The 54069-nt window shown below is 65.6% G+C and carries 57 protein-coding genes, 1 tRNA gene, 1 rRNA gene and 1 pseudogene; 35 read left to right on the forward strand and 25 right to left on the reverse strand.

The features are described from left to right. Positions 1 to 578 (reverse strand): 16S ribosomal RNA (locus ABXG85_RS01970); the annotation flags it as partial. Positions 579 to 1045: 467 nt separating this feature from the next. Further along, positions 1046 to 1120 (reverse strand) — tRNA-Ala (locus ABXG85_RS01975). A 165-nt stretch (positions 1121 to 1285) separates the two neighbouring features. Here ABXG85_RS01975 and rpsB point away from each other — a divergent pair. From rpsB to ABXG85_RS02015, 8 genes are all read left to right on the forward strand, one after another. Beyond that, positions 1286 to 2071 carry a 30S ribosomal protein S2 gene (rpsB, locus tag ABXG85_RS01980; RefSeq protein WP_353512067.1) on the forward strand — a complete coding sequence of 262 codons (786 nt, stop codon included), beginning with the start codon at positions 1286 to 1288 and terminating at the stop codon, positions 2069 to 2071. Then, positions 2068 to 2658 (forward strand): translation elongation factor Ts, encoded by a 591-nt coding sequence (gene tsf / locus ABXG85_RS01985; RefSeq protein WP_071676419.1) that lies wholly within the window; start codon positions 2068 to 2070, stop codon positions 2656 to 2658. Before rpsB ends, tsf begins: the two co-directional genes overlap by 4 nt. 55 nt (positions 2659 to 2713) lie before the next feature. Continuing rightward, positions 2714 to 3418, forward strand: coding sequence for a UMP kinase (pyrH, locus tag ABXG85_RS01990; RefSeq protein WP_353512068.1), 705 nt, complete (start codon positions 2714 to 2716; stop codon positions 3416 to 3418). A 12-nt stretch (positions 3419 to 3430) separates the two neighbouring features. Then, positions 3431 to 3988 (forward strand): ribosome recycling factor, encoded by a 558-nt coding sequence (gene frr, locus ABXG85_RS01995; protein WP_039456448.1) that lies wholly within the window; start codon positions 3431 to 3433, stop codon positions 3986 to 3988. A 69-nt stretch (positions 3989 to 4057) separates the two neighbouring features. Beyond that, entirely contained in the window at positions 4058 to 4888 is an 831-nt protein-coding gene (locus ABXG85_RS02000) for a phosphatidate cytidylyltransferase (protein WP_353512069.1), read from the forward strand. Then, positions 4885 to 5988 (forward strand): 1-deoxy-D-xylulose-5-phosphate reductoisomerase, encoded by a 1104-nt coding sequence (gene dxr / locus ABXG85_RS02005; RefSeq protein ID WP_353512070.1) that lies wholly within the window; start codon positions 4885 to 4887, stop codon positions 5986 to 5988. Before ABXG85_RS02000 ends, dxr begins: the two co-directional genes overlap by 4 nt. Further along, a complete protein-coding gene (locus ABXG85_RS02010) occupies positions 5985 to 6995 on the forward strand; it encodes a M50 family metallopeptidase (RefSeq protein WP_353512071.1) in 1011 nt (336 codons plus the stop codon). Before dxr ends, ABXG85_RS02010 begins: the two co-directional genes overlap by 4 nt. Continuing rightward, positions 6995 to 7627 carry a glycosyltransferase family 2 protein gene (locus tag ABXG85_RS02015; RefSeq protein WP_353512072.1) on the forward strand — a complete coding sequence of 211 codons (633 nt, stop codon included), beginning with the start codon at positions 6995 to 6997 and terminating at the stop codon, positions 7625 to 7627. Before ABXG85_RS02010 ends, ABXG85_RS02015 begins: the two co-directional genes overlap by 1 nt. Here ABXG85_RS02015 and ABXG85_RS02020 read toward each other — a convergent pair. The 6 genes from ABXG85_RS02020 to ABXG85_RS02045 all read right to left on the reverse strand — a co-directional run bounded on the left by ABXG85_RS02020 (position 7608) and on the right by ABXG85_RS02045 (position 11360). After that, positions 7608 to 8135, reverse strand: a complete 528-nt coding sequence (locus tag ABXG85_RS02020) for a hypothetical protein (RefSeq protein WP_353512073.1) — start codon at positions 8133 to 8135, stop codon at positions 7608 to 7610. The genes ABXG85_RS02015 and ABXG85_RS02020 overlap by 20 nt on opposite strands. Beyond that, positions 8136 to 8921 (reverse strand): pyrroline-5-carboxylate reductase, encoded by a 786-nt coding sequence (proC, locus tag ABXG85_RS02025; RefSeq protein WP_353512074.1) that lies wholly within the window; start codon positions 8919 to 8921, stop codon positions 8136 to 8138. It lies immediately after the preceding gene. Beyond that, positions 8918 to 10117: an RsmB/NOP family class I SAM-dependent RNA methyltransferase gene (locus tag ABXG85_RS02030; protein ID WP_353512075.1), complete on the reverse strand. Its 1200-nt coding sequence runs from the start codon at positions 10115 to 10117 to the stop codon at positions 8918 to 8920. Before ABXG85_RS02030 ends, proC begins: the two co-directional genes overlap by 4 nt. Next, a complete protein-coding gene (locus ABXG85_RS02035) occupies positions 10114 to 10386 on the reverse strand; it encodes a stage V sporulation protein S (protein ID WP_014515944.1) in 273 nt (90 codons plus the stop codon). Before ABXG85_RS02035 ends, ABXG85_RS02030 begins: the two co-directional genes overlap by 4 nt. 92 nt (positions 10387 to 10478) lie before the next feature. After that, positions 10479 to 10916, reverse strand: a complete 438-nt coding sequence (locus ABXG85_RS02040) for a type II toxin-antitoxin system RatA family toxin (protein WP_353512076.1) — start codon at positions 10914 to 10916, stop codon at positions 10479 to 10481. A gap of 9 nt (positions 10917 to 10925) precedes the next feature. Next, positions 10926 to 11360, reverse strand: coding sequence for a RecX family transcriptional regulator (locus ABXG85_RS02045; RefSeq protein WP_353512077.1), 435 nt, complete (start codon positions 11358 to 11360; stop codon positions 10926 to 10928). 23 nt (positions 11361 to 11383) lie between these two features. Between ABXG85_RS02045 and ABXG85_RS02050 the strand changes: the two genes are divergently transcribed. The 6 genes from ABXG85_RS02050 to ABXG85_RS02075 all read left to right on the forward strand — a co-directional run bounded on the left by ABXG85_RS02050 (position 11384) and on the right by ABXG85_RS02075 (position 18015). Continuing rightward, positions 11384 to 12067 (forward strand): metallophosphoesterase, encoded by a 684-nt coding sequence (locus ABXG85_RS02050; protein WP_353512078.1) that lies wholly within the window; start codon positions 11384 to 11386, stop codon positions 12065 to 12067. A gap of 53 nt (positions 12068 to 12120) precedes the next feature. Next, positions 12121 to 12876 carry an MBL fold metallo-hydrolase gene (locus ABXG85_RS02055; RefSeq protein WP_353512079.1) on the forward strand — a complete coding sequence of 252 codons (756 nt, stop codon included), beginning with the start codon at positions 12121 to 12123 and terminating at the stop codon, positions 12874 to 12876. Positions 12877 to 12879: 3 nt separating this feature from the next. Further along, the gene (locus ABXG85_RS02060) at positions 12880 to 13428 is read left to right on the forward strand and encodes a CPBP family intramembrane glutamic endopeptidase (protein ID WP_353512080.1); all 549 of its coding nucleotides are present in this window, start codon (positions 12880 to 12882) and stop codon (positions 13426 to 13428) included. Positions 13429 to 13571: 143 nt separating this feature from the next. After that, entirely contained in the window at positions 13572 to 15584 is a 2013-nt protein-coding gene (locus tag ABXG85_RS02065) for a PrkA family serine protein kinase (protein ID WP_353512081.1), read from the forward strand. Beyond that, a complete protein-coding gene (locus ABXG85_RS02070) occupies positions 15581 to 16642 on the forward strand; it encodes a DUF444 family protein (protein WP_353512082.1) in 1062 nt (353 codons plus the stop codon). The genes ABXG85_RS02065 and ABXG85_RS02070 overlap by 4 nt, the downstream gene beginning before the upstream one ends. Positions 16643 to 16644: 2 nt before the next feature. Beyond that, positions 16645 to 18015, forward strand: coding sequence for a SpoVR family protein (locus tag ABXG85_RS02075; RefSeq protein WP_353512083.1), 1371 nt, complete (start codon positions 16645 to 16647; stop codon positions 18013 to 18015). Here ABXG85_RS02075 and ABXG85_RS02080 read toward each other — a convergent pair. Genes ABXG85_RS02080 through pdo form a run of 3 tightly spaced genes read right to left on the reverse strand, consistent with a single transcriptional unit; the run spans position 18012 to position 19862 of the window. Continuing rightward, complete coding sequence (locus ABXG85_RS02080) at positions 18012 to 18800, reverse strand: prolipoprotein diacylglyceryl transferase family protein (protein ID WP_353512084.1); 789 nt, start codon at positions 18798 to 18800, stop codon at positions 18012 to 18014. The genes ABXG85_RS02075 and ABXG85_RS02080 overlap by 4 nt on opposite strands. Next, entirely contained in the window at positions 18800 to 19171 is a 372-nt protein-coding gene (locus ABXG85_RS02085) for a rhodanese-like domain-containing protein (RefSeq protein ID WP_353512085.1), read from the reverse strand. The genes ABXG85_RS02080 and ABXG85_RS02085 overlap by 1 nt, the downstream gene beginning before the upstream one ends. Before the next feature lies 1 nt (position 19172). Beyond that, positions 19173 to 19862, reverse strand: coding sequence for a protein disulfide oxidoreductase (gene pdo / locus ABXG85_RS02090; protein ID WP_353512086.1), 690 nt, complete (start codon positions 19860 to 19862; stop codon positions 19173 to 19175). Between the two features lie 172 nt (positions 19863 to 20034). Here pdo and ABXG85_RS02095 point away from each other — a divergent pair, with 172 nt between their 5' ends. The 4 genes from ABXG85_RS02095 to ABXG85_RS02110 are packed head-to-tail and all read left to right on the forward strand — an operon-like array spanning position 20035 to position 23743. Then, a complete protein-coding gene (locus tag ABXG85_RS02095) occupies positions 20035 to 21471 on the forward strand; it encodes an MBL fold metallo-hydrolase (protein ID WP_353512087.1) in 1437 nt (478 codons plus the stop codon). A gap of 11 nt (positions 21472 to 21482) precedes the next feature. Beyond that, on the forward strand, positions 21483 to 22139 hold the full coding sequence (locus ABXG85_RS02100; RefSeq protein WP_353512088.1) for a rhodanese-like domain-containing protein: 657 nt from the start codon (positions 21483 to 21485) through the stop codon (positions 22137 to 22139). After that, the gene (locus ABXG85_RS02105) at positions 22136 to 22879 is read left to right on the forward strand and encodes a sulfite exporter TauE/SafE family protein (protein ID WP_353512089.1); all 744 of its coding nucleotides are present in this window, start codon (positions 22136 to 22138) and stop codon (positions 22877 to 22879) included. Before ABXG85_RS02100 ends, ABXG85_RS02105 begins: the two co-directional genes overlap by 4 nt. 15 nt (positions 22880 to 22894) lie before the next feature. After that, positions 22895 to 23743: a nitrilase-related carbon-nitrogen hydrolase gene (locus ABXG85_RS02110; protein ID WP_486401636.1), complete on the forward strand. Its 849-nt coding sequence runs from the start codon at positions 22895 to 22897 to the stop codon at positions 23741 to 23743. Here the strand turns inward: ABXG85_RS02110 and ABXG85_RS02115 are convergent. Then, positions 23740 to 24657 (reverse strand): peptidylprolyl isomerase, encoded by a 918-nt coding sequence (locus ABXG85_RS02115; protein ID WP_353512090.1) that lies wholly within the window; start codon positions 24655 to 24657, stop codon positions 23740 to 23742. The genes ABXG85_RS02110 and ABXG85_RS02115 overlap by 4 nt on opposite strands. Positions 24658 to 24670: 13 nt before the next feature. On the opposite strand from ABXG85_RS02115, the gene hemE reads away from it, so the two are divergent. The 6 genes from hemE (at position 24671) to ABXG85_RS02145 (ending at position 35863) form a co-directional block, all read left to right on the forward strand. Then, on the forward strand, positions 24671 to 25696 hold the full coding sequence (gene hemE, locus ABXG85_RS02120) for a uroporphyrinogen decarboxylase (RefSeq protein WP_353512392.1): 1026 nt from the start codon (positions 24671 to 24673) through the stop codon (positions 25694 to 25696). Further along, the gene (gene hemH / locus ABXG85_RS02125) at positions 25693 to 26646 is read left to right on the forward strand and encodes a ferrochelatase (RefSeq protein WP_353512091.1); all 954 of its coding nucleotides are present in this window, start codon (positions 25693 to 25695) and stop codon (positions 26644 to 26646) included. The genes hemE and hemH overlap by 4 nt, the downstream gene beginning before the upstream one ends. Further along, on the forward strand, positions 26634 to 28013 hold the full coding sequence (hemG, locus tag ABXG85_RS02130; protein WP_353512092.1) for a protoporphyrinogen oxidase: 1380 nt from the start codon (positions 26634 to 26636) through the stop codon (positions 28011 to 28013). Before hemH ends, hemG begins: the two co-directional genes overlap by 13 nt. A 7-nt stretch (positions 28014 to 28020) precedes the next feature. Further along, positions 28021 to 30261 (forward strand): diguanylate cyclase, encoded by a 2241-nt coding sequence (locus tag ABXG85_RS02135; protein WP_353512093.1) that lies wholly within the window; start codon positions 28021 to 28023, stop codon positions 30259 to 30261. Between the two features lie 87 nt (positions 30262 to 30348). After that, positions 30349 to 32919 (forward strand): bifunctional diguanylate cyclase/phosphodiesterase, encoded by a 2571-nt coding sequence (locus tag ABXG85_RS02140; protein WP_353512094.1) that lies wholly within the window; start codon positions 30349 to 30351, stop codon positions 32917 to 32919. 7 nt (positions 32920 to 32926) lie between these two features. Further along, positions 32927 to 35863 (forward strand): HD domain-containing phosphohydrolase, encoded by a 2937-nt coding sequence (locus ABXG85_RS02145; protein ID WP_353512095.1) that lies wholly within the window; start codon positions 32927 to 32929, stop codon positions 35861 to 35863. Here the strand turns inward: ABXG85_RS02145 and ABXG85_RS02150 are convergent. The 9 genes from ABXG85_RS02150 to ABXG85_RS12905 form a co-directional block, all read right to left on the reverse strand. After that, positions 35860 to 36159, reverse strand: coding sequence for a metal-sulfur cluster assembly factor (locus tag ABXG85_RS02150; RefSeq protein ID WP_353512096.1), 300 nt, complete (start codon positions 36157 to 36159; stop codon positions 35860 to 35862). The two genes, ABXG85_RS02145 and ABXG85_RS02150, sit on opposite strands and share 4 nt — an antisense overlap. Beyond that, positions 36156 to 37307: a hypothetical protein gene (locus tag ABXG85_RS02155; RefSeq protein WP_353512097.1), complete on the reverse strand. Its 1152-nt coding sequence runs from the start codon at positions 37305 to 37307 to the stop codon at positions 36156 to 36158. Before ABXG85_RS02155 ends, ABXG85_RS02150 begins: the two co-directional genes overlap by 4 nt. A gap of 50 nt (positions 37308 to 37357) precedes the next feature. Continuing rightward, on the reverse strand, positions 37358 to 38200 hold the full coding sequence (locus ABXG85_RS02160) for a protoglobin domain-containing protein (RefSeq protein WP_353512098.1): 843 nt from the start codon (positions 38198 to 38200) through the stop codon (positions 37358 to 37360). Next, the gene (locus ABXG85_RS02165; protein ID WP_353512099.1) at positions 38197 to 38634 is read right to left on the reverse strand and encodes a hypothetical protein; all 438 of its coding nucleotides are present in this window, start codon (positions 38632 to 38634) and stop codon (positions 38197 to 38199) included. The genes ABXG85_RS02160 and ABXG85_RS02165 overlap by 4 nt, the downstream gene beginning before the upstream one ends. Beyond that, positions 38634 to 39422 carry a DUF2249 domain-containing protein gene (locus ABXG85_RS02170; RefSeq protein ID WP_353512100.1) on the reverse strand — a complete coding sequence of 263 codons (789 nt, stop codon included), beginning with the start codon at positions 39420 to 39422 and terminating at the stop codon, positions 38634 to 38636. Before ABXG85_RS02170 ends, ABXG85_RS02165 begins: the two co-directional genes overlap by 1 nt. An 8-nt stretch (positions 39423 to 39430) precedes the next feature. Then, positions 39431 to 39649 (reverse strand): DUF2249 domain-containing protein, encoded by a 219-nt coding sequence (locus ABXG85_RS02175; RefSeq protein WP_353512101.1) that lies wholly within the window; start codon positions 39647 to 39649, stop codon positions 39431 to 39433. 93 nt (positions 39650 to 39742) lie between these two features. Continuing rightward, entirely contained in the window at positions 39743 to 40837 is a 1095-nt protein-coding gene (locus ABXG85_RS02180) for an MFS transporter (RefSeq protein WP_353512102.1), read from the reverse strand. Continuing rightward, positions 40801 to 41073 (reverse strand): hypothetical protein, encoded by a 273-nt coding sequence (locus ABXG85_RS02185; RefSeq protein ID WP_353512103.1) that lies wholly within the window; start codon positions 41071 to 41073, stop codon positions 40801 to 40803. Before ABXG85_RS02185 ends, ABXG85_RS02180 begins: the two co-directional genes overlap by 37 nt. Positions 41074 to 41807: 734 nt before the next feature. After that, entirely contained in the window at positions 41808 to 42341 is a 534-nt protein-coding gene (locus ABXG85_RS12905; RefSeq protein ID WP_486401637.1) for a c-type cytochrome, read from the reverse strand. A 95-nt stretch (positions 42342 to 42436) separates the two neighbouring features. Here ABXG85_RS12905 and ABXG85_RS02195 point away from each other — a divergent pair, with 95 nt between their 5' ends. From ABXG85_RS02195 to ABXG85_RS02225, 7 genes are all read left to right on the forward strand, one after another. Next, positions 42437 to 44233 (forward strand): AfsR/SARP family transcriptional regulator, encoded by a 1797-nt coding sequence (locus ABXG85_RS02195; protein WP_353512104.1) that lies wholly within the window; start codon positions 42437 to 42439, stop codon positions 44231 to 44233. 3 nt (positions 44234 to 44236) lie between these two features. After that, on the forward strand, positions 44237 to 44890 hold the full coding sequence (locus tag ABXG85_RS02200) for a Crp/Fnr family transcriptional regulator (RefSeq protein ID WP_353512105.1): 654 nt from the start codon (positions 44237 to 44239) through the stop codon (positions 44888 to 44890). Positions 44891 to 44981: 91 nt separating this feature from the next. Beyond that, positions 44982 to 45209 (forward strand): FeoA family protein, encoded by a 228-nt coding sequence (locus ABXG85_RS02205; protein ID WP_353512106.1) that lies wholly within the window; start codon positions 44982 to 44984, stop codon positions 45207 to 45209. Further along, positions 45206 to 47284: a ferrous iron transport protein B gene (gene feoB, locus ABXG85_RS02210; RefSeq protein ID WP_353512107.1), complete on the forward strand. Its 2079-nt coding sequence runs from the start codon at positions 45206 to 45208 to the stop codon at positions 47282 to 47284. The genes ABXG85_RS02205 and feoB overlap by 4 nt, the downstream gene beginning before the upstream one ends. Beyond that, the gene (locus tag ABXG85_RS02215; protein WP_353512108.1) at positions 47281 to 47511 is read left to right on the forward strand and encodes a hypothetical protein; all 231 of its coding nucleotides are present in this window, start codon (positions 47281 to 47283) and stop codon (positions 47509 to 47511) included. Before feoB ends, ABXG85_RS02215 begins: the two co-directional genes overlap by 4 nt. Before the next feature lie 30 nt (positions 47512 to 47541). Beyond that, positions 47542 to 47907 carry an AraC family ligand binding domain-containing protein gene (locus ABXG85_RS02220; RefSeq protein ID WP_353512109.1) on the forward strand — a complete coding sequence of 122 codons (366 nt, stop codon included), beginning with the start codon at positions 47542 to 47544 and terminating at the stop codon, positions 47905 to 47907. Between the two features lie 10 nt (positions 47908 to 47917). Next, positions 47918 to 48484 carry a hemerythrin domain-containing protein gene (locus ABXG85_RS02225; protein WP_353512110.1) on the forward strand — a complete coding sequence of 189 codons (567 nt, stop codon included), beginning with the start codon at positions 47918 to 47920 and terminating at the stop codon, positions 48482 to 48484. On the opposite strand, the gene ABXG85_RS02230 is transcribed toward ABXG85_RS02225, so the two are convergent. From ABXG85_RS02230 to ABXG85_RS02245, 4 genes and pseudogenes are all read right to left on the reverse strand, one after another. Continuing rightward, positions 48437 to 49663 carry an NAD(P)/FAD-dependent oxidoreductase gene (locus tag ABXG85_RS02230; RefSeq protein WP_353512111.1) on the reverse strand — a complete coding sequence of 409 codons (1227 nt, stop codon included), beginning with the start codon at positions 49661 to 49663 and terminating at the stop codon, positions 48437 to 48439. The two genes, ABXG85_RS02225 and ABXG85_RS02230, sit on opposite strands and share 48 nt — an antisense overlap. 86 nt (positions 49664 to 49749) lie before the next feature. Further along, positions 49750 to 50448 (reverse strand): annotated as a pseudogene (sdhB, locus tag ABXG85_RS02235) (succinate dehydrogenase iron-sulfur subunit). Continuing rightward, complete coding sequence (locus ABXG85_RS02240; RefSeq protein WP_353512112.1) at positions 50445 to 51536, reverse strand: sulfurtransferase TusA family protein; 1092 nt, start codon at positions 51534 to 51536, stop codon at positions 50445 to 50447. The pseudogene sdhB and the gene ABXG85_RS02240 overlap by 4 nt, the downstream one beginning before the upstream one ends. A gap of 1 nt (position 51537) precedes the next feature. Then, positions 51538 to 51801, reverse strand: coding sequence for a ferredoxin family protein (locus ABXG85_RS02245; protein WP_353512113.1), 264 nt, complete (start codon positions 51799 to 51801; stop codon positions 51538 to 51540). 142 nt (positions 51802 to 51943) lie between these two features. Between ABXG85_RS02245 and ABXG85_RS02250 the strand changes: the two genes are divergently transcribed. The 4 genes from ABXG85_RS02250 to ABXG85_RS02265 all read left to right on the forward strand — a co-directional run bounded on the left by ABXG85_RS02250 (position 51944) and on the right by ABXG85_RS02265 (position 53770). Further along, positions 51944 to 52333, forward strand: coding sequence for a hypothetical protein (locus ABXG85_RS02250; RefSeq protein ID WP_353512114.1), 390 nt, complete (start codon positions 51944 to 51946; stop codon positions 52331 to 52333). Then, positions 52324 to 52668, forward strand: coding sequence for a DUF488 domain-containing protein (locus ABXG85_RS02255; protein ID WP_353512115.1), 345 nt, complete (start codon positions 52324 to 52326; stop codon positions 52666 to 52668). Before ABXG85_RS02250 ends, ABXG85_RS02255 begins: the two co-directional genes overlap by 10 nt. Positions 52669 to 52732: 64 nt before the next feature. Further along, positions 52733 to 53215 carry a cytochrome P460 family protein gene (locus ABXG85_RS02260; protein WP_353512116.1) on the forward strand — a complete coding sequence of 161 codons (483 nt, stop codon included), beginning with the start codon at positions 52733 to 52735 and terminating at the stop codon, positions 53213 to 53215. A gap of 9 nt (positions 53216 to 53224) precedes the next feature. Next, on the forward strand, positions 53225 to 53770 hold the full coding sequence (locus ABXG85_RS02265) for a MarR family winged helix-turn-helix transcriptional regulator (RefSeq protein ID WP_353512117.1): 546 nt from the start codon (positions 53225 to 53227) through the stop codon (positions 53768 to 53770). The last annotated feature ends 299 nt before the right edge of the window (positions 53771 to 54069 follow it).

Below are 54069 nucleotides of genomic sequence, written 5' to 3' on the forward strand. Positions count from 1 at the left end.
CCCAGACCGCCTACACGCCCTTTACGCCCAGTAAATCCGGGTAACGCTCGCGCCCTCCGTATTACCGCGGCTGCTGGCACGGAGTTGGCCGGCGCTATTACCTGGGTACCGTCATCCCCCTCGCCAGGGCTTTCGTCCCCAGTTCAGGAGTTTACACCCCGAAGGGCTTCCTCCTCCAAGCGGCGTCGCTCCGTCAGGCTTGCGCCCATTGCGGAAGATTCCTAACTGCTGCCTCCCGTAGGAGTGGGGCCCGTGTCTCAGTGCCCCTGTGGCCGGCCATCCTCTCAGACCGGCTACCCGTCGTCGCCTTGGTAGGCCTTTACCCCACCAACTAGCTGATGGGACGCGGGCCCATCCGGAAGCGGACTTGCGCCCTTTAATCATGCCCCAAACAAGCATGACCACATGCGGGATTAGCCCGAGTTTCCCCGGGTTGTCCCACACTTCCGGGTAGGTCACCCACGCGTTACTCACCCGTCCGCCGCTGACCACGAAGTAAACCCCGTGGCCCGCCCGACTTGCATGTCTTAGGCACGCCGCCAGCGTTCACCCTGAGCCAGGATCAAACTCTCCACAAAAAAACGCCACTAGGGCGTTGGGTGCTGCGACTTATGCCCGTTCCCGCGCTTTCAAGATCCCCCGCCGGTCCAACCGGCGCAAGCCTTACGGTACCAGGGAGCTTCTTTCCTGTCAAGAGCTGCGGGGCTTACCTAGTAAATCGCCTTGTACCCCAGAGACGAGAAATAAACCCTGTGACCAAGGGCCAAAAGTCTGTTCTGCACCTCGCTGCCCCCAGATCTCGGAACGAAACCCAAGCTCTCAGGAACGGAAAGAACATGCCTCGCTCCCACCGCACCAGGGCAAGAAACTGCCTATACCTCCACAGAGGCCACATGAGGAGGAACCTCTGGCCAACTTCCGGGAAGTCCTGAAGTCCCCACCTCATTTCGGATATTGGGGGTATGGAAGGTGGTATTGCCGCAAACTCGCTGTAAAAGTGACCCCCGCCCTCGGAAGTGAAGGCGGGAGTTTTGCGTCCTGGACTTGGTGGAGCGGAGGGGATTTGAACCCCTGACCTCCCGCTTGCAAGGCGGGTGCTCTCCCTCTGAGCTACCGCCCCACGCCCTAGGGAGTATAGCCCATAGGGGGGGCTTACGCAAAGGGGAAAGCCCCCCTATAATCGGAGAGGTGTGCCGGACCAGCCCGCCAGGCAGGGGAAGGTCCTGCGGGAAAGAGGCCGGCGCACGGGTAACGCCAAGCCCAACCTTCCCCGAACGGGAGGAATATGCCTGTAAACATCAGCGTTAAGGAACTTTTGGAAGCCGGGGTGCACTTCGGCCACGAGCGCAAACGTTGGAACCCCAAGTTCGCCCGCTTCATCTATGCGGAGCGCAACGGCATCCACATCATTGACCTGCAGAAGACCATGGTGGAGCTGGAGCGCACCTTCCGCTTCCTCGAGGACCTGGCCATGCGGGGCGGCACGGTGCTCTTCGTGGGCACCAAGAAGCAGGCCCAGGACATCGTGCGCATGGAAGCGGACCGGGCGGGAATGCCCTACGTAAACCAGCGCTGGCTGGGCGGGATGCTCACCAACTTCAAGACCATTGCCCAGCGGGTGAACCGCCTAGAAGAGCTGGAGGCCCTTTTCGCTTCCGAGGACATCAAGGAGCGTCCCAAAAAGGAACAGGTGCGCCTGCAACACGAGCTTGAGCGACTGCAAAAGTACCTTTCGGGATTCCGCCGCCTAAAGCGCCTGCCGGACGCCATCTTCGTGGTGGACCCCACCAAGGAGGCCATCGCGGTGCGGGAAGCCCGGAAGCTTTTCATCCCTGTCATCGCCCTGGCGGACACCGACTCCGACCCTGACCTGGTGGACTACATCATCCCCGGCAACGACGACGCCATCCGCTCCATCCAGCTCATCCTTTCCCGGGCCGTGGACCTCATCATCGAGGCCCGGGGTGGAGTAGTGGAGCCCTCTCCCTCCTACGCCCTGGTAGAAGAGGCGGAGCGCCAGGCCCAGACGGCCACCGAGGACTTCGGCAGCGAGGACGAGGTGGAAGCATGAGCCAGATGGAACTCATCAAGAAGCTACGCGAGGCCACTGGGGCCGGGATGATGGACGTGAAGAAGGCCCTGGAGGACGCCGGCTGGAACGAGGAAAAGGCGGTACAACTCCTCCGGGAGCGGGGGGCCATGAAAGCCGCTAAGAAGGCTGAGCGGGAGGCCCGCGAAGGGATCATCGGCCACTACATCCACCACAACCAGCGGGTGGGGGTGTTGGTGGAGCTGAACTGCGAAACCGACTTCGTGGCCCGCAACGAGCTCTTCCAGGCCCTGGCCAAGGATCTGGCCATGCACATCGCCATGATGAACCCCCGCTACATCTCCGCCGAGGAAATCCCGGCGGAGGAGCTGGAGAAGGAGCGGCAGATCTACATCCAAGCCGCCCTCAACGAGGGCAAGCCGCAGCAGATCGCCGAAAAGATCGCCGAAGGCCGCCTGAAGAAGTACCTGGAGGAGGTGGTCCTCCTGGAGCAGCCCTTCGTCAAGGACGATAAGGTCAAGGTGAAGGAGCTCATCCAAGAGGCCATCGCCAAGACCGGGGAAAACATCGTGGTGCGGCGCTTCTGCCGCTTGGAACTGGGGGCGTAACCCATGCGGCCAAGCCGGGGCCCCAACGCCAAGGGCCCCGGTTTTTCCTAAAGCCATGAAGTACAAGCGCGTCCTCCTCAAGCTTTCCGGCGAGTTCCTAACCTCCAACGGCTTCGGCATAGAGCCCGAGGCCACCAAGGCCTTGGCCCGGGAGATAAAGGCCGCCTACGAAACCGGGGTGCAACTCGCCATCGTCATCGGGGCGGGAAACCTCTGGCGCGGGGCGCGCCAAGGCGTGGGCATGGACCGGGCCACCGCCGACTACATCGGCATGCTGGCCACCATCATGAACGCCTTGGCCCTGCAAGACGCCCTGGAGGCCTTGGGCATCCCCACCCGGGTCCAGACCGCCCTCACCATCACCCAGGTGGCAGAGCCCTACATCCGCCGCCGCGCCCTAAGGCACCTGGAGAAGGAGCGCATCGTCATCTTCGGCGGGGGCACGGGCAACCCCTTCTTCTCCACCGACACCGCCGCTGCCCTCCGGGCCTTGGAGGTGGGGGCCGAGGTGGTCCTCATGGCCAAGAACAAGGTGGACGGGGTCTACTCCGATGACCCCCGCAAGAACCCCAACGCCGTGCGCTTCGAGGAACTCACCTACCTGGAGGTCCTAAACCGCGGCCTCCAGGTCATGGACACCACCGCCATCACCCTCTGCATGGAGGCGGGGCTTCCCATCGTGGTGTTTGACATCTTCAAGCCGGGCGCCTTGGTGGGTATTATCCAGGGGGAAAAGGTGGGCACCCTCATCCACACCTAGAAAGGAGGCGCCATGACCCTGAAGGAGCTTTATGCGGAAACCCGAAGCCACATGCAAAAGAGCCTCGAGGCCCTGGAGCACAACCTAGCGGGCCTGCGCTCGGGACGGGCTAACCCCGCTTTGCTCCTCCACCTCAAGGTGGAGTACTACGGCACCCACGTCCCGCTCAACCAGATCGCCACCGTCAGCGCTCCGGATGCCCGGACCCTGGTGGTCCAGTCCTGGGACCAAAACGCCCTCAAGGCCATTGAGAAGGCCATCCGCGACTCCGACCTCGGCCTCAACCCCGCCAACAAGGGGGACGCCCTTTACATCAACATCCCTCCCCTCACGGAGGAACGGCGCAAGGAGCTGGTGAAGGCAGCCCGCCACTACGCCGAGGAGGGCCGGGTGGCCATCCGCAACATCCGCCGCGAGGCCCTGGAAAAGCTCAAAAAGCTCGCTAAGGACCTCCACCTCTCCGAGGACGACACCAAGCGAGCCGAGGCGGAGATCCAAAAGATCACCGACGAGTTCATCGCCAAGGCGGACGAGCTCTTGGAGAAGAAGGAGCAGGAGATCCTGGGCTAGGCCCAGGGCGAGGGGCGGCGTGCCGGCGCTAGGGGTGGGCAAGCCACCCCCCTTTAGGGGGGGTGCGGGATGATCGGGCGGGAGGACCTCCCCACCCGGGTGGCTTCCGCCCTGGTGGGGGCGGGGCTTCTCCTCCTGGTCCTTTGGGCCGGGGTAGCCCTGATCCTGCCCACCTTGGTCCTGGTCCTCCTCCTGGGTGGGCTCGAGCTAAGGGATATGCTGGTCCGGCGGGGCGTCCGCCTCAACCTGCCCCTTTTCTACCTGGGGGGCGTGGGCATCTACCTCTTTTCCTTGCCCGCCCTTTACTGGCACTTCCCCCAGGTACCCTGGCGGGAGGTAGCCTTGGGGCTTTTCCTCATGGCCAGCTTCAGCTACGAGCTTTTGCGGGGCGCCGACCTCACCCGCTTCGCCTTCACCCTTTTCGCCTTCCTCTACCTACCCTGGAGCCTGGGCTACGTCCTCCTCCTGCGGGAAATCCCCGATGGTCGTCTGGGGCTTTGGACCCTAAGCCTACCCATCGTGGCCAGCTTCGCCACGGACATCGGGGCCTACTTCGTGGGCCGGGCTTTCGGCCGCCGGAAGCTCGCCCCGGAGATCAGCCCGGGGAAGACCCTCGAGGGCTCCTTAGGCGGCATCCTGGTGAGCTTCTTGGCCCTCTTGGCTTACACCGGGCTGGTGCGGGAGGTCTTTCCCTTTGGCCTTTTGGAGCTTTGGCTTTTTAGCCTCCTCCTCTCCTTGGCGGCGCAACTCGGCGACCTGGCGGAGTCCATGCTCAAGCGCTTCGCCGGGGTGAAGGACTCGGGGCGTTTCCTGCCCGGGCACGGGGGGCTTTTGGACCGCATAGATAGCCTTCTTTTCACCTTCCCCCTCACCTACTTCCTGGTGGTGCTCTTCACATGAAACGGGTGGTGATCCTGGGTTCCACGGGCTCCATCGGCAGGCAGGCCCTGGAGGTCTGCCGCTGGCGGGGCTATCGGGTGGTGGGCCTGGCCGCAGGGAAGAACCTGGAAGCGCTTTCGCAGCAGATCGCCGAGTGGCAACCTCTCCTGGTGGCGGCAGAGGAAAGCCTCCACCCCGAGCTCAGGGCGCGCTTTCCCGGCCTTAGGCTCGGCACCCCGGAGGAGGTGGCCGCCCTCGAGGCGGAGGTGGCGGTGGCGGCCATCCCGGGCCTGGCTGGCCTTTCCCCCACCCGCGTGGCGGTGAAGACGGGCAAGCGCCTGGCCCTGGCCAACAAGGAGGCCATGGTAGCGGCGGGGCCCCTCCTATGGCAAGAGGTGGAGGCCCACGGAGCCGAGATCCTCCCCGTGGACTCGGAGCACTCCGCCCTCTTCCAGGCCCTCTTAGGGGAGAGGCGGGAGGACGTGGCCGAGCTCATCCTCACGGCAAGCGGCGGCCCCTTCCTCAAGGAGCCCAAAGACCTCTCCCAGGTAACCCCAGAGATGGCCCTGAACCACCCCCGCTGGAGGATGGGCCCCAAGGTCACCGTGGACTCCGCCACCCTGTTCAACAAGGGCCTCGAGGTCCTGGAGGCCAAGGAGCTCTTCCGCTTTCCCCTAGAGAAGATCAAGGTCCTCATCCACCCCCAGGCCTACGTCCACGGCCTGGTGCGCTTCCGAGACGGCAACCTAAAGGCCCAGCTCGGCCCCACGGACATGCGGCTTTTCATCCAGTACGCCCTCACCCACCCCGAGCGGGCGGAAACCCCCCTAAAGGACCTTCCCCTCCCCGGGGTCCTGGAGTTCCTGGAGCCCGACCTAAACCGCTTCCCCGCCCTGGGGGTAGCCTACGAGGCGGGTAGAAGGGGCGGGGTGGCGCAGGTGGCGGTTTCCGCCGCCGACGAGGTGGCGGTGGAAGCCTTCCTGGCGGGCCGGATCCCCTTCCCCCGCATCCCCACGATCCTAGCCCGGGTCCTGGAAGCCACCCCCAGCCTTCCCCTAACATGGGAGAACCTCTTCGCCGTGGACGCTTGGGCCCGGGAAGAGGCCAAGAGGTGGACATGAGCCTTCTTTGGTTCCTCCTCATTATCGGCGTGAGCGTCTTCGTGCACGAGCTCGGGCACTACCTGGCCGCCCGCCTCCAGGGGGTGCGGGTCAAGGCCTTCAGCGTGGGCTTCGGCCCCGTCCTCCTGAGGCGGGAGGCCTTCGGCACCGAGTGGCGGCTTTCCGCCATCCCCTTAGGCGGCTACGCCGACATCGAAGGGCTTCTCCCCGAGGAGCGGGGCCGGGGCTACGACACCCTCCCCTTCCTGGGCAAACTCCTCGTCCTGGTGGCGGGGGTGGCGATGAACGTCCTTCTGGCCTGGGGGCTTTTGGGCTACCTCTTCAGCGCCCAAGGGGTTCCCGAGGCCACGGGGCGGGCGGTGGTCCTGGAGGTCATACCGGGAAGCGTGGCGGAAAGGGTGGGGCTAAAGCCCGGGGACATCCTCTTCGCCGTGGACGGCACCCCCTTCCAAAGGCCCCAAGACCTGGAACGGGTCAAGACCCCCGGCACCCACACCCTTTCCCTCCTGCGCCAGGGGGAAGAGGTCCAGCTCACCCTCGCCTGGGAGGCGGGGATGGAGCGGCTTGGGGTGGTCTACCAGCCCGAGGTGGCCTACCGCAAGGTGGGCTTTGCGGAAGGGCTCGCCTTGGCGGCGCACCGCACCCTGGCCTTCGGCCCGGAGATGGTGCGGGCCCTGGTAAAGGGGCTTCTTGGGGTCCTTGCCGGGAACCCCGATAGCGGGGTCATGGGGCCCGTAGGCATCGTGGCGGAAACGGGCAAGGCGGCGCAGGAGGGGCTTTTCCGCCTGGTGGAGCTGGCGGCGGCCATCAACCTCTCCCTGGCCCTCTTTAACCTCCTGCCCATCCCCGCCCTGGACGGGGGGCGCATCCTCCTCCTCTTCCTCGCCCGCTTCCTCCGCATCCGCCCCGAGCAGGAGGCGGTGGTCCACTACCTGGGCTTCCTGTTCCTTGTCCTTCTGGTCCTCCTCGTCACCTTTCAGGACCTGAGGCGGCTTCTGGGGGGCTGATGGAGGCCACGGTCCTGATCCCCGCCTACAACGAGGCCGCCACCATCGCCCAAGTGGTGCGGGTAGCCAAGGAGGCGGGCTTTCCCGTGGTGGTGGCGGACGACGGGTCCGAGGACGCCACGGCGGAACGGGCCCAGGCAGCGGGGGCGGAGGTGGTGCGCCTGGGGGAGAACCGGGGCAAGGGCGGGGCCATCGCCGCAGGGCTCAGGCGGGTGGCCACCCCTTACGTGATCCTCCTGGACGCCGATCTTCTCGGGCTCAGGCCTGAACACCTCCACGCCCTCCTGAACCCCGTGCGTTCCGGGGAGGCGGAGATGACCGTGGGCGTCTTCCAAGGGGGGAGGCTATCCACGGACCTGGCCATGCGCCTCACCCCCTTCCTCTCGGGGCAAAGGGCCCTGGCCACCAGGGCGCTAACGGGGGTGCCCGGCTTGGAAAGGGCCCGCTACGACCTGGAACTCCTCCTCACCCGCCACGCCAAGGCCCAGGGCTGGCGGGTGCGCTACCTACCCCTTCCCGGGGTGAGCCAGGTGATGAAGGAGGAGAAGCGGGGCCTTCTCCCCGGCTTCTTCCACCGGATGCGCATGTACCGGGAAATCCTCCGCTACTACCTCAAGGCGCACCTGGGGTGAAGCGGAGGAGCTCCACCCATACCCCTCCTGCCCGATAGGCCACCACCCCCAGGCCCAGCACCACATAAAGCTCCTTGAGATCGGTCCCCCCCTTTTCCGTGGTGTAGGCCACCCGCACCCGGTAAGCGTTGAAGGCCCCCGCCTTCACCCTCACCCCTTCCACGGCCTCCACTCGAGCGGAAAGGGCCACCCGCTGTCCCCGGAAGCGGGCGCTTCCCCCCCAGGCCGCCCCGGGGAAGAGCCGGGCCGGGTAGAGGAGGAGGGGGGGCTCAAAGGGAAAGTACCCCTCGGGAAAGCCCACCCCAAGGAGGTACACCCCTTCCGGGGTAAGGCGGAGCCGGTCCTCCCGGAAAAGCCGCTCGTCCTTAAAGTAGCGGAGGCGGTAGCCCTCCGGGGTGGGGAGGAGGTGCTGCCGGGTGCCGTCCCCGTAGGCGTACTGGCCCCCACCGGGGGGCAGGACCTGGGCCAGGGCCACGAGGAAAAGGGGAAGAAGGGCCAAGAGGCGCACCTACTCCGCCTCCCCGAGCTCGTGCCCCCTCCGGGTGGCGGCCTCCACCGCCTCAAAGAAGGCGGCGCGGAGGGCGCGGGCCTCGAGGGCGTGGAGGCCGTGAATGGTGGTGCCCCCGGGGCTTGCCACCTCGTCCTTGAGCGCCGCCGGGTGGCGGGTCTTGAGGAGCTCCCCCGTGGCCGCCAAGGCCTCCGCCGCCAGGCGCAGGGCCAGGGCCCGGGGCATGCCCATCTTGACCCCGGCGTCCGCCAAGGCCTCCGCCACCACCGCCAGGTAGGCGGGGGCGGAGGCGGACATGGCGGTGAAGGGGTCGAAGAGGTGCTCCGGGATCTCGTACACATCCCCCACCGTGGCGAAAAGGGCGCGGGCAAAGTCCAAGTCCCCCGCCTCCTGGGCCTCGCACAAGGCGGTGAGGGCGGTGGAGCTCTCCCCGATCATGGCCGCCAGGTTGGGCATGGCCCGCACCACCCGCCGCGTGTCCAGCCTGCGGGCAAGGACCGCGGTGGACACCCCGGCCATGATGGAGAGGTAGCCCACCTGGGGAAAGGCGATCTCGGGGGCCAGGTGGGGGAAGTCCCGGGGTTGCACCGCCAGGAGCACCCGCTCCACCCGGGCCAGGTCCCTTATCTGCAAAGGCCTTATGCCAAAGGCGCGCGCCAGCTCCTCCGTGCGCTCGGGGGTGCGCCCCACCACCCCCACCTCCTCGGGGCGCAGGAAGCCCCGTTCCAGGGCCCCTTTTAGGATGCTCCGGCCCATCTTCCCCAGGCCCAAGAAGGCAAGCCTCATGCCCTAGAGTCTACCTTCCGCAGGCGCAGGTAATAAAACCCGTCCAGACCCCCTTCCGGGGCCACGTAAACCCCTAAGCCCTGCCGCAGCACGGGCAAAGGACAAGGGAAAGGCTCGGGAACGAACTCGGGATGGCGGGCCAAAAACGCCCTGGCCACCCCTTCCCCCTCCTCCTCCGTGAGGGAGCAGACGGCGTAGACCAGCACCCCCCCCGCTTCCGTGGCGGAGGCGGCGGTTTCCAAGAGCTTGCCTTGGAGCTCAGCCATGCGGCCGGGGTCCTCGAGAGCCAGGCGGTAGCGAAGCTCGGGATGGGTACGGAAGGTGCCGGTGCCGGTGCAGGGGGCGTCCAGAAGCACCTTCTTCCCCCGCTCGGGAATGGGAGCGGTGAGGTCTTGGGTGCGGTAGGCCACCTGGAGGCCGAGTTTCTTGGCCGTGCGCTTCCCCGCCTCCTGCCGCTTGGCGTTTAGGTCATAGGAAATCACCTCCGCCCCGCGGCTTGCCAGGTAGAAGGCCTTTAGCCCCGCCCCGCCGCAGAGGTCCAAAACCCTCTCCCCCGGCTCCGCCTCCAGGAGCTTAGCGGCGAAGAGGGAGGCGGGGTTTTGCGGCTGGAGGCCGAGGGCGGAAAAGTCGGTCTTGGGGCCCTCCCAGACGTAGCTATCGGGGATAGGCCCTGGCCTTAGCCCCTCCACCGGGCGCAAGGCGGTGACGAAAAGGGGTGCCGGCTGGTTGAACCCCTCGGCGAAGGCCAGGCTCCCGAAAAAGCCCCGCCACTCCTCGCAAAGCCAGTCGGGGAGGGAGAGGCGCACGCACTCCGGAGCCCCCCTGGGCTCCAGGCGGCGCAAAACGGCGTTCACGAGCCCCGCAAGCCGGGGGTAGCGCCCCTTCACCGCTTCCACCCAGGGGCTTACCCGGGCGTGGTCCGGCTTGCCCAAGAGCCACTCCAAAGCCCCCAGGCGCAAGGCCCAGCGCACCAGGGGAGGGAGCTTCTCCGGTTGCGGCAGGTGGGGGGCGAGGAGGTGGTCTAAAAGCCGAAGCCGACGCAAGGCGCCGTAGACCAGGTGGGTCGCATAGGCCTTGTCCCGCTCCGGCCACGCCACCCGGTCCAGGGCTCGGTCCAAAAGCTGCTGAGCCCTTCCCCCGCGCTCCACCTCGAGGAGGAGGGCGAGGGCCAGGGCCCTAGGGTTCGCGGCCCTCAAGACTCCAGGGGATGCGCCTTGATGCTGAACTTCAGGGCGGTCCGCTCCTCGTTCTCCAGGTCCAGCTTGACGAAGGCGGGCTTGACCACCAGGTCCAGGTTATCGGGGGCGATGTAGCCCCGGGCGATGGCAATGGCCTTCACCGCCTGGTTCACCGCCTGGGGCCCGATGGCCTGGACCTCCACCTCGCCTTTGGTGCGCAAAAGCGCCGCGATGGCGCCGGCCACGGAGTTGGGGCGGGACTTGGAAGAGACGCGCAACGTTTCCACTTTGACCTCCTGAAAGCTCTTAGGCCACCCCGTTCGGCAAAAACATGGGCGGCTTCAGGGCCCATGCTAGAACAAACGGGCAGCTTGCGCAACTAGGCGGACCGGACCCGCTCCTCCAGGCCCTTGAGGAGGCTTTCCACGTTCTCTTGCATAAGCTTTTGCACCAGCTTCTGCAAGAGCCCCCCGAAGATGGGGATGGTGAGCTCGTAGGTGAGGGTGAGGACCACCCGGGTCCCCTCCCCCTCGGGCAAGAACACCCAGGTGCCTTCGTAGCGGTCAAAATCCCCCTCGGGGGAGAAGAAGCGGTTCCTGAGGTTGGCGTCGTCCCACTCCTCCTCCTCCACCCAGCGCACCCGCTTGCCCATGGCCACCGCCACCCACTCGCTCCGGGTGCGGGAGCCTTCCTGGGCGAGCACTTTGAGGCTTTCCACCTCCTTGAGGTAGGGCTTTAGCCCCTCCAAGTCTTTGGCCAGGGCGTAGACCTTCTCGGGAGGGGCCGGGATATAGCGCTCGGCGCGCACCTCGGGCATGGGCCCTTTTTACCCGTTTTCCTCCTCCTTGGCAAGCCGGTAGGCCTCCAGCGCCACCCCCAAGGGAAAGCCCCGCCCCTGCAGGAAGCGCACCGCCTTGACCTGGTCGTGGCGGCGGGGATAGCGGCGGAGCACCTTTAGGGCCGCCTGCAAGACCTCCTCTTCCCCCACCTCCCCCAGCACCTCCTCCACCACCTCCTCCGCCACCCCCTGGGCCAAGAGGAGGTGGCGGAGCTTGGCAGGGCCGTACTTGCGCCGGGCGGCCACGAAGGTTTCGGCGAAGGCCCGGTCGTCCAGGTAGCCGAGTTGCTCCAGGCGGGCCAAGGCCGCCTCCGCCTCCGCCTCAGGGAAGCGGGCGAGGAGCTTTTCCCGAAGGCGGGCCCGGCTCAGGCCCCGGCGGGCCAGGAGCTTGAGGGCAAAGGCCAAGGCTTCCGTCTTCCCCACCCCTTTAGGGTACGCTATGGCCCATGCGGGTCTATGCCATCGCCGACCCCCACCTCTCCCGCGTCCATCCCAAGCCCATGACCGTCTTCGGCCCCGCCTGGCAGGGGCACCCCGAGGCCTTTTTCCGGGGCTGGCGGGAGGTGGTGGGGGAAGGGGACCTGGTCCTCGTCCCGGGGGACATCTCCTGGGCCATGCGCCTCGGCGAGGCCATTCCCGACCTCTTAGACCTCGCCGCCCTGCCCGGGAAGAAGGTGCTCCTCAAGGGCAACCACGATTACTGGTGGCCCTCCATCAGCCGCCTACGGGCCGTCTTGCCCCCCGGGATGTACGCCCTGCAAAACGACGCCCTGGTCCTGGAAGGGGTGGCGGTGGCCGGCACCCGGGGCTGGCAGTACCCACCCCCGAGCCTCGAGGACGAAAAGATCTTCGCCCGTGAGGTGGAAAGGCTCAAGCTATCCCTAAACGACCTAAGGGGCAAGACCTACCGCTACCTGGTGGTGGCCTTCCACTTTCCCCCCTTCGGCCCCGGGGGGGAGGTCACGCCCCTTTTGCACCTGGCCGCCCAGGCCAAGCCGGACGCGATTGTCTATGGCCACCTTCACGGAGCGGACCCTGGCAAGCTTCCCTCGGCATACCAAGGGATTCCCCTCCACTTGGTTTCGGCCGACGCCTTGGCGTTCCGCCCCAAAAAAATCCTTGAGGTTTAGCCCAAATCGACCAGATGTACTTGATAGCAGATCTATCACTTTATACTAAGTACATGCGGAACTGGAAACCTCTAGGCGTTGGCGTGGAGAGCCTTTTCTTGGTCACGCCCCTCACCTGGTGGATAAACTTTGGGGTGTATATTTATCAATATAAGGGATTCCAAATCGACGCTGGCCCCCTTCGGACTTTCCGCTATACAAGCCGTGCGGAAGTCCTTTTTATCACCCACACCCATGAGGACCATGCTGGGGGAGCGGCCCGCCTTTCCCTGCCTATTTTCACCGGAAAAGAAGCGGCACACCTCTTACAAAATCCCCCTTCCCTCTCCTTTTACCGACGTCTAGTATGGGGAACACTGAAACCCGTCCGCGCCCAAGCTGCGGAGCGGGTAGGGTCTTTTTTCATCCTCCCCACACCAGGACATGCACCCGATCATGTGGTCATATATGACGAAGAGGCGGGCTTGGTCTTTGGGGGCGATCTTTTTCTTTCGGTGAGGGCCAACGTTGCTCCCCCCGGCTTTGACGTAGAAGCCCTTATCCAAAGCTTACGGAAGGTAATAGAACTCAAACCGCGCCACTTCTTCTGCGCCCACGCAGGGGTTGTGGAAAATCCACTCCGAGCCTTAACGGCAAAGTTGGATTTTCTAGAACGCACCCGCGAACAAGCCATTCGGCTTAAACAAAAAGGATTTCATCCTACTGAAATACGTGACCACCTCTTTGGTGGGGAGAGCCCTTGGGCCCTGTTTTCTGGGGGAATAATGAGCCGGTTACGCTTCGTGCGCGCTCTGCTGAAGGAAGATTAGCCCATGCGAAACCTCGGGCTACTGTTTGGCTTACAAGGGGGGCTTCTTCTCCTGGGAACTTCAGGCATGCTTTTACTGGGACTCCCTTTAGATACACCCCAACGGGAACAGAGCATATGGCTAGCCGTGGCTTTGCTACTCTCCCTTTGGTATTTGGAAGTTATTTTCCAAAAGACTTTCCCCGCCTCCTTTATGGAAGTAGAAAGGCTCCACCGCGAACTAGGCGTAGCCTTACGGCAGGCAAGATTAGGGCCGCCTGCACTTCTACTGCTTGCCTTTCTTTCTGGGATAGCCGAGGAGATTTTTTTTCGGGGCCTCCTACAGAGCCTTCTGATGGCTTGGTTAGGACCAGGTGGACTTTTCCTACAGGCCCTTCTCTTCGCCCTCCTCCACCCCGCCCCGCCACGGGCCTTCGCCTACCCCCTTTACACCTTCGTGGCCGGGCTTCTTTTGGGGTGGGCTTACCTCCACACGGGAAGCCTCTTTCCCGGCATCCTGGCCCATGTCCTCCACAACGCCCGGGGGTTTTACGAGCTCTGGCGCGAAACCTAGTCCACTCCTTCTGGACCAAGGCCCTATTATGGGGGTTCCGGGCGCCTTTGCCTAGGACCTGAAGCACAGTTCCCCACGGGGACGTGCTACAATGAAGGTAAGCTATGACAACTCCCGCCAAGCCCCTATGAAGGAGGGCGCACATGAACGAGCTGGAGCGCATCCGCCGCCGCCAGAACCTCGAGGCCTACCGGGCCCTTAGCTGGGAAGGCCCCTTCGCCGACTACCTGCGCCTCCTCAAGGAGGACCCAAGGCCCCTAAGGACCAGCTTCCAGCGGGTCCACGACATGATCCTGGCCCAAGGGGTGGAGGAATACACCCTCTTCCGGGAGAAGCTCCTCCACTACCGCTTTTTTGACGACCCCTTCGAGGAGGGCAAGGACGCCATCTTCGGCCTGGACAAGCCCCTCATGCGCCTGGTGGCCACCCTGAAGGCGGCGGCCCACCGCCTGGGCCCGGAGCGGCGCATCCTCCTCCTCCACGGCCCCGTGGGCTCGGCCAAGAGCACCATCGCCCGCCTCCTCAAGAAGGGCCTGGAGGCGTATAGCCGCACGGAGGAGGGGAAGCTTTACACCTTTTACTGGAAGACCGAGGAAGGCCCCCTCCCCTGCCCCATGCACGAGGAGCCCTTGCACCTCTTACCCAAGGAGATCCGGGAGGAGTTCTTGGCGGAGCTCCGGGCGCTTCACCCCGAGTACCCCTATCCCCTCGAGGTGGAGGGCGACCTCTGCCCGGTTTGCCGCTTCCAGATGCGGGAGGCCCTGGCCCGCTACCAAGGGGACCTGGCCGCGGTCTTGGAACACGAGGTGGGGGTGAAGCGGCTGGTCCTTTCGGAGAAGGACCGCGTGGGCATCGGTACCTTCCAGCCCAAGGACGAGAAGAACCAGGACGCCACGGAGCTCACCGGGGACATCAACTACCGCAAGGTGGCCATCTACGGCTCCGACTCCGACCCCCGGGCCTTCAACTTTGACGGGGAGCTCAACATCGCCAACCGGGGCCTGGTGGAGTTCATCGAGATCCTGAAGCTGGATGTGGCCTTCCTGTACGACCTCCTCACCGCCAGCCAGGAGCACAAGATCAAGTCCAAGAAGTTCGCCCAGACGGACATAGACGAGATCATTTTGGGCCACACCAACGAACCCGAGTACCGAAAGCTCCAGGCCAACGAGTACATGGAGGCCCTGCGGGACCGCACCATCAAGATCGACGTCCCCTACATCCTCCGGGTTTCCGACGAGGTAAAGATTTACCAACGCGACTTCGCCAAGGTGCGGGCCAAGCACATCGCCCCCCACACCCTGGAGATGGCCGCCACCTGGGCCGTCTTGACCCGGCTGGAGCCCCCGAAGCGGGCTGGGCTCACCTTGATGCAGAAGCTCAAGCTCTACGACGGCAAGCTCCTTCCCGGCTGGACGGAGGAGGCGGTGCGGGAGCTCATGCAGGAGGCCAAGCGGGAGGGCTTGGAGGGCATTAGCCCCCGCTACATCCAGGACAAGATCTCCAACGTCCTGGTCACCAGCGAGGAGCCTTGCATCAATCCCTTCATGGTGATGAACGAGCTGGAAGAGGGCCTGAAGCACCATTCCCTGATCTCCGACGAGAAGACCAAGGAGCGCTACAAGGCCCTCTTGCAGGAGGTGAAGGCGGAGTACGCCGAGATCGTGAAAAACGAGGTGCAAAGGGCCATCGCTGCCGATGAGGAGGCCTTGAACCGCCTCTTCCACAACTACATCGACCACGTGAAGGCCTACGTGCTGGGGGAGAAGGTGAAAAACCCCTACACCGGCGCCCCCGAGCCGCCCAACGAACGGCTCATGCGCTCGGTGGAGGAAAGGATTGAGATCCCCGAGTCCCGCAAGGACGACTTCCGCCGCGAGATCATGAACTACATCGGGGCCCTGGCCCTGGAGGGGAAACCCTTCACCTACAAGGATAACGACCGCCTGCGCCGCGCCCTCGAGCTCAAGCTCTTTGAGGACCAGAAGGACACCATCCGGCTTTCCGCCTTGGTCTCCGGGGTGGTGGACCCGGAAACCCAGGCCAAGATCGACGTGGTGAAGGCGAGGCTCATCCGGGACTACGGCTACTGCGAGCACTGCGCCAGCGGCGTCTTGGAGTTCGCCGCCTCCCTCTTCGCCCGGAGCGAACGATGACGAGAGGGGAAGGCTTTTTGCCCATCGCCCGCGACCTGGAGCGCTTCAAAGAGATCGTGCGGGGGGAAGTGAAGAAAAGGGCGCGGGAGTTCCTCACCCGGGAGGAGCTCTTCGGGCAGGTGGAAGGGCGGCTCGTTTCCATCCCCTTGCCCCAGCTGGAGCTCCCCAAGATCGTCTACGGGGACCCCTTGGGGGAGGGCTTCGGCCTTGGGGGACCCGGGGACGAGGCCCTGGGGGAGGGGGGGCACATCCCCGTGGCGGAGCTGGAGCTGGAGGAGTTTTTAGAGCTCATGGGGGAGGCCTTGCGCCTACCCCGCCTGTTGCCCAAGGGGGAGGGGGAGGTGACGGAGGAGGCCTTTCGCTACACCACCATCGCTCGCACGGGGCCCCGGGGGCTCCGCCACGTGCGCCGCACCCTGAAGGAAAGCCTGAAAAGGGCCCTCCTCACCGGGGAGTATCGGCCGGAAGAGCCCCGCCTGCTTCCCCAGAAGGAGGACCTCCGCTACAAGGCCCCCAAGAAGCGGCCCAAGCCCCACGCCCAGGCGGTGGTCCTCTTCGCCTTGGACGTTTCCGGAAGCATGCGGGACGAAGAGCTTCGGCTGGTGAAGACCCTTTCCTTCTGGATCACCCTCTGGATCAAGCGCCACTTCCCCCGCCTGGAGCGGCGCTACCTCCTCCACGACGCCGAGGCCTGGGAGGTTTCCGAGGAGGAGTTCTTTCGCGCCCAAGAGGGAGGGGGGACGCGGCTTTCCAGCGCCCTCCTCCTGGCCGAGGAGATCCTCAAGGCCTACCCCGAGGCCTTCTACAACCGCTACCTCTACCATTTCTCCGACGGGGAGAACTGGCAGGGGGATACCCCCATCGCCCTCGAGGCCCTGCGCCGCCTCCTCCCCACCCTCGCCCTTTACGGCTACGCCCAGGTGCAGGGGCCATACGGCCAGGGCCGTTTCCTGGACGAGGTGCGGGACGCTTTGGCGGGCCAGGCGGGCCTCGCCACCGCCGAGGTGCGGGGCCGGGAGGACCTGCCCACCGCCCTAAGGCGCCTTTTGGGAGGGTAAGCGTGGAGAAGGAGCTTCGCCGGTGGGCCCAGCGCCTGCGGGAAAGGGCGGAGGCGGAAGGCCTCTCCTTCCCTCCCGTCCTCTTCGAGGAGGTAACCCCAGAGGAGATGGCCATGCTGGCCGCCTACGGGGGCTTCCCCCGCCGCTACCCCCACTGGCGCTGGGGAAGCGAGTACCTGCGCTACCGGGAAACCTACCGCTATGGCCTCGGCCGCATCTACGAGTTGGTGGTGAACACCCACCCCGTGCAGGCCTACCTCCTCCGGGGAAACACCCTCCTGGCCCAGAAGCTGGTCATGGCCCACGTCTACGCCCACGCCGACTTCTTCCACCACAACCTGGCCTTCAAGCCCATCCCCAAGGACATGCTGGCGGAGATGGCCCACCACGCCGCCTACGTGGAAAAGGCCATGGAGCGGCACGGGGCCAAGGCGGTGGAGGAGTTTCTGGACCTGGCCCTCTCCCTGGAGAACCTCATCGACCCCCACGCCCCCTACATCCAACGGCCTGAGGAAGAGGAGGAAGAGGCCCCAAAGCGCCTTCGGGTCCGCCCCTACCTGGACCCCTTCGTCAACCCGCCCCCCGAGTTTCCCAAGGAGGCGGAGGAGGGGGCCAAGCCCAAGCCCCTGCCCCCAAAGCCTACCCGGGACATCCTAGGGTTCCTGGCCCGGCACGCTCCCCTGGCTCCATGGCAAAAGGGGATCCTGGAGATTATCCGGGAGGAAAGCCTCTACTACGTGCCCCAGGCGGCCACCAAGATCCTCAACGAGGGCTGGGCCACCTACTGGCACACCAAGCTCCTCCTCCCCCTCCTCACCCCGGAGGAGGCGGTGGAGTTCGCCGAGTTGCAGGCGGGCCTCCTTGCCCCCCACGGGCTCAACCCCTACCGCTTAGGCTACCTCCTGCTCCAAGAGGTGGAGGAGCGCTGGGATAAGGGGCGCTTCGGCCCGGAGTACGAGGCCTTGCCCCTGGGGGAAAAGCTCCGCTACGAAAGGCCCACGGGAGAGGGGCGAAAAAAGCTTTTCCAGGTGCGCACCGTCCACACCGACCTGAGCTTCCTGGAGGAATTCCTCACCCTCGAGTTCGCCCTGCGCCAGCGCCTCCTCTCCCCAGGGGAGCTGGAAGCCTTCCCCCAAGCCAAGCAAGCCCTCCTCTTCCGCCTCACCAACGCCGGCTACCCCATCGTGGAGCTCCTTGACGCCAACTACCAAAACCGGGGCGAGCTCCTCCTGGCCCACGCCTACGAGGGGGCAGAGCTGGACCTGAGAAAAACCCAGGCGGTCTTGGAAAACCTCCACCGCCTCTGGGGCCGCCCCGTCCACCTGAGGACCGTGGTGGGGGGCAAGGAGAAGCTCCTCTCCGCCGGGGCCTAGCGCAAGGCCCGCAGGTAGCCTAAAAGCACCGCCTCGGAAAGCTCTCCCAGGTGCCGGGCCACAAGCCGCCCCTCCCGGTCAAAAAAGAAGGTGGTGGGCAGGCCCTGCACCCCAAGGGCCTGGGAAAGCTGGGTTTCCGGGTCCAGCAGGACCCAGTCCGCCGCCAGCCCCTCCTGTTCCAAGAAGCTCCGCACCACCGCCGGACCCTCCCCCTGGCTCACGAAGGCGAAGCGCACCTCGGGGTTTTCCTGGCTCAAGCGCATCATCATGGGCAGCTCGCGGCGGCAGGGGGGGCACCAGGTGGCCCAGGCGTTCAGGACCAGGGGTTTGCCCCGGAACTCCTGGAGGTTCACCGGGGTGCCCCCCAAGGTGGTGAGGGTAAGGGCGGGAAGCCCCCCCTCCTGCCGGCCACCCCCGCGAAGGAAAAGCCCCGCCACGAGACCCGCCGCCAAAGCGGCCACCAGGGCGTAGCGCCAAAGGTGCTTGGGCAAAACCATGAGCGTGTACCCTCCCGAAGCCAAGATACCCCAAAGGGGGTCAAAACCCCCCTGCCAGACGTAGAGAATGGAAAGGGGGTCGCGGGCGTAGACGGGAAAGTTTTCCAGCACAAACCCAAGCCGCGCCCCCAGAAGCCCTACCCAGATGGCGTTGTAGGCCCACGGGGCAATCCTCCTGTCCACCCTGCGGGCCAGGACCTCCGCCACCACCACCCCGGCCAGGAGGGCCAGGGCCACCTGGACCCGGGCCCAGGGGATGGCGAAAGGCCCCACCTGCAAGGCGTCCATCAGCGGACCAAGGGGTAGCCTGCCCGCGCGATGGCCAACACCCCTCCTTCCACGTTGTAGAGGTTGGTGTAGCCCTTCTTTTTCAGGTATTCCGCCGCCTGGCGGCTGCGGTTGCCGCTACGACAGTAGAGGTAGACGGGCTTGTCCTTGGGGAGGGTATCCGCCCAACGGGCCACCTCCTCCACAGGGAGGTTCACCGCTCCCGGCACGTGGCCTTGGGCGAACTCCGCAGGCGTGCGCACGTCCACCACCATGGCCCCGGCGCTCAAGGCCCGGTAGAGCTCCTCCGGGGACACGTTCTGGTAGCTCCCCTTGGGACCGCAGGCGAAGAGGAAGAGGGGAAGAAGGGCGAGAAGGGCGCGGCGGGTCATCTTAGGCCCGAACCCCCACGGCCTTGCGGATGGCCTGGAGGAACTGGGAAAGGGGCTGGGCCCCCAACACCCGCTCCTTGCCCTCGTTGATGATGGTGTCGGGCACCCCGTGGATGTGGTAGCGATTGGAAAGCTCGGGGAACTCGTTGGCCTCGATCATCTCGCCCCAGACCTTGGAGGAGGCGTAGGCCATGCGGTGGGCGGTGCGCACCGCCTGCGGGCAGTAGGGGCAGGTGGGGGTGACGAAAACCTGGAGCCGCACCTCCTCGGGAAGGTTGTTAAGCTCCTGGACCACGTTTTCCGGCAGGCCGTGCCCATCGCGGCCCAGCATCTCCAGGTCCTCGAGGAGGCTGGCGAACTCGTATCCCGCCGGAATCCCCCGGTAGCGGAGGTTAATGGCCTCCGAGCCCTTTTCCCGCAGGATCAGGGTGGGGGCCGCCTCCACCTTATAGGTCTTGGCCATCTCCTGCCCCTCGGGGGTGGCGAGGTCGTAGACCACCAGGTGGAGCTTGTCGGAAAGGGGGGCGAGCTCCTCCAAGAGCTGCTTGGTTTCCTTGCAGTAAAGGCAGGGTTCCTTGCCCGGGGCGATGAGGGTGGAAGAGTCGGTAAAGAGCACCATCTCCACATCCCGGGTAAGGCTAGAAAGCCGCTCGCGAACGATCTCTTGCTCCTTGGGTCCCAGTAACGGCATCGCTTCCTCCTTAAGCTGGATACCCCCGTAGGGGTACGTCCTTTGACAAATATAACAGATGACGTCGCCCCTTCATAGAGAGAGACCTCACGTTGCGCGGGCTTGACACCAATTACCCCCATAGGGTATCTTAGGCGCGTGGGGACAAAGGTCCCGTCTAGGAGGTAAACCCATGGTCTTCCGGCAAATCTACGAGGAAGGTTTGGCGCAGATGAGCTACGTTCTAGGGTGCGCCGCCACCGGAGAAGCCTTGGTGGTGGACCCCAAGCGGGACGTGGACACCTATCTCGAGCTCGCCCAAAGCCTGGGCCTGCGCATCACCGCCATCGCCGAAACCCACATCCACGCCGACTACCTCTCGGGAGCTAGGGAACTGGCCAAGGCCACAGGGGCCACCCTCTACCTCTCGGACGAGGGGGACGAGAACTGGAAGTACCGGGGCCTGGAGGGCTTCTCCCACGTGCTTCTGAAAGACGGCGACGAGTTTAAGGTGGGGAACATCCGGGTGAAGGCGGTCCATACCCCGGGCCACACCCCCGAGCACCTCTCCTTCCTGGTGGCGGACGGGGCGGTGACGGACGAGCCCCTCCTCTTCCTCACCGGGGACTTCGTCTTCGTGGGGGACGTGGGGCGGCCCGACCTCTTGGAGGAGGCGGCCGGGTTTAAGGGCACGGCGGAACCCGGGGCTAGGCGCATGTACCGCAGCCTCAAGGAGAAGTTCCTCACCCTTCCCGACCACGTGCAGGTCTGGCCCGGCCACGGGGCGGGGTCGGCCTGCGGCAAGGCCCTCGGGGCCCTTCCCGCCACCACCGTGGGCTACGAGCGGCGCCACGCCTGGTGGGCGGAGTACCTGGAACGGGGCGATGAGGAGGGGTTCGTGAAGGCCCTCCTCCAAGGCCAGCCTGAAGCCCCCACCTACTTCAAGGAAATGAAGCGGCTCAACCGGGACGGCATGCCCATCCTGGGCGGCATCCCCCACCCCGGGCGGCTCACCCAGGCCCAGTTCCTCCGCTGGCTGGAGAAGGGGGCCATCCTGGTGGACACCCGGGATAAGTTCGCCTTCGCTGGGGGACATCTGAAGGGGGCCATCAACATCCCCGCAGGGAAGAACTTCGCCACCTGGGCGGGCTGGCTTCTCCCCTACGACCGACCCCTGGTTCTCCTGGCTCACCCCTCCGAGGTGGAGGCCCTCACCCGGGCCCTGATCCGCATCGGGCTAGACGAGGTAGTGGGGTATATCCCGGGCCTCGAGGGCTACGCCCAAGGGGAGCTAGAAACCGTGCCCCAGATCACGGCCAAGGAGGCCAAGGCCCTTTGGGAACGGGGTGAGGCGGTGGTCTTGGACGTGCGGGGGCGGGACGAGTACCTGGCCGGGCACATCCCGGGGGCCCTGAACATCCATGCGGGCAGGGTGCTGGCCCACCTCCCCAAACTTCCCAAGGACAAGCCCCTCATCGTTCACTGCTTGGGCGGGGACCGTTCCAGCACCGCCATCTCCGCCCTGCTGGCCCACGGCTTCCGCAACGCCCTGAACCTCACTGGGGGGATTAGGGCCTGGCAGGAAGCCGGCTTCCCCATGGTGAAAGGTGATGAACTGGTGACTGTTTAAGGAGGCGAACCGTGTACGAAACCCAAGTGAAAGACCTGTCCCCCGAGGAGGCCAAAAAGCTTTACGAGGCGGGCGTGCCCTTCTTCGACGTGCGGGAGGTGGAGGAGTACGCTCAGGCCCGCATCCCCGGGGCCCAGCTCCTTCCCCTTTCCGAGTTCATGGCCCGCTACGGGGAGATCCCCAAGGACCGCCCCGTGGTCCTTTACTGCCGCACGGGCAACCGCTCCTGGCAGGCGGCAGCCTGGCTTAGCGCCCAAGGTTATCAGGTGTACAACCTCGAGGGGGGCATCGTCCGCTGGTACCGCGCAGGGCTCCCCGTGGACACCACCCCGGTGGAGGTGGGCTACGGCGCCACCTCCTACCGGGAGGTGGGGCCCTTGGAAGCGGCCAAGCTCTTGGAGGAAGCCTTCGTGGTGGACGTGCGGGAGGCGTGGGAATACGGGGAAGGACACGTGCCCAAGGCGGTGAACATTCCCCTTTCCACCCTCCCCCAGCGCCTGAACGAGCTCCCCAAGGACCGTCTCATCCTCCTGGTGTGTAACTCCGGGAACCGCTCAGGGGTGGCGGCGGACTTTTTGGTGCAGCAGGGCTTTGACGGGGAGAAGGTCTACAACCTGGAAGGCGGGACCTACGCCTGGGCCGCCTCGGGCCTGCCCCTGGAGCGATGAGTCTCGCCCTTCTTGGTGCCCTCCTCATCGGCCTCTCCTTGGGGCTTTTAGGCTCCGGGGGCTCCATCCTCACCGTGCCCGTCCTGGTCTACCTCCTGGGGGAGCCCCCCAAGCAGGCCATTGCGGAAAGCCTCCTCATCGTGGGGGGAATCGCCCTCCTGGGGGCCATCCCCTACGCCCTGAGGGGTCTTGTGGATTGGCGGAACGTCCTTTTCTTCGGCCTGCCCGGGATGGCGGGCACGTATCTGGGCGCCTTCCTTTCCCGGTACGTTTCGGGCGAGGTGCAACTCTTGGTCTTCGCCCTGGTCATGCTCCTCGCCGCATACTTCATGGCCCGGCCCATTCCCCTGGCCCAAGGGGGGAAGCGCAAGGGCTGGAAAATCGTCCTGGACGGCTTAGCCGTGGGGGCTCTTACGGGGTTCGTGGGGGTAGGGGGCGGGTTTTTGATCGTGCCCGCCCTGGTCCTCCTGGGGGGGCTTCCCATGCACCTGGCGGTGGGCACGAGCCTCCTCATCATCGCCCTCAAGTCCTTCTCCGGGTTTTACAAGTACCTCCACCTCTTGCCCGAGTACGGCCTCGCGGTGAACTACGCCGTGGTAGGACTCTTTATCGCCGTGGGGCTCCTGGGAAGCCTCCTTGGGGGAAGGATCGCCCTTAGGCTTCCCCAGGCCTCCCTGAAGCGGGGCTTCGCCCTCTTCCTGGTGGTCATGGGGGTCTTTATCGTGGCGCAAAGCCTTTAGGGGTATCCTATAGGGGTGCCCTTCCGCACCCTCATGGCCGTGCAGGCGGAGGTCCTGCCGGAAGCCTACCGCACGGAGGAGGCCTTCCGGGAGCGGGTCTATGGCCTCCTAGGCCCCCTGAAGGGCACCCCCGCCCCCCGCCTAGTTGCCTTCCCCGAGCTCTTTGGCCTGCCCCTCCTCCTCCACCTGGAGGGGGAGTTTCACTTAAGGGAACTCCTCCAAAACCCCCTTTCCCCCTGGCGGCGGGCCAGGCGGGCCTACGCGGTCTTCCACCGGGTGATGGCGGAGGCGGCGAAGGCCCACGGCACCTACCTCCTTGCGGGAAGCATCCTCGCCCCGCCCTACGAGGAAGAGCTCGCCCGGGGGCGCTTTGCCCGAAGCCCTTTGTTCCAGAACCTGGCCCTCTTCTATAACCCCGAGGGGCGTCTCCTGGCCCAGGTGCCCAAGATGGAGCGCACCCCCCCCGAGCGCTGGCTCAAGGGGGGGCGTTTCGGCCCCCACGTGGTGGAAACCCAAGCCGGGCGAGTGGGGATCCTCATCTGCCTGGACGGTTTCTTCGAGCGCCACCTGGCCCGGGTGGACGCCTTGGGGGCCGAGGTCCTCCTCCAGCCCTCCGCCAATCCCGCCCCCTGGGAGAAGCCCTGGCCCTGGGACCCTTCCCGGCGGGAGGGGGAGGTGTGGCTGGCCTCGGCCCGGGAAAGGCTCTTGGGGCGGGAGCACCTGAAGGTGCTCCTAAATCCCATGCTGAACGGGAAAATCCTCGGGCTCACCTTTGAGGGGCAAAGCGGCATCTACGCCCCCGGCGAGGCCTTGGTTCTGGCCCAGGGCCCCGTGGGGGACGAGGCCCTCCTCCACTTTCCCTAAAGCCTTTCCGGGAAAAGCCGGATGGGGTAGGGGCGGATGAGGGCCTTGGCGAGCTTCTCCCAGGCCCGGTCCTTCACGCCGGCGGCGAGCTCCTCCGCCACCTCCTCCAAGGGGTAGCGGCCTGCGGGCTTCACCGCCTCCAGGAGGAGGATGTGGAAGCCGAACTGCGTCCCCACTGGGCCGGAAACCTCCCCGGGCTTCAGGCGCAAGAGGGCCTCTTCAAAAGCGGGGATGTAGGTGCCCTTCGGCTCGCAGCCCAAGTCCCCGCCCGCCTCCTTGGAGCCCGGGTCCTGGGACAGGGCCTGGGCCACCTGAGGGAAGGGCTCTCCCTTCTCCAAGCGGCCTAGGGCCTCCCTGGCCGCCTCGAGGGTGGGCAAGAGGATGTGCCGGGCGCAGTAGAGGGTTCCGTGGCGGTACTCCGGGGAGAGGAGCCAAAGGGCCTTGAGGGCGGCAGGGGGCACCTCTATCCTTTCCCGGTAATGCTTTTCCAGGGCCTCCAGGGCCAAGGCCTCCGCCACCAGCAGGCGGTAGGCGGCGAGGTCGGGAAGCCCTGCACCCTGCAAGGCCTGGCCCAAAGCCGCCTCGTCGGGGAAGGCCTCGAGGAGGGCCTGCACCTGGGCCTCCACCGCCTCCGGCTTGGGCCAAAACCCCAGGGCCTTCGCCGCCTGCAACAAGGCCCGCTCCTCCGCCAAGGCCTCCAGGTACTGGGGCCGGTACTGGGCCAGAAGGGCCCGGGTTTCCTCCGAGTCGGGAAGGCCCAGTTGCCTTAGGGCGCTTTTGGCAAAAAGGCCGAAGCGGAGCTCAAACTGGCTCTTGGTGAGGGCCTCCGTCCCCACCTGGGCCACCACGGGGTCTTCTTGGGCCAGGGCCAAGGGGCTTAGGGTGAGAACAAGGGCGAGAAGAAAGGCGCGCATGCCCCATGCTAGCATGGGGGGCGTGAACGACCTGATCCTGAAGGCGGCCCGGGGGCTTCCCACCCCCAGGCCCCCCGTCTGGTTCATGCGCCAAGCGGGCCGCTACCAAAAGGAGTACCAAAAGATTCGGGAACGCTACACCTTGCCCGAGATCGTGCGCCACCCCGAGGTGGCCGCCGAGGTGACGCTTTTGCCCGTGCGGCAACTGGGGGTGGACGCCGCCATCCTCTTCGCCGACATCACCACCCCCCTGTACGGCATGGGGGTGGAGCTTTCCCTGGTGGAGGGCAAGGGCCCGGTGATCCATCACCCCATTCGGGACGAAAAGGGGGTGGAGGCCCTCTTGCCCCTGGAGCCCGAGGAGGCGGTGCCCTTCGTGCTCGAGGCCATCCGCATCCTGAAGCGGGAGCTAACCGTACCCCTCATCGGCTTCGCCGGGGCCCCCTTCACCCTGGCGAGCTACCTGGTGGAGGGAGGGCCAAGCCGGCACTTCCTGGAGGTGAAGGCCTTCATGTACCGGGAGGAGGCGCTGTGGCACCGCCTTATGGCCCGGCTCGCCGAGGCCATGGCCCGCTACCTCCGGGCCCAAGCTGAGGCGGGGGCGGACCTCCTCCAGGTCTTCGACTCCTGGGTGGGGGCCCTTTCCCCCGCCGACTACCGCCGCTACGTGAAGCCCCACATGGCATGGCTCTTCCAGGCCCTAAAGCCCCTGGGGGTGCCGGTGATCCACTTTGGGGTGGGGACCATGGGGCTTCTAAGGGACATGCGGGAGGCCGGGGGGGACGTCCTCGGCCTGGACCACCACACCCCCCTCCCTTGGGCCCGGGAGGTCCTGGGGGGGGTGCCGGTGCAGGGCAACCTAGACCCCGCCCTCCTCTTCGCCCCCAAGGAGGTCCTCAAGCGGGAGGTCCTGCGCATCCTGGAGGAAAACGGGGGACGGCCCGGGCACATCTTCAACCTTGGGCACGGGATCCTGCCCAAGACCCCGGTGGAAAACGTGCGCTACGTGGTAGAACTCCTGAAGGAGGTGGCGGCGTGAACGTACTCCTGATGGCCTACGGTACCCCCTACGCCCCCGAGGAGATCGAGCCCTACTACACCGACATCCGCCGGGGCAAGAAACCCCCAGAAGAGCTCCTCAAGGAGCTCAGCGAGCGCTACGAGCGCATCGGCAAAAGCCCCTTGAACGAGATCACCCTGGTCCAGGCCCTGAGGCTCCAGGCCCTTTTGAACCTCGAGGCCCCCCCCCTTCCCAAGCGCCTTCTGGGCCCCTTCGCCCCCCGGGCCCCCCACGGCCCGGCCCGGGTCTATGTGGGCACCAAGCACTGGCACCCCACCCTGGGCGAGGCGGTGGCGGCCATGCACGAGGACGGGGTGCGGCGGGCGGTGGCCATCGTGGCCGCCCCCCACTACTCCTTGAGGAGCGTGGCGGAGTACAAGGAGAAGGTGGAAGCCGCCCTCAAGGCCCTGCCCGAGGCCATAGACTTCGTCTGGGTGGAAAGCTACGAGGCCCACCCCGGCCTCATCGCCGCCTACGCCAGGCGGCTGGAAGAGGCCATCTGGCGCCTTCGGGACCCCAAGCGGGCCGCCTACGTCTTCACCGCCCACTCCATCCCCCTTGCGGCGGTGGAGCGGGGCGACCCTTACCCCAAGCAGGTGGAGAAGACGGCGGAGCTCATTGCCAAGCGCCTTTCCCTGCCCCGCTTCTATGTGGCCTACCAGTCGGCGGGGCGCACCCCCGAGCCCTGGCTCGGCCCGGACATCAACGAGCTCCTGCGGCACCTTAGGGAGGAAGGCTACGCCGAGGCGGTGGTGCAGGCGGTGGGCTTCCCCGCCGACCACCTGGAGGTCTTCTACGACCTGGACCTCGAGGCCCAGGCCACCGCGGCGGAGGTGGGCCTGAGGCTCCTTAGGGCCCGGAGCCTCAACGCCGACCTGGATTACATCCAGGTCCTCAAGGACCTGGTGGAGGCGGCGTGGCTCAGGTAGCCATCGTGGGGGGAGGGTGGGCGGGGCTTTCCGCTGCCCTCTCCCTCCAGGCAGAAGGGGTGGATTTCCTCCTCCTGGAGGCCACGCCCCGCCTGGGGGGGAAGGTCTTCACCCACCAGGGGGAAGGCTTTTTGGTGGAGGGCGGCCCAGACGCTAGCGTGCGCTACAAGAAGGAGGTCCTGGAGCTGGCCCAGGCCCTGGGCCTGGAGCCCATCGGCACCCTTCCCGCCAAACCCTCCGCCTACATCCTGCGCAAGGGCAAAGCCCATCCCCTCCCTGAGGGGCTACTCCAGGTGGTGCCGGGGGACCTCAAGGCCTTGGCCAAGACCCCCCTCCTTTCCCTTTCCGGGAAGCTCCGGGCCCTTTACGACCTCTTCCTCCCCCGGGGGGACAAGGAGGACGAAAGCCTAAAGGAGTTCGTGGAAAGGCGCCTTGGCCCCGAGGTCTTCGCCGCCTTGGTGGCCCCCCTGGCTGGGGGGATCTACGGGGGGGAGCCGGAGGAGCTTTCCCTGCGGGCCGCTTTCCCCGCCCTTTTGGAGCTGGAGCGGAAGCACCGAAGCCTCCTCCTGGGGGCCATGCGAACCCGAAGGGGGCGGGGAAGCCGCGAAGGGGGAAGCCTCTTCTTCTCCTTCGCCCAGGGGCTATCCGCCCTCACCCGGAGGATGGCGGAAAGGGTAGCCGACCGGGTCCTCCTCGCCACCCCGGTCCTGGCCCTGGAGCCCTTGGGCGGCCGCTTTCGCCTCCACACCCCTAAGGGCGCCCTGGAGGTGGAGGCGGTGATCCTCGCCACCCCCGCCCCCGTGGCCGCCTCCCTCCTGAGGCCCTTCCTCCCCGAGGCCACGGCCCTTCTAAAGGGCATCCCCCACACCCCGGCGGCCACGGTGAGCCTGGCCTTTAAGGAGGCGCTCCCCGTGGAGGGGCACGGCCTCCTCATCGCCCAGGGGGAGAACTACCGGGCGCGCGGCTTCACCTGGACGCACCAGAAGTGGCCGGGCCGGGCCCCTGAGGGCTTTAGCCTGGTGCGGGCCTACTTCTCCGGGGAGGCGGCCCGGAAGGGCGAAGGGGAGCTGGCCCGGCTCGCCCTGGAGGACCTCCAGCGCTACCTGGGTAAGGCGGTGCGGCCCGAGCGCACCTTCGTCTTCCGCTTCCCCGAGGGGATGCCCGCCTATCGGGTAGGGCACCTGGACCGCCTGGCCCGCCTGGAGATGGCCCTCCTCGAGGCTCCTGGGCTCTTCCTGGCGGGGAACTACCTCTTGGGCGTGGGGCTTCCCGAGGTGGTGCGCTCGGGCAAGAAGGCGGCGGAAAGGGCCCTCGCCCATCTCTCCCTAACCCCCCCTGGCAAAGAGGAAACCTCCCGGTTAGGATAACGCCAACATGCCCCTCCCCTACTCCGCCGTCGCCCTGGGCGCCCTTTTCCTGGGGCTTCTGGCCGGGTTTTGGGGGTATAAAGACCCCTACATCCTCCCCTGGTTCATGATCTTCACCGCCACCCTGGCCAGCGCCCGGGGGCTTGGGGTAGGCCTAGCGGCGGCGCTTTTGTCCACGCTTCTCCTCCTCCTATTCCCCGGGTTTGACCTGGTGGCGGCGGGGCTTCTCCTCCTTTCCGCCTTCCTGGCCCACCAGGTGGGCCAAAGCCTCCGCCTGGCCCATCGCCGGGCCAAGCGCCTGGCCCGGGCGCAAAAGCTCCTGGCCGAGGCCCTCGAGGCCCTCCCCCAGGCCGACAACCGGGAAACCCTCCTCCGCACCCTGCCCCAAAGGCTCGCCGCCTTCGGAGAAGGGGGGCACGCTGGGGTCTGGGTCCCAACAGGGGAAGGCTTCCGCCTTTTGGCCAGCGAACCTCCCTTAGCCCTGGACACCATACCCGCCAGCGGGATCGTGGGGCGGGCCTTTCGGGAGGGGAAGCCCCTTTATGTGCCCGATGTGCACCGAGAACCCACCTACATCAGCGCACCGGGCCACCAGGCCCAGGCCGAACTGGCCCTTCCCCTCATGGAGCGAGAGGAAGTGGTGGCGGTCCTTAACCTGGAGCGGAGCCGCTCCTTCACCCCGGAAGAGCTAGAGGGGCTTACCCGCTTCGCCCAAGCGGTAAGCCTTCAGCTTTCCCGCCTGGCGGACCTGGAGGAGCGGCGACTCCTGGCCGAACTTGCCCAGAGGATGCAAAGCGCAGGCACCCCAAAGGAGGCGGCCCAAAAGGCCTTAGACCTCCTCCTCCAAGTGCTAGGCTTGGAAAGCGGAGCCCTTTGGGAAGCCAGGGGAAGCCGCATGGTGGCCTTGGCCTACCAGGGGGTGACGGAACCTAGCCTCCTCCGGGTCATAGAGGAGGGGCTACCCTACGGGATAGGCCTGGCCTGGCAGGTCTACGAGACCTATAGCCCCGTCTTCACCGCCCGCTACGCCGAGGAAAGCCGAACCGTCCCCGCCCTCCGGAACCTGAACTGGCGCACCTTCGCCGCTTTGCCCATCCCCTCCCCCGGTAGCCCCAGGGCCCGGCGGGTCTTGGTGGTGGGGCAACGGGAAGAGAGGCTCTGGCGGAAGGCGGAGGAGGAGCTTCTCCTCTCCGCCTGTCGGGCCATCGGCCTCGGCTTGGAGGGCCTCACGGAAAAGCGCCGGCACCAGGCGGTGAACCGCCTTTTCCTAGACCTATTGGAAAGGCCCTTGGAGGCGCTTTACCAAGCGGTCTTGGAGGAGGCCATCCGCCAAGTGCCCGGCGCAGAAGCGGGAAGCCTTTTGGTATCGGAAGGCGGGGAGTACCGCTTCCAAGCGGTGGTGGGCTACGACCTCGAGGGCCTCAAGGCGGTGCGCTTCACTCCCGAGGGCATGCTCCTTTGGTACGGCCGGGGCGAGGAAGCAACCCGCCGGGGAGAACCCCGGATCATGAGCGCGGAGGAACGGCCCATTGCGGAGATCAGCCACCGCACCGCCCCTCCCGAAACCATGGACACCGCAGGGCGCGTGGGGGAAATACGGGCCAACCTGTGCCTTCCCGTACCCTACAAAGGCGAGGTGCTCGCCTACCTGAACTTGGACAACCACCACGACCCCCGGGCCTTCGGGGAGGATTCCCTCCAAGTGGCCCGCTTCTTCGCCGCCCCCTTGGCCACCCTCCTCCACGAGCACCGGACCCGACGCCTCCTAGAGGAAGCCGCCCTCACCGACCCCCTCACCGGGCTCCTCAACCGCCGGGCCTTCGACCGTCACTTCCTAGAAGAACTCCAGCGGGCAGAGCGCTACAATTACCCCCTATCCCTGGCCATCCTGGACCTAAAGGGCTTTAAACCCGTGAACGACCGCCTGGGCCACGCCGTGGGGGACCTGGCCCTCATCAAGGTAGCGGAAGCCCTGCAAAAGGAGCGGCGCAACGGGGACCGCATCTTCCGCTGGGGTGGGGACGAGTTCGCCGTCCTCTTCCCCCACACCCCCAAACAGGGGGCCGTCGCCGCCGCCTACCGCTACGCCAAGGCCATAGAACGGCTCTGTTTTGGCGAGATCTGCCTGGGGGTGAACATCGGGGTGGCGGCTTTCCCCGAGGACGGCACCACCCCGGACGAACTCCTCTCCGCCGCTGACACCCGCATGTACCAGGCCAAGGCCAAAGGCTTGGCGGTAGTGGCCTGAAGCGCTCCTGAAGGCCTCTAGCTCCTCTTCCTTGAAACGGAGTGGTTTCCTGAAGAGCGGTTGGGGTAAAATGCTTCCGGTCTGGCCATGGACCCAGCACCGGGCACCCACCTGCCCCAGGCGCTTTTGCCCCTTTTGCGCCAAGGGTTAACGGGGCTTCCCCAAGCCCTGAAGGGCGTGGCCCAGGCGCTTAAGGCCCACCGGGCCTACCTGTTCCGCTTAGAAGAGCGTCAAGGTGCCTGGCATGCAAGCCAGCTCGCCGAGTGGGCCGGGGAGGGGGTGAGCCCCCAGATCCAAAACCCCGCCCTCCAGAACCTACCCATGGAAGAGGCGGGGTACGGGCGCTGGCTTAGCCACTTCCTGCAAAACCAGGCGGTGGCGGGCCCCGTGGCCAGTTTCCCCCTGGAGGAACAACCCCTCCTCCTGGCCCAGGAGATCCAAAGCCTCCTGGTGGTCCCCATCTTCGTGGAGGGAAGGCTTTGGGGCTTTTTGGGCGTGGACGATTGCCTGCGGAAAAGGCGCTTTTCCCAAGGGGAAGAAGCCCTCCTCCGCCTCCTCGCCGAAGCCCTGGCGCAGACTCTGGAGCTGTGGGAGCGGGCCCGCTGGCTCGGCTTTTTGGTGGAGGCCTCCCCCTTTTACCTAGCCCGGCTTTCCCCGGAAGGCAGGCTTCTCCACGCCAATCACGCCCTAAGGCAGGCCTTTCCCCATGGGGTTTCGCTCCCGCTGACAAAGGCCTTGGCCGAGCCTGGGTCCCCCAAGACCCACTTCACGCGGGAAGGACGGGCCGTGGCCTGGACCCTGGTGGCGGTACCGGGACCGGGGGGCGTGGCCCTCGAGGTCCTGGCCCTAGGCGTGGACGTGACGGAACGGGAAGAGGCCGAAGCCCGGGAGCGGCGCTGGAACGCCTTCCGCAAAAACCTCCTCCGCATCTACGAAACCCTTATGGCCGAGGGGTTATCCGACTCCATTTTCGGCCTCATCCTGGACGCCGCCTTGGACACCATCCCCAGCGCCCAGGCGGGAAGCGTCACCGTGCTCATGGAGGATGGCTGCTACCACTTCGTGGCGGCCAGGGGCTACCACCTAGAGGCCCTGCGCCAGGTCTGCTTGCGGCCGGAAGAACCCCTTTCCCTCACCAGCCACCACGCCGCCCTGGTCTTCACCTGGCGAGACCTCGCCCGCTTCAACGCCCGCTTGGACCCCAAAAGGCGGCAAGTCATGGAGGAAGCAGGCCGGGTTCGGGAGATCAAGGCCATCCTCTCCGTGCCCGTCTTCTTGGCCGGGGAGCGGAAAGCTTTCTTGTACTTGGACAACTTCGAGCGGGAAGACGCCTTTACCCCCCTAGACCTGGAGCTGGCCCAGGCCTTCGCCAGCCAGCTTGGCCTCCTCCTCAGGCGGATGGAGCTCGAGGGGCGGTTGCACTACCTGGCTTACCACGACCCCCTCACGGGCCTCCCCAACCGCCTCTTCTTCCTGGACAAACTGGCCCAAGCCCTCAAGGAAGACCCCCACGGCCTGGCCCTCCTCTACCTGGACCTGGACGGGCTCAAGCTGGTGAACGACCTGGATGGCCACGCCGCCGGGGACGAGGTTCTGCGGGCGGTGGCCGCCCGCTTGAGGGCTGCCCTGCGCCCCCGCGACCTGGTGGCCCGGCAGGGCGGCGACGAGTTCTTGGTCCTCCTCACCCACCTCAAGGGCCCCGAGGAGGCGGTGGCCGTAGCAGAAAGACTTCTTGAGGTGGTGCGCCTGCCCATCCCCGTGGGGGAACGGGTCTACCACCTCACCACTTCCGTGGGCCTGGCCCTGGGCACCCCAGGGCTTTCCCCAGGCGAGCTCTTGCAACGCGCGGACCTGGCCCTTTACCAAGCCAAGGGGGAAGGGAAAGACCGCCTGGCCTTCTTTGAAGCCAACCTGCAACAGGCCCTAAGGCGGGAAAGGGAATTGGTGGAGGCCCTAAGGCGGGACCTGGAAGGGGGAAAGGGGCTTGGGCTCGCCTACCAGCCCATCGTGGACTTGGCAACGGGTAGGCCCGTGGCCATGGAAGCTCTGCTGCGCTGGCACCTCGCCCCTCCAGGCGAGTTCATCCCCCTCGCCGAGCGCCACCGCCTCATGGGAGCCTTGGGCCGCTTCGTGCTCAGGCGGGCCTGTGAGGAGCAGGCGAGGCACGGCCTGCCCGTGCACGTGAACGTGAGCCCGCAGGAGCTTCTAGACCCGGGGTATCCCACCCAGGTGGCGCAGGTCCTCGAGGACACCGGCTGCCCCCCGCAAGCCCTGGTCCTGGAGGTCACGGAGTCCACCCTCATCCCCGACGAGCGGGGCCGGGACGCCACACAAAGCCTTAAAGTGCTTCGGGCTCATGGGGTCAGGGTCTTTTTGGACGACTTCGGCAGCGGCCACTCCAGCCTGGAGCGCCTCTCCACCCTGCCCGTGGATGGGCTCAAGCTGGGCCAGGCCTTCACCCAGGCCCTAGGCAGCCCCCCAGACCCGCAAAGCCCCGCCGCCCGGGTGGTGGGGGCCGTCTTGGCCCTGGCCCAGGCCCTGGGCCTCGAGGCCATCGCCGAGGGGGTGGAGGACGAAGCCACCCTAGCCTACCTAAAAGCCTTGGGCTTCCGTTTGGGCCAGGGGTATCTATTGGGAAGGCCTTTACCTTTATACTAGGAGAAAGGTGCGGCTTAGCGATCCGTGGAAGCTCGTCTTGGCCTATTTCCTTCTCTCCTTGGCCTGGATTCTGGGAAGCGATCGGCTTCTCCTTAGCTTCACCCCCTCACCCCAGGCCCTCACCTTCTGGCAAAGCGTCAAGGGAGTGGTTTTCGTCCTCTTATCCGGCGGGCTCATCGTCTTTTTGACCCGGACCTTTGAGCGCAAATGGCAAAGAACCGCCCAATCCTGGGAAGCCTCGGAGCGGCGCTTCCGTGCCCTGCTGGAAAACAGCCGCGAGCTCATCTACCTCCTGGATCAGGAAGGCCACATCCGCTACGTCTCCCCCAACGTGAAACAGGTTCTCCACTACAACCCCCAGGGCCACACCCGCCATGACCGACGGGTCTTGGACTTCGTTCACCCCGAAGACCGCCCCTACGCTGAGGCGGCCCTGGAAGACCTCCTCCGCCACCCTGGGGAGATGCGGGAGTATCGCCTGCGCCTCCTGGACGGCCGGGGAAGGACGCGGGTGGTGCGGGTCTGGGGGAAAAACCTCTTGCACGAGCCCGCCGTCCAAGGCATCGTCCTGAACGTTATAGATGAAACCGAAATAGAAGAGGAACGAAGCCGGCTCAAAAACGTTTTGGAAGCCCTACCAGGTGTGGTCTACCAAGCCCGGGTAACCGAAGATCAGGACCCCGCCTACGCTCCCCTTTTCTACGCCAGCCCCCAGTCGGAAACCCTTTTAGGCTATCCAGCAGAAAGCCTCCTGCAGGACCCCGCTTTCTTCTTCCAAAAGGTTCACCCCGAAGATCGGGCCGGGCTAGAAGAAACGATCCGGCGCGCGGTGAAAGAGGCGGGAAAAGCTCAGGTCTACACCTACCGCTTTCTCCACGGCCAAAAGAAGACCTGGGTCTGGCTTCGGGATACCTTGGCCTTTGACCCCGAAACCTGTCTCCTCACTGGCTACACTTACGATGTGAGCCAGGAAGTGGAGCAGGAAGCGCGCTTCCGCATCCTGGCGGAAACCGCCCCCGCCCTCATCCTCCTCTGGCAGCTGGAAGCGCCGGAAAACCCTGAGTCGGCTCGGCTCACTTTTGCCAACCCTATGGTCACCCAGCTTACCGGGTATACACTAGATGAGCTACAGAAAAAACCCATCTGGGAATTTGTTCACCCCGCTGACAAGGCAATGGTTCAAAAAAGAGGCCTAGCCCGTCTGCGGGGGGAAAACCCGCCTGGCCGCTACACCTTCCGCATTCTCACCAAAGAGGGAAAGGCGCGCTGGCTGGACTACTCCGCTGCCCGGGTGGAGGTGATGGGCAAACCCGCCATCCTGGGGGTGGGGTTGGACATCACCGAGGCGAAGGAGAAGGAGCTGGTCTTGGAGGCCTTCGCCCGGGTGAGCCTAGCCCTAAGGCAAAGCGAGGACCTGAAGGAAATGATGGAACACGCCCTGGACGCCGCTCTGAGTGTTTTGGAGGCACCTGTGGGAAGCATCCTCCTCTACGACCAAGAAACGGGGCGGCTGGAGGAAGCGGCAAGCCGCGGCTGGCTCAAGGACATTCCCACCCCCCCTACGCTAGCCGAGGAAGGCATGGTGGCCCGGGCCTTCCGGGGGGAAGTGGTGCTGAGCCCAGACCTCAAGCACGACCCCCGGGTGCGCCCCGGGGCTAAACCCTTGGTGCCCGAGGGCTGGAGTGGGGTGGTGGTGCCCATTTTGGCCGGCACAGAGCCCATTGGGGCCCTGACCCTGGCCTGGCCCCATCCCCGCATCCCTACCCCGTCGGAGGTGGAACGAGCCCAACTCATCGCCGAGGCCATGGGCAACGCCGTGCGCCGGGCCAGCCTGCGGCGGAAGCTCGCCCGGCGGGTGGAACACCTGGAAGCCCTGCGGGCCATAGACCAAGCCATCACCAGCTCCCTAGACCTCGGCCCCACCTTGGAGATTTTCCTCAACCAGGTTATGCGTCTTCCCCTAGACGCCAGCGCCTGCTTCCTCTTCCACCCCCGGGAACGGGCGCTAGAACTTCGGGAACTCCGGGGCTTCCTCACCCCCAAGCGGCTTTGGCCTAAACGCGTCCTCCTAGGCCAAGGCCATGTGGGCAAGGCCGCCCTCCTCGGCGAGGTGGTCCACGTGCTCGACCTCGGCCAAGACCCTGGGGCCATTCCCGAGCTCATGCAAAAGGAAGGCTTCGTGGCGGAACGGGTCTACCCCCTTTTCGCCAAGGGCAAGCTTTTGGGGGCCCTCGCCGTCTTCACCCGCAGGCCCTGGAACCTTTCCCCGGAGGAGGAGGAGTTCCTCGAGGCCCTGGTGGGGCAAGGGGCTGTGGCCTTAGACAACGCCCTCACCTTCCAAGAGCTCCAGAAAAGCCAGCGGGAGCTGGAAGCCGCTTACGAGCTCACCCTCTTGGGTTGGGCCAAGGCGGTGGAACTCCGCGACCAGGAAACCGCCGGGCACACGGAGCGGGTCACCGAGCTTACCCTGCGCCTAGCCCGGGCCCTCGACGTGCCCGAGGAGGACCTGGACCACATCCGGCGCGGGGCCATCCTGCACGATGTGGGCAAGATCGCCATCCCCGACGCCATCCTCCTGAAGCCGGGCCCCTTAACGGAGGAAGAGTGGCGGGTGATGCGGATGCACCCGGTCTACGCCTACGAGTGGCTTTCCGGCATCCCCTTCCTGAAGAAAGCCCTGGAAATCCCCTACGCCCACCACGAGCGCTGGGATGGCTCGGGGTACCCTAGGGGGCTCAAGGGGCTGGAAATCCCCCTCTCCGCCCGCATCTTCGCCGTGGTGGACGTCTACGACGCCCTCACCTCCGACCGCCCCTACCGCAAGGCCTGGCCCCGGGAGAAGGCTCTGGCCTACCTTAAAGAGGAAGCGGGCAGGCAGTTTGACCCCGAGGTGGTGGCGGCCTTCCTAAGGCTCCTGGAGGAGCCCCCACCCGACCTTCCCTAGTCCCAACCCAAAAGCCGCCTGGCCTCCGGGGAGAGCCGGGCCGGGGTCCAGGGCGGGTCAAAGGTGAGCTCCACCCGCACCTCCTCCACCCCCGGAAGGGCGGACAAGGCCCGCCGCACCGCCTCCCCCAGGCTGTCGTGCAAGGGGCAGCCCGGGGTGGTGAGGGTCATGCGCACAAAGGCTTGGGGAGGCTCTACCTTGAGCTCGTAAACGAGGCCTAGGTTCACCACGTCCAGGCCCAGCTCCGGGTCGTAAACCGCCTCGAGCAGGTTCCAGGCTTGCGCTTCCAGGTTCATCGCCGCATCACCTCCCAAAGGGCGTAGGCGTGCACCACCGCCCCCACGGCCACCCCCCAGGCCGCTTGGGGCAAGAAGGGGAAAAGAAGCGCCCCCACCGCCCAAAGCCCTCCTGCTAGGTAGCCGAGCCTTTCCGGCAACATCTCCCTAAGGAGCGGCACCGGAACTTTCCCCGCCTTGGAGGCATAACGGTGGGTCCAGACCAAGAAGGGAAGGATTTTGTAAAGCATCCCGCTCACCACGAGGCCCACAAACCCCAGGGCAAACCACAAAGCGGCCCAGATCGGCCTAAGGGGAAGGCAAGCCAGGGCTAGCCCCAGGAAAAACAGCCCCACCAGGTAGTGGTGCACCCCGATGTCCAACCTGCGCTTCGCCCGGCGGCGCAGGATGCGGTAGGTGTCGTAAAGGGCGAGGCCATAGGCCAGGAGAAGGAGGCCGTACCCCAGCCTCTCCCCCAAGGCCAGGCCCCAAAGCCCCAGGTTGGCGGTCCAAAGCAAAAGCCCTAAGACCCCCTCGTCCACCCCGTGGGTTAGGGTGAACATGGAAACCAGCTTGTACCCCACCCCCAGGATGGAAAGGAGGAAGATCCCACCAAGGCCGGCCAAAAGGTGCCAAGCGAGACGCTCGGGGTCGTAGAGGCCAAAACGGAGGCTCAAGGCCTGGAAGAGGCCCACAAAGGGGGTGAGGAGCAGGTAGAAGACCACCCAGGCCAAAGCGGTGGCCACCCGATTCCACCGGGGAGCGCGGCGGAAGGTCCGGTAGGCGTGGTAAGCGAAGAGGAGAAGGGCCAACAGGGTAATGCCGCCGCCGATGGGAACGAGGGTGGGTGCCTGGAGGAAGCCTAGGACCAAGAGGGCTACCCCCAAGGCCCAAAGGGCCATCCCCGGGTAGCCGAGGCCCGAGCGGTGCAGGGGCGCCTCCAACACCACCGGCAGAAGCTGGTGCAAGGCCCCAAGGAGCACCCCCACCCCGTACCCCAAGAGGTAAAGGTGGGCCCCCGCCAGGCCCAAGGGGTGCCTGGGAATGAGGAAAGCCTCCGGATGGAGGGCTAAAAGCACGGCGCTAGCAAGAAGAAACGCTTCCCCTAGAAAGATGAACCCCGCCGGAATGGCCAAGGGGATGATCCGGGAGTGAGGGGTCGCCACCATGCCTTGATCCTGCGCCTTGCCCCAGCGAGGAGCCATAACCTAGGTCATGGCTAACGGCCGGGGGGCAGGAGGGTAAGGGTATCCCCCTCCGCCAGAGGCGTGGCGAGCCCTTCCAGGTAGCGCACGTCGCGGCCGTTTCGCAGCACGGCGAACCGGGGCCTGAGGCGCCAAAGCGTCTTGGGCTCCAGCCAAAGCCCCACCTCCTCCTCGGCGAAGAGGGGCTCCAAGGAAAGGTCCCGCAAAGCCGGGTTCGCGGCGTAAACCTTGCGCAAGGCCTCCTCCACGCTTAGCGCCCGCAACCCAAGGGGCTTGGGCAAGGCGGGCTGGGCCAGGCCCAAGGCCTGGAAGCGCACGGCAGCGCCCCCCTCCTTTAGGGCCAAAGCGGCGTCAAAGCCCTTGCGCATCACCTCCTCCTGGGCCGAGAGGTACACGAGCCAAGGGCGCACGTCCCGCACCCTTTCCGCCACGTACCGCCCCACCTGGGCGAAGGAAAGCCCCACGTACTCCGGGGGAATGAAGGCCCCTTTTGGCCCCAAGCCCCCGTGCCAAAGCCCCGCCCGGTATATCTCCCGGGCGAACTCCGCCGAGGTATCCACCCCCAGGGTGCGGGCGAACCAGGCGGCGAAAAAGGCCCGCCTCAGGTAAAGCTCCTCCTCCGGCACCCGCCCCTCCCAGCCCAGAGCCTTGGCAGTGCCCGGGTGGCGGCTTAGGTGATCGTACACCCGGGCCACGAAGGAGGCGGCGCCTTCCAGAAGCCTTTCCGCATCCAGGCGCATGGCCCGCTTGGCCTCCTCGGTGAGCCCTCCGAAGGCGAGGAGGTCCTGGAAGACCTCCTCGGGCAAAGGGGGCAGGTCCAACACCAGGGCTTCCATCCCCACCTCTACGGCGCTCATATCCCCCTCCTTTCCCGCTCCTCGCGCATTTTTCTCAGCATATCCGCCGTCACCACCCGCTGGGTCATGGCGCGGGCAAAGACCAGGGTGGCAAGAAGCTGCAGGGCGCCGGAAAGCCCAAGCCAAGGGCGAAGCCCCTCCTGCCCCAGGAGGTAAAAGGGCTCCAGGCAAAGGCGCAGGAGGAGGCCGGCATTGAGGAGGAAAAAGGTGAGGGCCTCGAGGCGGTCCTGCCGAAGCCCCCCCGGTCTGGGCATCATCCAGTAGGCCACGCCCATGACCATCTGCAGGAAGAAGCCCACGAGCCCGGCGTGCACGTGGCTTGGCCGAAAGGGGCCCACGAGGTGGGGGGCAAGGTAAAAAAGTGCCCCCAAGAAAGCGGTGTAGACCAGGTATACGAGGGCAGCCCGCACAAAGAGGAAGTGCCAAAAGCCCATTACCCCCCCTTACGGATGAGGAGCTTCACCCGCCCTGGGCCCAAGTCCTCGAGGGCGTAGGCGTGTCCCTCCTCCTCTAGACGGGCCAAGAGGTGAACGGGTCGGCGCACGTGGTGGACCAAGAGCTTCTCCCCCGGCTTCAGCGCTGCCAGGGCCTCGAGGACCCGCACCATGGGCAGGGGCGGTTCCAGGTTCTCCTCAATGAAGACTTCCGCCTGGTAGGCTTCCCAGTCCGCCTCGGCCAAGCCCGCCCCCTGTAGGCCCGCCTTCTCGCCCCCACCCTGGCGGTAGAAGTGGGCCCGGTAGTGCCGCTCCCCCAGCTGTTCGCACCAGGCCAAAAATCCCTGCTTGGCCAAAACCTTGTAAAGGGGCACGGGCTCAAAAAGGACCTCCAGCACAAGCCTCTCCCCCGGCCCCACTTCCTTGACGGCAGCCATGATGTTTGGGAAGGGTTCGCCTCCTCCTTCCAGGATGGGCCGCACGTCCAGGTGGAAACCCACGGGGGCGGAAAGCCAAGCGGGGGGTGGGGTACCCAGCAGGCTTTCCTCCGCCAAGGGCATAGAAGGTCTGGCCTCTACCCCCAAGGCGCGGTTGAGCCTAGCCACAAGCTCCTCCGGCGCAAGCCCCCCGATCCTCGCCGCCTGGGCCACGGTGACCAGGCTAGGCATGGTCCGGCGGAGAAGGGGGTTTTTGAGCTTGTGGAAGGCGGGGCTCGCCTCCAAGAAGACCTCCAGGAGCTCGGGCCAGCGCCTCAGGACCTCCGCCACCTTCATCTCCGGCCGGACCATGTCCCCCCCTAGCGCCGGGTGATCCGCACCCGCCACACCTCGGGGCCCGCCTCGAGGTACTCCCAAGCGAAGGCCCCGGGCCGCTCCGCCTGCAGCTGGTAGTAAAGGGGCTTGGGATCGTGGTCGTTGACCAAAACCAAACTCTCCCCCGGCGCAAGGCCGTCAAATACGCCGAAGATCCGGGGATGCCGCTCCCTTGGGGGTATGTCCCGCACATCTAGCTCCATAGCGCCCCCAGTCTCCCGAAAGCGGCTCCGCTTCCGCCATGACCCAGGTCAAAGCCCCCGCCAAAAGCGGGGGCCCACCGGCTAGGCTTTGGCTCAGCAGGGCTTCTCCGCCCCCTTCCGGGCGTAGTAGTACCAGTTCAGGAAGAGGTTCAGGGCGTAGAAGACCATGAGGCCGTAAAAGAAGGCGGTGAAGCCTCCCGTGGCCTTCTGGGTGTAAGCGGCGAGGGTGGAGAAGAGGAAAGGTCCGTAAGCGGCGATGGCTGCCGTCCAACCGAGCACCCCGCCCGCCTGCCTCGGGGGGAAGATCATGGGCATCTGCTTGAAGGTGCTGGCGTTGCCCACCCCGCTAAAGAAGAAGACCAGAAGCATGGCCAGCACAAAGAAGGGGAACTGCTCCAAGGACGTGGGCCGGGTGAAGAGGGTGACCAAAAGGGCCGAGAGGAAGATCCCCATGGCGGACACCTGGGTTACCCTGGCCCCACCCAAGCGGTCGCTTACGGGGCCGGCCAACACCCGGGCCAAGGAACCCACCAGGGGACCAAGGAAGGCATAGCGCAAGGGATCAGGGGCGCCATCAAACTTCCCGTAGACCTCCCGAATGAGCAAGGGGAAGATGGCGGAAAAGCCCGAGAAAGAGCCGAAGGTCATGATGTAGAGGCTGGTCATGATCCAGGTGTGCTTGTCGCGGAAGATGTCAAACTGCTCACGGAAGTTGGCCCGCACCGGGACGCTCCGCAAAAAGGTCCAGGCGAGCCAGGCGCCCACCAGCACGAAGGGAATCCAGATAAACGTGGCGTTTTGCAGCCAGATGGGTTGGTTGACCCCGGGCTTAGGGGTAAAGGTCTGAGGGCCTCCCAGCAGGGAACCGAAGAGGGCGAAACCGATGATCCAAGGGGTTACGAACTGCACCACGGAAACCCCAAAGTTGCCGATTCCCGCTTGAAAGCCCAAGGCCGTTCCCTGAAGGCGTTTGGGGAAGAAGTAGCTGGTAGAGGGCATAAAGCCCGAGAAGTTCCCCCCACCAATCCCCGCCAAGAAGGCGAGAAGAAGGAGCAACCCATACGGCGTATGGGGATTTTGCACGGCAATGCCCCACCCTAGGAGGGGGATCAGGAGGAGCAAGGTGGAAAAGGTGACCAGGTGCCGGGTGCCTAAAATTGGGGGCAGGAAGGTCCAAACGATGCGCAACGTCCCCCCGCCAGCCCCGGCATGGCGGTGAGCCAGAAGAGCTGGGTCGTGTCCAGGGAAAAGCCGGACTTGGGCAGGCGCACCACCAAGGAGCTCACCACATACCAGGTGATGAAGGAGAGGGTGAGGTTGAAGGTGGTGATCCAAAGGGTGCGCCAGGCCAAGGCGGGGTCCCGGCGCTTGGGATCCTCAGGATCCCACTCTTTAAGCCAGGTGCCTTTGAGGGTCTTGATCATGGCCGGCCTCCCTTTACCTCAAAGGCGTGCCACAGATGTTTAGCCTCCTCTTGCAGAAGTTAGACCACCGTGAGGTGGGCTTACCTTACACACTCCACCCAGAATCATTCATCCTAGGGCTATGGGCAAGCGCGGCTTTCCCCGACGAGAACCAAGCCCCAAGGAGGTCCTCACCCACTGCCTTCGCCTGGCCCAGAAGGTCGCCCCTCCCACCCCCAAGGGCCGAAGGGGCAGACCCTGGCGCTACGCCCACGCCCTCTACCTCGCCCTCCTTCCTGACCTCATGGAAGAACCCTTCCCCTCCCATCCATCCCTCGCCCGCTACGCCCTCCACCACCTGGACCCACGCCTCCTGGAGGATATGCAACCACTAGAGCCCACGGCAGGATTGCCAGACGAAGCGGACAAGGGGAAGAAGCTCAAGGTTATCCCCCCGCGGGGGAAGTTCCAAGCCGCCTTGGAGGCGGTCTATCAAGGGGTAAAGCGCTTGGTGGAGATGGCTCGGGCCCACGACGCCCGCCCCAACCCCGTGGTGAAGGGGAGGTGGGAGCTCGTGGGGAAGGAGCCCTCCCTCTTCCCCGGCGAGAGGCGGGAGAACAAGGCGCGGCGCCTCATGAAGAAAGAGGAAGGGGAGGCCCTTGGGCGAGCGCATGGAGCTAAGCCCTCGCCCAAGGGTTGGCTCCCCCACCCATCGTCCCGCGGGCTTTGGAGGTTCCCCGGGCCACCGGGTACACCTACTGGAGGCGGGGGTGCGGGAGCACCCCGGGTACGGGCACCGCCGGGTAGACCGGGAGCTGGGGTGCCGAGGGGGGGTGATGAACCCCAAGCGGACCCGGTGGTCGCTTCGGGGCTTCTGGCTTTCCCTGAGCCGGGCTGGGCGAAAGCCCAAACCCAACCCCCTTTGGGGCGAGTTGGATCTGGGGTGCTGGGGGTGCCGTCCCGGCAGGGACCCCGCCTAGGCCCTTCAGGTACTGGGCTATGGCCCGTGCCTGTGCCTCGGATACCTGCGGCATGGGAGGCATGACCCCGTTGTAGGTGACGCCCCCCACCTCCAAGGGTCCAGAAATCCCTTGGCGCACCACCTGGACCACATGCGCTTCGTCCCAGGCCCTGGGGTTCCCGGCCAAAGGCGGGATCGCCCCAGGGAGGCCCTGGGCTTCGGCCCCGTGGCAGCCGGCGCAGAACTGGCCGTAAAGGGCCTTCCCCTCCTGGGCCAAGGCCGGGGCCAGGAGGAAGGCCAGGACCAGGGGATAGAGCCTTCGCTTCATCCTCACCTCCGGCCCTTAGTGTGGAGGTACCTCCTGGCGGCCACTTGCCAGGCCCGGGACATCTGTCCTAAGAGAAGGGCCCTACCCTGAAGGCGATGCGGCCCTTAGCCCGGCTCAGGCTCACCGCCGAAGGGTTGGCGGAAGTGCTGGAGGCGGATCCCTCCTTGGGCCTGGAAGGTCAAGGCGCCTGCGCTGGGCTGGTGCAGGGGCAAGATCCCTTCGGCCGCCCCTTGTGCGCCCGCTGCCCGGTGCAGCGGGAGCTGAAGCGGGGCGCTTACCGAGCCAGCACTCCCCTGCTCCTCAAAGGGAAGCGGCTTCGCTGCCAGGGCTACCGGGAAAACGGCGGGTACCTGGTGGAGCTCTACCCCGAGCGGGCTGAGCCCCCAGACCTGCTTCTGGAACTTTCCCGGCTCACCCAGCACCTCCTGCGCCACCCGGAAGCTTTCCCCGACGCCTTGGAAAGCTTCCTGGGTGTCTTGCGCCAGGGGCTGGGCATGGACGCCGCCGAACTCTTCCTCGCCGACCCCGAGGGGCACCACCTAATCCTCACCGCCTACGAAGGGCTTCACCGGGAAGCGTTTTTGGAGAAGCCCTGGTTTCACCTGGGCGAGGGGTACCCGGGCATCGTGGCCCTCCGTCGGGAGCCCCTCTTCACCCACACCCTGCAACAAGACCCCCGGTACCTGCGGCAAAAGGTGAAGCAGCTGGGCTACCAGACCTACATCTGCTACCCCCTGGAGCTTCCCCACGGCCTCATCGGCGTGCTCAACCTGGCGGCGCGGAACCCGGAACCGGACCACCAGGAGGCCCTCGAGGCCCTTTCCCGCATCGCCCCCCTTTTCGCCAGCACCCTCTACACCCTCCTCACCCGCCTAGGGGAGGTGGGGCTTTTGGCCCTAGGGGAACGCCTTTACCGCGGGGAGGTTTCCGAGGCTCGGCACACCTTCCTCCAGGCCCTCAAACGCCTGGCCCAGGCCACCGGGGTAAGGCTGGTGACCCCCGGCGGGGAGCGGATGGAGCTGGGGCTTGTTCCCCCGTGCGCCATGCAGGACTGCCCCGCCTGGCGGGGAAAGGTGGTGGGTCTGAAAAATGGCCTTCCCCACTGCCCCGAAGCGGAAGGAAGGCCCAGGATCTGCCTGCCCCTTTGGGCCAAGGGGCAGGTGGTGGCCGTGGGCACCTTGTTCCACGCCCGTCCGCCCAAACCCCCCACCGGTCCCGCCGCCCCCGCCCTATGGTTCTCCCGGCTCGCCATCCCCCTCCTCTTTCCCCAAACCGAGGCGCAGGAGCTGGACCTCGAGGTCTACGCCCTGGGAGGCTTCCGCCTCCGCTTCCGGGGCAAGGAGCTCTCCCCCAAGGACTTTGGCCGCAGCGGGGCTTACCGCCTCTTAAAGTTCTTCTTGGCCAACAAGGACCGGGCCCTCTATGCGGACGACCTAGCCGAGACCTTCTTCCCCGAGTTGGAACCCGAGCGGGCCCGGCAAGAGGTTTACGCCCTTGTGTACCACCTGCGCAAGGCCCTGCCCGGCATCGTGGAGCGGGAAGGGGAGTACTACCGCCTGCGCCTCCCGGAGCGGCGCTTCCTGGACTTTGAGCGCTTTGAGGAGCTCATGCGCAGAGCAGACCTAGAGGAGGGGCTTTCCGCCTTCAAAACCCTTCGCCAGGCCCTGGAGCTTTACAAAGGCCCCCTCTTCGGCGACGACCCCTACGGGGAGTGGGCGGAGGCGGAACGGACCTACCTCCAGGAAAGGGCCCTTTCCGGCCTGCTACGCCTGGGGGATCTGGCCGAGGCCTTAGGCTACAGGGAAGTGGCCAAGGAGGCGTACGCCCGCGCTTTAAAGCTGGAGCCCTTCTTGCAGGAAGCCAAAAGGCGCCTCGAGGCCCTAAAGGGGTGAAGTATGGACCTGGCCCAAGTACCCCTCTTCCGCGAACTGGGCTCCAAGGACCTGGAGGCCCTGGCCCGGGAAGCTAGGCCTCGCTCGTTGCGAAGGGGCGAGGTGCTCTTTCTGGAGGGGGAGCCCGTCCGGGCCCTCTTCGTGGTGCGAAAGGGCCTCATCAAGGTCTACAAGCTAGACCCTGAGGGCCGGAAGCAGGTGGTCCTCCACGTGGAGGGGCCAGGCCGGGTCTTGGCCGAGGTGGCCCTCTTCTTGGAACGGCCCACCTACCCGGCCAGCGCCGAGGCCCTGGAGGAAAGCGAGGTTCTCTGCATCCCTAAAGAGACCTTCTACCGCCTGCTGGAGGAAAGACCCCCCCTGGCGCGGGCCCTGATACGCTACCTGGCCCGGCGGCAAGGCCAACTCCTCCACCTCCTGGATCGCCTGGTCTTCCACGAGGTGCGGGAGAGGCTTTGCGAGTTCCTACTGGGAAGGCTAAAGGAAGAAGGACAGGGCTTCCGCCTTCCCACCAACCCCGAGCTGGCTGCCCTTTTGGGCACCGTGCCCGAGGCGGTTTCCCGCAACCTGGGGGAGCTTTACCGACGGGGACTGATCCGGCTTTCCGGTCGAAGGGTGGAAATCCCCAACCCCAAGGCCTTAGAGGAGGAGATTTTGTGAGAATGAGTATCGCTTCTAACTCATGTAATCCGAGCGGAATGGTTGACTTTTCCTCAAGCCCATCGTAGCCTCAAAGGCAGGAGGTGCCCTGATGTATCCCCTCTCCGCCCTCTCCCCTGGCCAACGCGCCCGCGTGCTCCAGGTGGCGCCTGATCGCCGCCGTCTCCTGGCTTTGGGCCTCCGCCCCGGCGCCACGGTGGAGGTCCTGCTCCAGGCACCCTTGGGCGACCCTATGGAGGTGCGGGCGGGGGAAGCCTTCTTGCTCCTAAGGAAGGAAGAGGCGCAAGCGGTAATGGTGGAGGCCCTGGACGAGGCATGAGCTGCCCCCGGTGCGCACCCCAGACTCCCTTGGTCTTGAAGGCGGAGGAGCGCTGGGCCTTGGTGGGCAACCCCAACACCGGCAAGTCCTCCCTCATCAACGCCCTCGCCGGGGCGGGCCTCGAGGTGGGCAACTGGCCCGGCACCACCTTGGAACGCCTCTCGGCCCACCTGCCTTTAGGGCAAGCCCGGGTGGAACTGGTGGACCTGCCGGGCACCTATAGCCTCCTCCCCACCTCCCCGGAGGAAGCCCTCGTCCTAACGGAACTCCTACAAAACCCCCCGGACCGGATCCTGAACGTGGTGGATGCGGGGAACCTGGAGCGGAACCTGGTCCTAACCCTGGAGCTCATGGAGCTCGGACTGCCCATGGCCTTGGTGGTGAACCTCCTGGACGAGGCGGAGGCCAAGGGGCTTCGGGTGGACCTGGAGGCCTTGGCCCAGGCCCTGGACCTGCCCGTGGCCGGGACCGTGGCCGCCCGGGGCGAGGTGGAAGGGGTTTTGCAGGCGGCCTTGGAGGCCAGGACGCCTACCCCCCCCGTGCGCTACCCCGCCCCCCTCGAGGCAGTCTTGGCCGCCCTGGAGCCCCTCTACCCCAGCCGCGGGCTTGCCCTCCTCGCCCTTTTGGGGGAGGAGGTCCCCTTACCCGAACCCCTCCTGGCGGCCGCCCGGAAGGAGCGGGAAAAACTCCTCCTGGAAGGGCACGACCCCTACCTCTTGGCCTTGGAGGGGCGCTATCAGAAGGCCAAGGAGGTGTACGAAAAAGCGGTGGAGCGCCAAGGCACCCCCTCCTCCCTCACCGAGCGCCTGGACCGCTTGGTCCTCCATCCCCTTTTGGGGCTACCCCTTTTCCTCCTGTCCCTTTTCCTCGCCTTCCGTTTCACCTTTGCCCTATCGGGCCCCTGGGTGGACCTCATCGGCCAGGTGCAGGAGGTGCTCGCAGGGTGGGTGGCCGCCGCACCCCTGCCGCCTCTTTTCCGCTCCTTCTTGGCGGAGGGCGTGGTGGCGGGGGTGGGCACGGTCCTGGCCTTTACCCCGGTCCTCTTTCTCCTCTATCTGGCCCTGGCCTTTTTGGAAACCTCCGGGTTCCTAGCCCGCATGGCCTTCGTGGCCGACCGGGTCATGCAGTGGGCAGGCCTTCCCGGCAAGGCCTTCATCCCTTTGGTCTTGGGGTTTGGTTGCAACGTGCCCGCCGTGTACGCCACCCGGGCCCTCGCCCATCCCCTGGACCGCCTGCGGGTAGCCTTGGCCATCCCCTTCCTGGCCTGCGGGGCCCGACTTCCCGTCTTTACCCTGTTCGCCTTTGTCTTCTTCCCCATGAATGCACCCTTGGTGGTTCTTGGGCTTTACCTTTTGGGCCTTCTGGTGGGCCTCGCCACCGCCTTGTTCCTGGGGCGCTTCCTGCGGGCCGGGCGGGGCGAGGGGGCCATGGAGCTTCCCCCCTACCGCTTCCCGCCCCTCAAGCTCCTCCTCCGCCTCTCCTTGGCCCGCACGGGAAGCTTTGTGCGGGGGGCCGGGGGGCCCATTTTGGTGGCCGTCCTCCTCATCTGGGCCCTCCTTCATGTCCCCTTGGGGGCCACAAGCCCCTATGCCCTGCTGGCCCAAACCCTTACCCCCCTCTTTGCACCCTTGGGCGTGGGGGACTGGCGGCTCGTGGGCGCCCTAATCCCCGGCTTCGTGGCCAAGGAGGTGGTGGTGGGGGCTTTGGGGGTAAGCTTCCTGAGCGGGGAAGGCGTGGCGCCCCTGGGCCTCCTCGAGGGCCTCCGCACCCTCTCCCAAGCCCTCTTCCAGGCCCTTTGGGGCACCCTGCAGGGGCTATTTTCCCTCTTCGCCCCGGCCAGTGTTTCCTTGGCCCCTGAACCCACTCCCTTACAGACCGCCCTGAAGGAGGCCGTGGCCCCCATGGGGGCCCTGGCCTACCTGGTCTTCGTCCTCCTTTACACCCCTTGCGTGGCCACCCTGGCCGCCTTGCGCCAGGTGGTGGGGGCACGCTGGGCCACCTTCTCCGTGGCCTACCAGCTCCTTTTGGCCTACGCCCTGGCCTTCCTGGCCGGGCACCTTCCCTTCCGCCCATGACGCAAAAGGCCCTAGACCTTCTCAAGACGCCCAAGACCCCCGCTGAGCTGGCGCAGGCGTTGGGGCTAACCCGGGAGGGAACCAAACTCCTTTTGCGCCAGTTGGCCCGCCGCGGCTACGCCAAGCCCCTGGGATGCGGCACCACCTGCGGGGCTTGCGCCTTCCGGGGGCTGTGCCAGCAACCGGAATCCACCCTTTGGTTAGCCCTTGACCCAGGTCATGGTTGAGTCCACTAGTAGCGTCCAAACTTTAACCAAATGGGTAGGCACACTTCCCAAACCCATATTTACCCCCAAGTGCTGAAGCTCGTTCGGTTCCGCCGAGAAGCGCCCGGCCTCGAGCCCTTAGCCCAGGGGGTTCATCTCCAAACTCGCCTCGTTTCCCTTCTCCCCGGACAGGTCTTTCCTTCACCACCCCTTGCTGGCGAGCTCGTATTCTTCGTCCTTCGGGGACAGGGCCAGCTGGAACTCAAGGGTACCGAGCACGCCCTTGGTCCTGGAAGCATGGCCTTCATTCCCAACCGATGTCCTTGCAAAATTCAGGCGGCAACCAAGATGGTCATTCTCCAGATCATAGGCCTACCTCACGCCCTAGATACCCCAACCAGTGGATATCCGGTTTAGGAGAAACACTATGGTAAAAGCCTTTTTAGGCAAAAGCCTGGCTCGTCCGGGCGGGCGAGTTGAGGTACTGGAAGTCGCTCCTGGGCAGGAAGTGGAAATCAAGGTCTTCCGGAGTGAGGATGCCTTGTTGGTGGGCCTCAAAGGCAATCTTCTTCTGCACTTCTGGCAAAGGAGGGGAGCCTTGTTACCTGGAGAGGTGGTTCGGCTGCGGCCGGGGCGCCTAACCCTTAGAAGCCCAGAGGGGGGGCGGGCTTTACTGGTAACCCTGGGCGTCTCCCCTGAACGCTTACGGAAAGACCATGCATACCTCTCTTCTCTTCTCGAGGACCTTCCCTCCCGGGAAGTCGCCGAGATTCTGGCCCAAAAGCTAGAAGCCCACATAGCGTTGGAAGAAGCGCTTTATTATCCCACCTTTAGCCCCGGGAAGCTGAAGGAAAGGTTGCTAGAGCACAGGATCTTGCGCGAACTCTTGGGTGAACTCCTCAAAACCCTTAAGGAGGGACGTTCTGCGAAACATGTGGTGGAACGGCTACGAACCGCCTTCCTGGCCCATGCAGAGGCTGAACTCGATGGGTAATTCCCTCCACAACACCCGCACCCCCGGCTGGCGGAAAAAGTACGTGTAAGCCCAGTCTAGAAGGACAAGGAGGCGGTTACGGAACCCTACGAGTTCCCTCAAATGGACCAGGGACCAAAGGAGCCAAGCGGGTAGGCCAGCAAAAGCCAGTCGCCTCACTTCTGCTACCGCTCGGTTGCGCCCGATAACTGCAAGCTGACCCCTATCGCGGTAGCGGAAGGGAAGGGGGGCTTGTCCCTTTAGGGCCCTAAGGAGGTTCTTAGCGGCCCAGGCCCCCTGTTGCAAGGCCACCGGAGCCACCCCGGGAAGGCCTAAGCCGTTCACGTCCCCCACCACGTAAACCTCAGAGTGGTCGGGAAGCCGCAAAAAGGGGTCCGTGGGCACCCGGCCCCGGGGGTCCTGGGGTAGGCCCGGAAGCGGGTTCCCCTTGACCCCCACGGCCCAAAGGACGAGGTCGGCGGGGAAAAAGGTCCCGTCCTTCAGGACTACACCCCCTTCCTCCACCCGGGCCACCTGGGTCTGGAGGGCCACCCGCACCCCCAAACCAGAAAGGGCCTTTAGGGCGTAAGCGGAAAGCCCCGGGCGGAAAGTGGGAAGCAGCCTAGGCCCGGCCTCCAGAAGGTGTACCTCGGCGCCGGGGATCTCGGGAAAGTCCCGGGGAAGGACGTTACGTAGAAATTCAGTCAAGGCCCCGGAAAGCTCCACCCCCGTGGCCCCCCCACCCACCACCACAAAGCGAAGGAGCTTTTGTCCCCACGCCGCCTCCTCTAAGGCCTTTAGGAGCCGGTTCCGGATTTTTATGGCGTCCTCCAGGGTCTTCAGGAAAAGGGCGTGTTCCTTTATGCCCAAAACTCCAAGGTCGTGAGGGTAGCTTCCCGTGGCTACGATAAGGTGGTGGTAGGGGAGCGCCTTTCCACCTTCCAAAAAGAGTCGCCGCTCCTCTAGATCCACCTCCTCCACCCGGGCCAGGAGGAAACGCCCCTTCCGGAGGAGGGGCCGCAAGGGGTAGGCAATGGCCGGGGCCTCGAGAAATCCCGTGGCCACCTGGTAGAGGAGGGGCTGGAAGAGGTGGTGGTTGCGGACGTCCACGAGGAGGTAGGACACCCCCGCCCGGTCCAAGGCCTTAGCCGCCGCCAGGCCACCGAAACCGCCGCCCACAATGACGATGCCCTCTTCCACGCTTCCTCCTTTCTCGGGGACCCCAAGGGTCCTCGTGATAATTTTCCCTTAAAGGTTCGTGAATAAAGAAACAAAAAGCACACTCTCTAAAAGGCCGCCTCCAGGTTCCACCGCTTTACCTCGGTGATGAGCCGGTTCACATCAATCCCCCGAGGGCAGGCCTCGGTGCAGTTGTGGGCGTTGCGGCACTGCCAAACCCCGCTCCGCCCCCTCAAGCCATCCGGCAAGCCGCTCCTCCGCCCCCAGATTCCGGGAATCAAAAAGAAAGCGGTGCGCCTGGACAATGGCTACCGGGCCAATGTAGCGCCCGTTCACCCAGTAGACGGGGCAGCTGGAGGTGCAGGCGCCACAGAGGATGCACCGGGTGGTCTCCTCGTAGCGTGCCCGCCCCTCGGTGCTTTGCCACCTCTCCCGCTCGGGCGGAGGCTCAGGGTTGATGAGGTAGGGCTTCACCGACCGGTAGGCCGCGAAGAAGGGCTCCATGTCCACAATAAGGCCCTTAATTAGCCTGAAGGCCTTCAAGGGCTCCACGCGGATCCGGGGGCCCACGTCCTTCACCAGCGTCTTGCAAGCCAGCCGATTGCGGCCGTTGATGGTGCGAGTGTCGGAGCCGCAGATGCCCTGTCTGTAGGAGTAGCGGAAAGCCAGGGTTCCGTCCCCCTCGGTCTTCCCCCGCAAGAGGAGATCCAAGAGCCGCTCCCAGGAGAGGCCTCCAAAACGTAGCGCGCCCAACGGGAAGGTGCCCCAGGCACCGCCTGCCGACGGATCTCCAAAACCACCCTCATGGCTTCTCCACTAGGAACCGGTGGTAACGGAAGGGGAAGACCCCCCTTTGCTCGTGCTTGAGGATCCGGTAGCCGTACTTGCCCGCCCAGGCGGGAACCTCGTAGGGTGCGTAGATGTCCTTGGAAAGGAGCTCCAGCACCACCCCCGAAGGCAGTTCCGCCATGGCCTCCGTGGCCCGGATCAGTCCCAGGGCGCACGGGGTACGGCGGTTGTCCAGGCGGCGGAGCGGCCGGACGCTGAGGTCCTCGAGGCGGCAAACCCCCTGCACCGGGGAGCACTGCCGGTAGAGGGGGCAGGTAATGAAGATGACTACAAGGCCGGCAAGCAGGAAGACCTTCAAGAGGATGAGGGCAAAGGGGAAGCCGAGGAAAGTGGAGAGGGGAAGCCGATAGGCCAAGGCCATCCCCAGACCGGTGAGGAAGACCGTGGGTAGGGCAAAGCGCACCACCCAGCGGAAGCGTTCCAGCTGCCTGGCCCCCGCTACCACCGCCGGCACCTGGGGGTGACGCATACCCACGGGCACGTTGACCCCAAGGTTGAAAAGCGCCCCACCGAGCCAGAGGCCAAACGCGAGAAAGTGAAGCGCCCGTAGGAGGAACCCTTCCGGGGTGAGGGTGTCGGCCCAGGCCCAGAGGAGGAAGAGCCCCAAGGCTGAGGCGAAGGCCACCCGGGGCCATCCTGCCCACAGGGCCCCCGTAAGAAGCAGGGTGCCAAGGAAGAGAGGGCCTTTTAGCCCGCCTAGATAGGTGAAGAAAAGGGAAAGAGGGGCCGTGAGGGCCAGGGGCCAAGTAAGCCTCCGAGCCAGGTGGGCCCAGACCCGCCCTTCCTCCTCCAAAAACCCCGAGGCCTCCGGTAGATCCGGCTCCTTTCGGAGGTAGAAGGCCCGCCAAGCGGCAAACCCTAAGGCCAAGCCGCAGAGCCAGAGGAGGAGCCAGCGCACAACGAGCCATGCCGGGGCAAGACCCAGGTGCAGGCCGGTAAAGATCGCCCCCAGCAAAGAGGCCAGGCTGATGAGGGTAAAGGCCACCTTGGGCAGGAAGGGGACCTCTTGGCGGACCTCCACCACCAGGCCTGAGGGCAAGGCCATCCTACTCCTCCAATACGTGAAGGTTGGGCAGGGTCTGGGCCCAGAGCCGATTCTTCTCAATGTAGTCCCGCCACTGGGGAGGAACGTCCTCCTCAGGGTAGATGGCGCTCACCGGGCAGGCGGGCACGCAGGCCCCGCAGTCAATGCACTCGTCCGGGTGGATGTAGAGTTGCTCCCCAGCATCGTAAATGCACTCCACGGGGCAGACTTCCTGGCAGGAACGGTCCTTGACACCGATGCAAGGCTCGCAGATTACGTGGGGCATGGCTCACCTCCAAGGCCCACTCTGGGGGATACCCCTTTAGCGGTCCATGATGCAGGTCAAGGCCTAAGGACACCCTTTGTGCCCCTGGGTAAGGCACGCTTCCTGCCTCCCACCTAGGCTCGAAGCATGCTAGGCTCGAAGTATGCTGCGAAAACCCTTGCCCCCGCTCTCCCTCTCCACCCCGGAAGGGGCCAAGGTCTACCTGCCTGACCTCAAGGGAAAGCCCTTGGCCCTGGTGCGGGACCTGACGCTGGCCCAGGACCTGGCCCGCAAGCACGCAGAACTCGAGGTGCTAAACGCCCAAGCCTTCCTCCTGGCTAAGACCCTCACCCCAAGCCCCCTGCCCCTCCTTCTAGACCCCAAGGAGGCGCTGCTTGCCGCCATCCCGCCAGGAGGCGCTCTGGTGGCGGACGCCCACCTGGAGGTCTACCACCTAGGCCCCGTGCGGAACGCCGAGGAGGTCTTGGACTGGCTCCGGTTCGTGGAGGCCCAGTGCCCAGAGTGCGTTTTGCCGGAGGCGGAATGGATCTGAGGGTTAAACGGGTCTACGATCCCCCCTCCCCCGAGGACGGCCTGCGGGTCCTGGTGGACCGGCTCTGGCCCCGGGGGCTTTCCAAGGCCAAGGCCCAGGTGAGCTGGTGGGCACAAGAGCTTGCCCCTTCCGAGGCCCTGCGCCGCTGGTTCGCTCACGATCTAGCCAAGTACCCCGAGTTCCTCGCCCGCTATCGCGAGGAGGTGGCGGGAAACCCTTCCCTGACCAAGCTCAAGGCTCTGGCCCAAACGGGGCGAGTCACCCTCCTTTTCGCCGCCAAGGAAAGGCGCTACAACAACGCCCAAGCGCTGAGAGAGATTCTGGAAAACCCCTAACCCCTCCCGGCTTGACGGAAGCGGCACGGGGGCGATATTATTTAGGAGTCCTAAGGAGGCGGCAATGACGAGGTCGGGAACCGAGAAAGCGGGGATTTTGCTGGTCCTGCTGGCGCTCCTTTTGTCTTTTGGGCAAGAAGGGGTTCCTTACCCTGAGGGCTTCCGGCTTTGGCTCCACGTGAAGAGCATGGAGCTCAAGCCCGGCCATCCCCTCTACGAGAGCTTCGGCGGGTTGCACCACATCTACGTGAACCCCACGGGGCTTCCCACGTACCTGGAGGGCAAGAAGGCCCCCTTCCCCAAGGGCACGGTCATCGTGTTCGACCTGGTGGAGGCCAAGTCCGAAGGGAACGCCCTTGTGGAAGGTCCGCGGAAGCTCATCGGCGTCATGGTCAAAGACCCCGAGCGCTACCCGGAAACGGGCGGTTGGGGCTACTACGCCTTCGGCCCCGACAAGCAGCTCCTGGCCGTGGACCCCAAGGCCTGCCACGCCTGCCACCAGGGGGCGGCCAACACCGATTACGTCTTCAGCGTCTTCCGGCCCTAAGCTAAGGGGGTGGACGCTGAGGAGAAACTCCTCTTCCTTCTAGAGCGCCTGGCCCAGGCGGAACGGGCCCTTCTCACGCAAAAGGCCCACCGCCTGGGCCTTTCCGCCACCCAAGCCCAGCTCCTCCTCCACCTGGCGGCAAGGCCCCAGGGGGTGGTGGACCTGGCCCACCTCCTCGCCCTCACCCCGGCCACGGTGAGCGAGGCCCTGGGCGCCCTGGAACGGAAGGGGCTTTTGGCGCGGGAAAAAGACCCAGAGGACAAACGGCGCTCCCGCCTTGGCCTCACGCCTAAGGGAAGGCGGCTGGCGGAGGCCCTGGGGGATTACCTAGACCCCGTGCGGAGGGCGCTTACGGGGATGGACCAGAAGGCCCTTCTCCTTCCCCTCATGCGCCTCCTCGAGGGCCTGGTGCGCCAGGGTGTGATGGCGGACACGGGCATGTGCCTCACCTGCCGCCATCTCCGGGCAGAGGGAGGGTTCCGCTGCGCCCTCCTCGAGCTCACCCTGACCCCAGAGGACCTCCGCCTCGCCTGCCCGGACCACAACTCTGCATGACGCTGGCTCTACCGGGTAGGCCTGCCCTTAAGCACCCCTTGGGGGGGCTAAGCGCTATCCCAAGCTCCGTGTACCTCAGTGGGCGTAAAGGTTGCGGGTTCCGGTTGCCGAAGCGGACGCCTATGGGGTTGAGTACAAGGGCAATCTCCTCATCCTTCAGCCGGCCCATGGGAGGCATCAGCCGCCATACGTAAAAGGACCCACCTTAAGGGAGCCTTGCAGGCCAAAGGCCACCACCTGCACCAACTAGGCACGCCCCTTAGGGTCTTGGAATAAAGGGTCTAACCCCGCCCTGGAAC

This window comes from Thermus sp. LT1-2-5 (assembly GCF_040363165.1).
In the GTDB taxonomy this organism is placed as follows: domain Bacteria; phylum Deinococcota; class Deinococci; order Deinococcales; family Thermaceae; genus Thermus.

Excerpts from the sequence above, each read along its gene's own strand:
- rpsB (WP_353512067.1), top strand. The coding sequence starts at position 1,286 with ATGCCTGTAAACATCAGCGTTAAGGAACTTTTGGAAGCCGGGGTGCAC.
- tsf (WP_071676419.1), top strand. The coding sequence starts at position 2,068 with ATGAGCCAGATGGAACTCATCAAGAAGCTACGCGAGGCCACTGGGGCC.
- pyrH (WP_353512068.1), top strand. The coding sequence starts at position 2,714 with ATGAAGTACAAGCGCGTCCTCCTCAAGCTTTCCGGCGAGTTCCTAACC.
- frr (WP_039456448.1), top strand. The coding sequence starts at position 3,431 with ATGACCCTGAAGGAGCTTTATGCGGAAACCCGAAGCCACATGCAAAAG.
- ABXG85_RS02000 (WP_353512069.1), top strand. The coding sequence starts at position 4,058 with ATGATCGGGCGGGAGGACCTCCCCACCCGGGTGGCTTCCGCCCTGGTG.
- dxr (WP_353512070.1), top strand. The coding sequence starts at position 4,885 with ATGAAACGGGTGGTGATCCTGGGTTCCACGGGCTCCATCGGCAGGCAG.
- ABXG85_RS02010 (WP_353512071.1), top strand. The coding sequence starts at position 5,985 with ATGAGCCTTCTTTGGTTCCTCCTCATTATCGGCGTGAGCGTCTTCGTG.
- ABXG85_RS02015 (WP_353512072.1), top strand. The coding sequence starts at position 6,995 with ATGGAGGCCACGGTCCTGATCCCCGCCTACAACGAGGCCGCCACCATC.
- proC (WP_353512074.1), bottom strand. The coding sequence starts at position 8,921 with ATGAGGCTTGCCTTCTTGGGCCTGGGGAAGATGGGCCGGAGCATCCTA.
- ABXG85_RS02040 (WP_353512076.1), bottom strand. The coding sequence starts at position 10,916 with ATGCCCGAGGTGCGCGCCGAGCGCTATATCCCGGCCCCTCCCGAGAAG.
- ABXG85_RS02050 (WP_353512078.1), top strand. The coding sequence starts at position 11,384 with ATGCGGGTCTATGCCATCGCCGACCCCCACCTCTCCCGCGTCCATCCC.
- ABXG85_RS02055 (WP_353512079.1), top strand. The coding sequence starts at position 12,121 with ATGCGGAACTGGAAACCTCTAGGCGTTGGCGTGGAGAGCCTTTTCTTG.
- ABXG85_RS02060 (WP_353512080.1), top strand. The coding sequence starts at position 12,880 with ATGCGAAACCTCGGGCTACTGTTTGGCTTACAAGGGGGGCTTCTTCTC.
- ABXG85_RS02065 (WP_353512081.1), top strand. The coding sequence starts at position 13,572 with ATGAACGAGCTGGAGCGCATCCGCCGCCGCCAGAACCTCGAGGCCTAC.
- ABXG85_RS02070 (WP_353512082.1), top strand. The coding sequence starts at position 15,581 with ATGACGAGAGGGGAAGGCTTTTTGCCCATCGCCCGCGACCTGGAGCGC.
- ABXG85_RS02080 (WP_353512084.1), bottom strand. The coding sequence starts at position 18,800 with ATGGACGCCTTGCAGGTGGGGCCTTTCGCCATCCCCTGGGCCCGGGTC.
- ABXG85_RS02085 (WP_353512085.1), bottom strand. The coding sequence starts at position 19,171 with ATGACCCGCCGCGCCCTTCTCGCCCTTCTTCCCCTCTTCCTCTTCGCC.
- pdo (WP_353512086.1), bottom strand. The coding sequence starts at position 19,862 with ATGCCGTTACTGGGACCCAAGGAGCAAGAGATCGTTCGCGAGCGGCTT.
- ABXG85_RS02095 (WP_353512087.1), top strand. The coding sequence starts at position 20,035 with ATGGTCTTCCGGCAAATCTACGAGGAAGGTTTGGCGCAGATGAGCTAC.
- ABXG85_RS02105 (WP_353512089.1), top strand. The coding sequence starts at position 22,136 with ATGAGTCTCGCCCTTCTTGGTGCCCTCCTCATCGGCCTCTCCTTGGGG.
- ABXG85_RS02115 (WP_353512090.1), bottom strand. The coding sequence starts at position 24,657 with ATGCGCGCCTTTCTTCTCGCCCTTGTTCTCACCCTAAGCCCCTTGGCC.
- hemE (WP_353512392.1), top strand. The coding sequence starts at position 24,671 with ATGGGGGGCGTGAACGACCTGATCCTGAAGGCGGCCCGGGGGCTTCCC.
- ABXG85_RS02135 (WP_353512093.1), top strand. The coding sequence starts at position 28,021 with ATGCCCCTCCCCTACTCCGCCGTCGCCCTGGGCGCCCTTTTCCTGGGG.
- ABXG85_RS02140 (WP_353512094.1), top strand. The coding sequence starts at position 30,349 with ATGGACCCAGCACCGGGCACCCACCTGCCCCAGGCGCTTTTGCCCCTT.
- ABXG85_RS02150 (WP_353512096.1), bottom strand. The coding sequence starts at position 36,159 with ATGAACCTGGAAGCGCAAGCCTGGAACCTGCTCGAGGCGGTTTACGAC.
- ABXG85_RS02155 (WP_353512097.1), bottom strand. The coding sequence starts at position 37,307 with ATGGTGGCGACCCCTCACTCCCGGATCATCCCCTTGGCCATTCCGGCG.
- ABXG85_RS02160 (WP_353512098.1), bottom strand. The coding sequence starts at position 38,200 with ATGAGCGCCGTAGAGGTGGGGATGGAAGCCCTGGTGTTGGACCTGCCC.
- ABXG85_RS02165 (WP_353512099.1), bottom strand. The coding sequence starts at position 38,634 with ATGGGCTTTTGGCACTTCCTCTTTGTGCGGGCTGCCCTCGTATACCTG.
- ABXG85_RS02170 (WP_353512100.1), bottom strand. The coding sequence starts at position 39,422 with ATGGTCCGGCCGGAGATGAAGGTGGCGGAGGTCCTGAGGCGCTGGCCC.
- ABXG85_RS02175 (WP_353512101.1), bottom strand. The coding sequence starts at position 39,649 with ATGGAGCTAGATGTGCGGGACATACCCCCAAGGGAGCGGCATCCCCGG.
- ABXG85_RS02185 (WP_353512103.1), bottom strand. The coding sequence starts at position 41,073 with ATGATCAAGACCCTCAAAGGCACCTGGCTTAAAGAGTGGGATCCTGAG.
- ABXG85_RS12905 (WP_486401637.1), bottom strand. The coding sequence starts at position 42,341 with ATGAAGCGAAGGCTCTATCCCCTGGTCCTGGCCTTCCTCCTGGCCCCG.
- ABXG85_RS02195 (WP_353512104.1), top strand. The coding sequence starts at position 42,437 with ATGCGGCCCTTAGCCCGGCTCAGGCTCACCGCCGAAGGGTTGGCGGAA.
- ABXG85_RS02200 (WP_353512105.1), top strand. The coding sequence starts at position 44,237 with ATGGACCTGGCCCAAGTACCCCTCTTCCGCGAACTGGGCTCCAAGGAC.
- ABXG85_RS02205 (WP_353512106.1), top strand. The coding sequence starts at position 44,982 with ATGTATCCCCTCTCCGCCCTCTCCCCTGGCCAACGCGCCCGCGTGCTC.
- feoB (WP_353512107.1), top strand. The coding sequence starts at position 45,206 with ATGAGCTGCCCCCGGTGCGCACCCCAGACTCCCTTGGTCTTGAAGGCG.
- ABXG85_RS02215 (WP_353512108.1), top strand. The coding sequence starts at position 47,281 with ATGACGCAAAAGGCCCTAGACCTTCTCAAGACGCCCAAGACCCCCGCT.
- ABXG85_RS02220 (WP_353512109.1), top strand. The coding sequence starts at position 47,542 with ATGGGTAGGCACACTTCCCAAACCCATATTTACCCCCAAGTGCTGAAG.
- ABXG85_RS02225 (WP_353512110.1), top strand. The coding sequence starts at position 47,918 with ATGGTAAAAGCCTTTTTAGGCAAAAGCCTGGCTCGTCCGGGCGGGCGA.
- ABXG85_RS02240 (WP_353512112.1), bottom strand. The coding sequence starts at position 51,536 with ATGGCCTTGCCCTCAGGCCTGGTGGTGGAGGTCCGCCAAGAGGTCCCC.
- ABXG85_RS02245 (WP_353512113.1), bottom strand. The coding sequence starts at position 51,801 with ATGCCCCACGTAATCTGCGAGCCTTGCATCGGTGTCAAGGACCGTTCC.
- ABXG85_RS02250 (WP_353512114.1), top strand. The coding sequence starts at position 51,944 with ATGCTGCGAAAACCCTTGCCCCCGCTCTCCCTCTCCACCCCGGAAGGG.
- ABXG85_RS02255 (WP_353512115.1), top strand. The coding sequence starts at position 52,324 with ATGGATCTGAGGGTTAAACGGGTCTACGATCCCCCCTCCCCCGAGGAC.
- ABXG85_RS02260 (WP_353512116.1), top strand. The coding sequence starts at position 52,733 with ATGACGAGGTCGGGAACCGAGAAAGCGGGGATTTTGCTGGTCCTGCTG.